This is a genomic window from Pseudomonadota bacterium, from assembly GCA_016195085.1.
Lineage (GTDB): Bacteria > Pseudomonadota > Alphaproteobacteria > SHVZ01 > SHVZ01 > JACQAG01.
Genome location: JACQAG010000083.1, coordinates 1 through 56,578 on the forward strand (window position 1 = coordinate 1; position 56,578 = coordinate 56,578).

Below are 56,578 nucleotides of genomic sequence, written 5' to 3' on the forward strand. Positions count from 1 at the left end.
CGGCGTGCACGAGGATGGTCTCGCCCGCCTTCACCCGATGAGTGCGTCGGATGAGATACTGCGCGGTCATGCCTTTCAGCATCATTGCGGCCGCCTGCTGGTCGGAGATGCCGGCGGGGATCTTCACCAGCCGGTCGGCGGCTACGATGTGGCGTTCGGCGTAGGCGCCCATCGCATAGGCGACGACCCGGTCGCCAATCTTGAGCTCCTTCACCTTCGGGCCGATCGCCTCGACGATTCCGGCCCCCTCCTGTCCAATCGCAGCCGGAAGCGGTAACGGATAGAGACCGGAGCGGTAATAAACGTCGATGAAGTTGAGGCCGACGGCGGTGTTTCGGACCAGCACCTGGCCAGGGCCGGACTCGCCGATCTCGATCTCCTCCCAGCGCATAACCCCGGGGCCGCCGGTCTCGTGGATGCGGATCGCATGGGTCTTCATGGCTACCTCGTGAGGTGGGACTTGAAGAGAAACTCGGTGCGGCATGGGCTTGAGTGGACACCTCTTCGAGCTAGCGTTCGTGCTGCTGGGCGTATCGGGACAAACATTAGACAGAAGATCCTGAGCATCGGCGTGGCTGACCTTGGGGCATTTGCCAGGCGACGAGCAACGGCGCAATAAGTCTGGCCGGTCGGGGAATCCGTCAGCATCATCAGTCGATCCGCTCCAGCTCTTTTTCGATCGGGCGCACGAAATTACCGCTCATCTGCGCCTGCCGCAGCTTGAGAACCGGTCGATCGGAGACCTGAGTGACCTGCGCCTCGAACTCCTGCTCGCGGATCTTAAGGCGCACGAGAAACGGCCCGCGCTGCTCGACCGCCCATTTGGCCTTGCTGGTCTGCGCAACCTTGCCTGCTTGGCAGCGCTCGATGGTGACGTCGTGATCGGCGAGAGCGAAGCGATAGCTTTCGCCATCGAGACAAGGCCCGGCTCCGGCAGCGGCTGTGCCCTTAGGCGCCCAGAGATGCTGGGTTCCGCCGGTCAGGGTCTGCTCGAGCTGCTTCGCCTTGTCGGCCTCCGCCGGCTGCGCCCAGGCCGGGCCCGCCAGGATGATGGCCACTCCCAGCAGGGCCGCGAGGCTGAGGCTCGATCGACACGCACGGCGCCTTGCTCGCCAATCCCGCATGGACGCACCTCGTTCCTGGATCGAAAGCATGACCGATGATCGTGCCGTCTTGAGATTCAAAGTGCAATGGCGAGGCTCGTTCCGACGATTCGGCCGGGTCTCGCGGACCCGGGCATCGGCTCCCGCGATTTGACAAGCTCGGCGCGTGCGGGGCAACCTTGAGGCCGCAAGGCCATAATCAAGCGGCGAACAAACATAGATCAAAGGATTCCAGGAGGCGCGACATCAAGGCCGTGCGATGCCACCCTCGGGTATCAACAGTGCAGGGGGCATCAGGAAGTCCGGCTTCACCGATAAGGAGGCTGTCATGGAGACCCGATCGAAGATGTCATGGTTGACGACTGGTTTTGCCACCTTCATTGCGGCCGTGGGATTGGTGTTTGCCTCGCTGCCGGCTGAAGCGCAGCAGCCCAGCATCATGTCAGAGATCGTCAAGCGCGGCGCGATCCGCATCGCCACGATCGCCGGCAATCCGCCCTATAGCGCGCTCGGCGCCAATGGCCAGCCGGAGGGTTACGACGTCGAAATTGGCAAGATGCTGGCCGCCAGCCTCAAGGTTAAACCGGAGTTCATCATCGTCGACGTTCCGGGCCGCATCGCGGCACTGCAGACTCGCCGCGCCGACGTCACCGTCGCCAATTTTACCAACACGGTCGAGCGTTCGACCACCATCGCCTTCACCAACCCCTATATGGTGGTCGGCAGCGTTTTCATGGTGCTCAAGGACTCGCCGATCCAGACCGTCGACCAGCTGAACGACCCAAAATACAAGGTTGCCTTCGCGCGCGGCGGCACCGCCGAGCAGATCTCCGCCGCTGCCACGCCGAATGCGTCCAAGCTGCGCTTCGATACGGTCGGTGACGCGTTCCTCGCCATGGGATCGAAGCAGGCGGACTCGCATCTGCAGGACAGCTTCCAGAACGTCGCCTATATGGAAAAAGAGCCCGGGAAGCACCGCACGCTGCCCGGTAATTTCTCCTATGAGGAGATCGCGATCGGCCTGCCCGCCGGCGATTTTGACTGGTGGCGGATCGTCGACACCTGGGTCAGGCAATTCAACGGCTCGGGCGAGAATAATCGGCTGTTCCGGCAGTTCTTCGGCTTCGATCTGCCGCCGTTCAAATAGCAGCGGCGTTCACCCGCGAGACGGCCGGGGCCTCCGATAGTCCTCGGCCGACGATGCTGGCCGGTGCCTCGCGATCGAAGGCACCGACGCTGGAGCGTTGCGGCTGAGAGGATTGGAAGCCGACGAGCATGTATCAATTCAGCCTCCGGGCAATCTCCACTTATTTCGAGCCTCTACCCTATGCCATCGCGATGACGCTGTGGCTCAGCCTGCAGACGATCGTGCTCAGTACCATCGTCGGCATCGTCGGCGCGCTCTGCCGGAGGAGCGACAGCCTGCTGCTGCGCTTCCTCGGCGGCGCCTATGTGGAGGTGCTGCGCAACATTCCGCTCCTGGTGGTGATCTATCTGGTGTTCTTCGGCCTGGCGCAGATCGGCATCCGGGTTGACAACTTCAACTCGGCTCTGATTGCACTCACGCTCAACGCCGGCGCCTATATGACCGAAATCTTCCGCGGCGGCCTGATCGCCATCCCGCGCGGCCAATATCTGGCGGCGCTGTCGCAGGGCATGACCAAGCTCCAACTCTATCGCTATGTGGTGCTGCCGCAGGTGGTGCGCGTCATCTACGCGCCGCTCGGAAATTTGTTCATCGGCATCATTATCGGCTCGTCGCTCTCGGCCGTTATCGGCGTCGAAGAGCTCGCCAACTGGATGTTCTACGTCGGCAACGAGTCGTTCCGCTACATGGAGTCGTTCCTGATCGCCGGGCTCGTCTATGTCGGCCTCGCCCAATCGGTCAATATCGGCCGCATCGTCACCGGCCGCGCCCTGATGCGCGCGCCAGGCGCGCGGTGAGCGGCCGCCCCGATGAACCCGCACGTCGCCCAATACTGGCTGGTGTTCCTCAAGGGCGCCGGCATCACCCTCTGGATCAGTTGGTTGGCGCTCATCTTGGGCGGGCTCATCGGCGCCGTCATCGGCCTCGCCCGCACCTCGCGCTGGCGCGTCCTGGAGGCGGCGGCGCTGGTCTATACCGAGGTGTTCCGCTCGATCCCGCCACTCATCCTGTTCTTCGGCTGCTTTTACGGCGTCTCCTACGCCATCAATCTCGATCTTTCGCCCTTCGGCGCGGCCACCATCGCCTTGACCGCGGTGGCCAGTGCCTTCATGTCGGAGGTGGTGCGGGCCGGGATCGAGAGCGTCGGGCGTGGCCAATGGGAGGCGGCACAATCCTCGGGCATGCGCTACTGGCAGATCCAGCGGTACGTGGTCTGGCCACAGGCGATCCGCGTGATGCTGCCGCCGTCGGTCGGCGTGTACATCTCGACCCTCAAGGATTCCTCGCTCGCCTCGGTCATCGGCTATCTCGAGCTCACCAAGTCCGGCATGCTCATTCGCGAGACGACCGGAGTCAGCTTCGATGTGTTCCTGATCGTGGCGACGCTGTATTTCGTCATCAACTACTCGATCTCCCTCGGCGGCGCGGCGCTGGAAAGGAGATTCTGGTTTGTCCATTGAAACCCGAGGAAAGCCGGGCGCGCCGGTTCTCAAGATCGAGGGACTGGTCAAGCGCTTCGGCCAGCGCACGATCATCGGCGGCGTCGACCTCGAGGTCGACGCCGGACAGGTCGTGGTGATCATAGGGCCCAGCGGCACCGGCAAGTCGACCTTGCTGCGCTGCGTAAACGGGCTCGAGGACATCCATGGCGGTACGATCCTGTTCGAGGGCGAGCCGGTGCGTGCCCGCTCTAAGGAGATCGTCAAGGTCCGCCGGCGGATCGGCATGATCTTCCAGAGCTTCAATCTCTATCCGCACCTGACCGCGCTCGAGAACGTGATGCTGGCGCCGGTGAAGGTGCTGGGCGAGAAGAAGGCGGAGGTGGAAGCGAGGGCGCGGGAGCTGTTTCGCAAGGTCCGGCTCGAGCACCGGGCGCTCGCCTACCCGGCGCAGCTGTCGGGCGGCGAGCAGCAACGGGTGGCGATCGCCCGGGCCTTGGCGATGAACCCGCATCTCCTCATGTTCGACGAGCCGACCTCGGCCTTGGACCCGGAGACCGTGGGTGACGTGCTCCTGGTCATGGAGGAGATCGCGCAGGAAGGCCGCACCATGCTGGTGGTGACCCATGAGATCGGCTTCGCCCGCCATGTGGGATCCCGCATGATTTTCATGGATGGCGGCAAGATCGTCGAGGACCGCACGCCCGGGGACATGCTGGCCACACCGCGGAACGAGCGCACCAAGCAATTCCTTGGCTCGATCCTGCATCAGTAGATGAGAACGTGCCAGACCTCCATGTAGCGTAGCGATTGTGTAGCACTCCCACTGACGTTAGCGCGCGGTCTCTGGGCTGGCGGGGTATGGCATCAGCCTGTAATTGCCGCGAGCCTCACAGAGGAACCCAAGTTCTATGCGCTGCCGCAGCCAAAGCTACCTGACTAACCCGGTGAGAGGCCGCCCATCACGATATACAAGGCTCCTGAGCAGGCGACCTGAGCCATTGCTCGATCCACTAGGACTGCTTCGGGTCAATCACGTCGATTCACCGACATCACGGATATGTCCGCCTGACTCCCAAAAGCGGACGAAAGAACACGCCGCCTTCGCTTCATCTTGATGCGTGTCGATCAGCCGAATAGTGTCCGCAACTGCGCCAGATTTCAAATTGAGACACGACCCAAGGAGCCCATGCTGAGCATGGGCGCGAGCGAACTCCAGACGAAAGGCCGCTCGGACTACGCCGCCTCCACCAGAACACCGTCCCTGAGCGCCACGATCCGGTCCAGCTTCCCCGCCAGCTCCAGATTGTGAGTGGCGATGAGGGCGGCCAAACCGGTCGCGCGCACGATCCGTCTCAGCTGCTCGAACACGTCGGCGGCGGTGCCGGGGTCGAGATTGCCGGTGGGCTCGTCGGCGAGCAAGAGCCGCGGCACATTGGCGACGGCGCGAACGATGGCGACCCGCTGCTGCTCGCCGCCGGAGAGCCGGGCCGGGCGATGGCTCGCCCGCTCGGAGAGCCCCACCATTGCTAGGAGCTGCTCCGCGCGCGCCTTTGCTTCGCTGCGACGGAGACCGGCGATGAGCTGCGGCATCATCACGTTCTCTAGCGCGGAGAATTCCGGCAGCAGGTGATGGAACTGGTAGACGAAGCCGATCGTCTCGCGCCGAAGCCGCGTGCGCTCGTCGTCGCCCATTGCCTGGGCCTCCTTGCCGGCGACGCGGATGCTGCCGGCATCGGGACGCTCCAGAAGCCCGGCGATATGAAGCAGGGTCGACTTGCCGGCACCGCTCGGGCCGACGAGGCCCACCATCTGGCCGGGACCCAGCGCCAGATCGATGCCGCGCAGCACCTCCAGCGCGCGCCCTCCTTGGCGAAAGCTCCTGGCGATCCCCGCCAGCACCAAGACCGGATCACTCATAGCGAAGCGCCTCGACCGGATCCATCCGGGCCGCGCGCCAGGAAGGATAGAGGGTCGCCAGAAAGGACAGAATTAGCCCCATCGCCACCACCTGGGAGACCTCGCTCCAATCGAGGATCGCCGGCAGATGCGACAGGTTGTAGATCACCGGCGAGAACAGCTCGGCACCGGTCAGGCCTTGCAGCAGCTGCCGGATGCTCTCGATGTTGCGCGCAAAGGCGATGCCGAGAAGGAGCCCGGCAAAGGTGCCGATGGTCCCGACCGCCGCACCGCTCATGATGAAGACCCTCTGCACGCTGCCGCTGGTCGCCCCCATGGTGCGAAGGATGGCAATGTCGTGGCCCTTGTCCTTCACCAGCATGATCATGCTGGAGATGATGTTGAAGGCGGCGACCAGGACGATGAGCGTCAAGATGAGGAACATGACGTTGCGCTGCACCTGGACGGCGTTGAAGAGACCGGAATACGCCTGCTGCCAATCGTAGAGCCGCTTGTCGCCGCCTGCCGCCGAGGCGAGCAGCGGTCGCATCGCCGGTACCAGATCGGCGTTCTCCAAGGTGACCTCGATCCCGGTCGCCGCGTCGGGCACGCGGAAGAAAATCTGTGCCGCACCGAGGGGCATGAATACGAAGATCGAGTCATACTCGTACATGCCGACGTCGAAGATGGCGGCAACCGTATAGGAGCGGGTCCTGGGCATGCTGCCGATCGCCGTCGTCTGAAACTGCGGCGACACCAGAGCGATCTCATCGCCGACGGCGACATGCAGCTTTTCTGCGAGCCGCGCTCCGATGCTGACGCCGTCCTCGTCCAGGCTCTCGAGCTTGCCCGAGCGAATGCTGGTGCCGAGGAAGTCGCTGCGCGCCAGATCCCCCACCCGCATGCCGCGCACGAGCGCGCCCGCGGCGATGCCGTTGGCCGTCGCCATCGCCTGGCCTTCGACCATGGGAATGGCGCGCACCACGCCCCTGAGCTCGCCGAGGCGCTTGGAGACCTGATCGAAGTCGCCAATGGGTGCCGCTGCGCCGTAGATCGTCACATGGCCGTTCAAGCCGAGGATCCGGCCGAGAAGCTCCTGGCGGAAGCCGTTCATGACGCTGGTGACGACGATCAAGGTCGCTACCCCCAAGGCGATGCCGAGCAGAGAGAACCCGGCGATGACCGAGATGAACCCCTCCTGGCGCCGCGCCCGGAGATAACGGAGCGCCAGCATCCGCTCGAAGGTGCCGAAGGCAGACATGGGAGCTCAGCGATCCTTCCTAGTACCGGATCGCATTGAAACGCGAGGCGTGCCGACACGCGTTTCAATGCGATCCGGTACTATTTCCATGTCGATCTGTACCGACTTTCTATGAAAGTCGGTACTAGGCCGGAATGCCGGCGCGCGTCGGACACGCTCACTCATAGCGCAGCGCCTCGATGGGATCGAGCCGGGCCGCGCGCCAGGAGGGATAGACGGTGGCGAGGAAGGAGAGCGCCAGGCCCATCGCCACCACGGAGGCGACCTCGCCCCAGTCGAGGATCGAAGGCAGGTGGGTCAGGAAATAGATCTCCCCCGACAACAGCTCGCCGCCGGCAAGGGCCTGCAGCAGATGACCGAGGCTCTCGATGTTGCGCGCAAAAGCGACGCCGATGAGGAATCCGGCGGTGGTGCCGATGACCCCGACCGAGGCACCGCTCATGAGGAAGACCCTGAGCACGGCACCGCTGGTCGCCCCCATGGTGCGGAGGATGGCGATGTCGTGGCCCTTGTCCTTCACCAGCATGATCATGCTGGAAACGATGTTGAAGGTGGCGACCAGGATGATGAGCGTCAGGATGAAAAACATCACGTCGCGCTCGATCTGGAGGGCATTGAAGCGGCTGGCATTGGTCTGCTGCCAGTCGGCAATGCGGCTGCCGGGCCCGGCGGCCGAGGCGATGAGCGGGCGAAGCCGGGAAACCAGATCGGGGTTCTCCAGCATGACCTCGATCGCGGTTGCGGCGCCGGCCAGGCGGAAGTAGCCCTGCGCCGCCTCCAGCGGCATGAAGATGGTGCCGGAATCGTACTCGTACATGCCGGCATAGAAGGTCGCGGCGACGGTGAAGCCCCGCGTCCGGGGCAGGCCGCTCGGCTGGCTTCCTTGGAATTGCGGCAACACCAGCGTCACCTTGTCGCCGAGGCCAAGCCTGAGCGACTGCGCGAGCCTGACGCCGATGGCGACCCCGTCGTCGCCCATGGACTCGAGCGCGCCGGCGCGGATGGCGATGCCCGAGAGGCTGCCGCGCGCCAAATCCTCCACCCGGATGCCGCGCACCCGGGCACCCGATGCGATGCCGTTGGCGGTCACCATCGCCTCCCCTTCGATGATGGGGGTGGCGCTCACCACGCCCTGGAGCCCGCGCAGGCGTTCGGCCACCTGGTCGAAGTCGGTGATCGGCCCGGCCGCCCCCGCGACGCTCACATGCCCGCTCAATCCCAGAATGCGGCCGAGCAGCTCTTGGCGAAAGCCGTTCATGACGCTCATGACGATGATCAAGGTCGCCACCCCCAAAGCGATGCCGATGAGCGAGAAGCCGGCGATGACCGAAATGAAGCCCTCCTGGCGACGGGCGCGGAGGTATCGGAACGCCAGCATCCGCTCGAAGGTGCCGAAGGCGGCCATGGCTAGGTATGGTCTCGACCGCTGACGAGGCCCCCACCCCAACCCTCCCCCACACTACGTGCGGGGGAGGGGGCAGGAAGCGCGGTCTGCGCTCCCTCCCCCGCCGAAGGTGGGGGAGGGTTGGGGTGGGGGCCCATCGCCGGCGCTTGCAAGTGACGCGCCCTAGCCCACCAGCCGGTTCAGCGCCGCGTCCGGGGATAGCTCGGTCTTGGCCCCGGTGCGGCGCTCCTTCAGCTCCACGGTGCCCGACGCCACACCCCGGGGGCCGACCAAGAGCTGCCACGGCAGGCCGATCAGATCGAGCTCGGCCAGCTTCGGGCCGGCCCGCTCGTCGCGGTCGTCGTAGAGCGCGCTCACTCCGGCCGCTTGCAGCTTCTCATAGAGATCGCTCGCAACACCGTCGACGGCGGCATCGCCGACCTTGAGATTGACCAGGCCCACCCGGAAGGGTGCCACCGCATCGGGCCAGATGATGCCGGCATCGTCATGGCTCGCCTCGACGATGGCACCCACCAGGCGCGACACGCCGATGCCGTAGGAGCCCATATGCACGGCCACGCTCTCGCCCTTGGGTCCGCTTACGCTGGCCCCGAGCGGCTCGGAGTATTTGGTGCCGAAATAGAAGATGTGGCCGACCTCGATGCCGCGCGCCTCGACGCGCTTGTCCGCCGGAATCGCCGCAAACGTCTTCTGATCGTGCTTCTCGTCGGTCGCGGCATAGAGGTTGGTCCAGCCATCGACGATCGGCTGCAAGTCGGAGCCATAGTCGATCGTCCGGCCGAGCACGTCGAACTCGACGAGGTCGCGGTGGCAATAGACCTGGCTCTCGCCGGTCTCCGCCAGGATGATGAACTCGTGGCTCATGTCGCCGCCGATCGGGCCGCTATCGGCCGCCATCGGAATGGCTTTGAGGCCCATGCGCTGGAAGGTCTTGAGATAGGCCACGAACATCTTGTTGTAGGAGCGCTTGGCGCCCTCGAAGTCGAGATCGAAGGAATAGGCATCCTTCATCAGGAACTCGCGGCCGCGCATCACGCCGAAGCGCGGCCTCACCTCGTCGCGGAACTTCCATTGAATGTGATAGAGGTTTCTCGGCAGGTCGCGATAGCTCTTGGCTGACGTCCGAAATATGTCGGTGATCAGCTCCTCGTTGGTGGGACCATAGAGCATGTCGCGGTCGTGACGATCGCGGATGCGCAGCATCTCCTTGCCGTAATCGTCATAGCGCCCGCTCTCCCGCCAGAGATCGGCCGACTGGATCGTCGGCATCAACAGCTCTTGGGCGCCCGCGGCGTCCTGCTCCTCGCGCACGATCTGCTCGATGCGCTTCAAGACCTTGAAGCCGAGGGGCAGCCAGGAATAGATGCCGGCGCTCGCCTGGCGGACCAAGCCGGCGCGCAGCATCAGGCGATGCGAGACGATCTGCGCCTCGGCCGGCGTTTCTTTGAGCGTGGGCAGGAAATAGGCCGATCGACGCATGGAATCCTCTGGACTTGGGGCGTGAGCGGCGCCGAGCGCCGGACTTTAGGTAATGCGCGGCCGGCTGTCCATCGAGGCCATGCCGCTCAGATCCAGCCCCGGCGGCGAAAGACCGTGAGCATGCCGATCGCGAGGCACAGCATGACCCCCAACACCGTGGGATAGCCATAGGGCGAGTCGAGCTCGGGCATGTTCCAGTGGCTCGCCTCGCGATTGAAGTTCATGCCGTAGAGCCCGGTGATGAAGGTGAGCGGGATGAACAACGTCGAAATGATCGTCAGCACCTTCATGGTCTCGTTCAGGCGAAACGATTGGCTGCTGAGATATATATCCAGCATGCTCGCCAGCATCTCCCGGTAGGTCTCCAAGAGATCGATGATCTGCACGGCGTGATCCTGACAATCCCTGAGGAAGGGCAGCGTCGAATCCTCGATGAGCGGCGTGTCCTCGCGCATGAGATGGCCGATCGCATCGCGTTCGGGCCAGAGCGCGCGCCGCAGCACCAGGAGGTCGCGCTTGGCCTTGTGCAGTTTGCGCATCGTCTTCGGCGTGGGCGTTTCGAGCATCTCCTGCTCCAGCGCCTGGATGCGAGCACCGAGCTGTTCCAGCATTGGAAACTTGTAGTCGATGAGCACGTCGATCAGCGCGTAGTAGAGATAATCGACGCCGCGCTGCCGGAGGCGCGCCGGCGTACGCAGCCGCCGCCGGATCGGCTCGAACAGCGCCTCGTCGCAAGGATCGAAGCTGACCACCGTGCGCTCGAGGAGAAAGAGGCTCGCTTGGCGCACCCGCACGCGGCCATCGTCGATGATCGGATGGGTGAACACGGCGAAGACCTGGTTGTCGTAGATGTCGACCTTCGGCCGCTGCGATTCGTTGAGCACGTCCTCGAGCGCCAGCGCATGCAGGCCGAGCGCATTGCCGATCTGGCGCACCGTCTCGGCATCCGGCGAGCCGGCGACGTGGATCCAGGTGTTGCGCGCGTCGTCGCGGGATTGCACGCAGGTCTCGATCGAGGTGGTGGTGAACTCCTCGACGCCGGCGGGCCCGTAGAGGGTCACCATGATTCGTGCGTTGCCCACGACCCCAGGCTCCGAGACGAGCGTGCCTGGAGCGCTGCCGGGCGGCGCATAGCGCGGCATGAATTCATCCATGAGGACACCTCCGGTAAGACGTAAGTCCGACCGGAGACTAACAGAGCCCCGATGACGCGGTTATGGCCGTGCGGCCAGGGCTAGGAGCCCGTCTATTTCTCAGACAGGCTCCTAGGCGGCGGTGACCCTGGGAGCGCGCGCGCCGTAGTCGAGCAGGCTCGACCAGAAACGCTCGAGCTCGCGGTAGTGCCCGCTCGAGCTCTTGAGCTGATCGGGCGTCAAGATGCCCTTGGCCAGGGTGGTCGCGTGCTGGTCGAACATGGTCGCGACCCGCTTGCACAGCTCCAACCCTTTGGTCGACAGCCGGATGCGGATGGAGCGGCGATCATGGGCAGAGCGTTCCTGCTCCAGATAGCCGTTTTCCACCATTTTGCGCACGTTGTAGGAGACGTTGGAGCCGAGGTAGTAGCCGCGATTGGTCAATTCGCCAACCGTCAGCTCATCCTCGCTGATGTTGAAAAGAATTAACGCCTGGACATTGTTGATGTCTTCAATGCCCAGCCGATCGAGCTCGGTCTTTACCACCTCCAGGAACTGTCGGTGGAGCCGTTCAATCAGTTTGATAGCTTCGAGATAGGCAATTCGCACGGCGACCTCGCAAGCAGCCAGGGCCTCTCAAGCCCCACTCCGTCTGCATGACAACTCCATAATAGTCAATGATTTCCGTCTTGACCATCCCGGTTCTTAGGCGCCGTCCAGCATGGTCATGATCGCTGAAAAATCGAGCGGGCCCTGGCCTCTGTTGCAAAAGAGCGTGTAGAGCTGGGCCGCTTCGGCGCCGAGCGGGGTCGCCGCCCCGGTCGCCTGGGCCGCTTCCTGGGCCAAGCGTAAATCCTTCAGCATCATCTGGGCGGCAAAGCCGGCCTTATAGGCGCGGTTGGCAGGGGATGCGGGCACCGGCCCCGGGACCGGGCAGTAGGTGGTCATCGACCAGCATTGGCCGGAGGATTTCGAGCTGATGTCGAAGAGCGTCTGGGCATCGAGGCCGAGCCGTTTGGCGAGCCCGAAGCCCTCCGCGACGGCAATCATCGATATCCCGAGAATCATGTTGTTACAGATCTTTGCCGCCTGTCCGTTGCCGGGGCCGCCGGCGTGGACGATGGTCTTGCCCATGGCCTCCAAGAGCGGTTTGGCGCGCGCAAAGGCCTCGGCCTCGCCACCCACCATGAAGGTAAGGGTGCCGGCCTCGGCACCGCCGACGCCGCCGGAAACCGGCGCATCCAGCATGGCGAGGCCCTTGGCCCGGGCCGCCGCCGCCACGCTGCGGGCGCTGTCGACATCGATGGTGGAAGAATCGATGAGAAGCGCGCCCGCACGGACCTTGGCAAGGATGCCGTCGGCGGCGCAGTAGACCTGCCTCACCTGAGGGCCCGCCGGCAGCATGGTTATGATGATCTCGGCCGATTCGGCGGCTGCGGCAATGCTGGCGGCGGGCTTGGCGCCGGCGGCGGCGAGCGCCTCCACCGTGGCCGTCTGCAGATCGAAGACGCTGAGCCGGTGGCCGGCCTTCAACAAATTGCGCGCCATCGGCGTGCCCATATTGCCGAGGCCGATGAAGCCGATCTCAGCCATGCGCTCCTCCCGTTCCTAGCCGAATTAGCCGCCTTGGCGTCCGTTTGCCTTGATCCACCGGCCGATGTCTTCGATGACCCGCTGCTCGATCCCGAGAAACCCGTGCCGGGAGAACGGCTCGCAGGGATCGCCGCGAGGCGGCGCTCCGCCCTCGAAGAGGAGCGTGTCCACCTTCGGCGCGTTGACGAGAGCCGCGGCAAGCTTGGGCACCATGCGGGCTGGCGTGGCGATGCACCCGTCCTCGCGGTGATGGACGATCAGCACCGGAAGGCGAATCGAGTCGAGGTCCTGCAGGAAGACATCGTCGCGGCCTCGGCCGGTATCGAGCATCGTCGAGGTGAGCACGATGCCGTCAGGCCCCCCCGTCTGCAACCGGGATGCGACATTGACGACGCTCAAGGTGCCGCGGCTGGTGCCGACGAGCCAGAGCGGCCGGTCGGTGCGGCCGCGAACGAGCCGAATCACCGCCGCGATATCGTTTGCATGAGCCGCCGCGAAGCGAAAGGCACCGAGCCCCTGCCAATTGTGCCAATCGGAGGGCGCGTCGACAACGGCGGTCAAGAATCCCTGCTCAAGCCACGATTGTCGCGTGCGGACGAGGAAGTTCCCCTGGCCCTGGCTGATTGTTCCCTCCTCGCCGATGGCGACGACGCCGCCGCCGCCGGAGAACAGGATGACCGCTCCGGCAGGCGTCTCCGGTGCATCGATAAGAACCCGGAGCGTGACCCCCGGGCGCGGCTCGAGGTCGACGATCGAGCGGCCGGCTTCGGCGATGGCCGGGTCCTGGGCGATGAGGAGGCCCAGCATTGCCGCAACGAGAACCCTAGCCATCAGCATCGAGCGCTCCCGCGTCAATCGAACCGTAGATCGGCTGCGCCGAGGGGCGCGAAATACGCCTCGATGTCGGCCGCCCGGACCTCCTCGAGGTGCTGCGGCCGCCACACCGGCTTTAGATCCTTGTCGACCAGCAAGGCGCGTATGCCCTCGAAGAAATCATGCCCCGCCATGCAGCGTTGGACCATGCGGAATTCCATGATGAGCGCCGCCTCGATCGACAGCGTCTTGCCGCGGCGGAGCTGCTCGAGGGTGAGCTTGAGGCTGGTCGGAGACTTGCCGGCGAGTGTCGCCAGCGTCGCATTCGCCCATTCCGTCTTGAGTCCGGCCAGCTCCGCGAGAATGGCCTCGACCGAGTCCCCGGCAAAGGCGCGGTCGATGGCGCTCTCGTGCTGGCGGAGGGCGGCCTCGCCGGGGCTGCCGGCGAAGCGCCGAACGGTGGTGCTGGCGGTCTCGCTTGGATCCCGGCTCCAATCGGCTTCCCCGAGCGCCCGCTTGAGCTCGGCCAAGCGCCCGCTTTCGACAAAGTCCGTGGCGATGCCCGCATAGAGCACATCGGCCCCCCGCAGCCTGGCACCGGTCAGCGCCAGATAGAGCCCGAGCCGACCCGGGCAGCGGTTGAGGAACCAGGTGGCACCGATATCGGGAAAGAGCCCGATTCCGGTCTCCGGCATCGCCGAGAGGGTGCGCTCGGTGGCGACGCGGATGCCGCCATGCACGGAGAGACCCATGCCGCCGCCCATGGTGATGCCGTCGATGAGCGCGATGTAGGGCTTCGGAAAGCGGTGGATGGCGCGGTTCAGCCGATACTCATCGACGAAAAAAGCGCGATGGAGGTCGCTCGGCGCCGCTTTGACCGAGTCATAGACGGCGCGCACATCGCCGCCGGCGCAGAATGCGCGCTCGCCCTCGCCCTGGATCACCACCGCGTGCACCGCCGGGTCGCTCGCCCATCGGGAGAGCCGCGAAGCAATGGCCTGGATCATCTCGAGCGTGAGCGCGTTCAGAGCCTTCGGCCGGTTGAGCGTGACGAAGGCAATGCCGCGCTCGACCTGGAAGCCGATGTCCGCGGTCTGGGGATGGGCCTCGTTCATAAGTCGAGCAGGCGGCGCGCAATGATGACGCGCATGATTTCGTTGGTTCCTTCCAGGATCTGGTGCACGCGCACGTCGCGCAGATAGCGCTCGATCGGATAATCCTTGATGTAGCCGTAGCCGCCATGCAGCTGGAGCGCAGCGTTGCACACCTCGAAGCCGGCGTCGGTCGCAAATCGCTTGGCCATGGCGCAATAGAGCGTGGCTTCGGGGTCGCCGGCATCGAGCCTGGAGGCGGCGCGATGCACCATGAGGCGGGCGGCTTCCAGCTCGGTTGCCATGTCGGCGAGCTTGAACTGGAGCGCCTGGAATTCCGCGAGCTTCCGGCCGAATTGGCGGCGCTGGCCGAGATGCTCGCGCGCGGCGGCAAGGCAGGCGCGCGCCCCGCCGATGGAACAGGCGGCGATGTTGAGGCGGCCGCCATCGAGCCCCATCATCGCGATCTTGAAGCCGTCGCCCTCCGCGCCCAGGCGGTTGGCGACCGGCACGCGGCAATCTTCGAAGATGACGGCGGCGGTCGGCTGGCTGTTCCAGCCGAGCTTCTTCTCCTTCTTGCCGAAGCTGAGGCCAGGCAAGCCGTTCTCGACGACGAGGCAGGAGATACCCTTCGGGCCCTCGCCCCCGGTCCGCACCATGGCGACGTACACATCCGAGCTGCCGCCGCCGGATATGAACGCCTTGGAGCCATTCAGCACATAGTGCTCGCCCTCGCGCCTGGCGGTGGTCTTGAGCGCGGCCGCATCCGAGCCGGCACCGGGCTCGGTCAAGCAGTAGCTGGCGAAGAGCTGCATGGACGCCAGGCCGGGCGACCAGCGCCGACGCTGCCCGTCGTCGCCGAACCGGTCGATCATCCAGCTTGCCATGTTGTGGATCGACAGATAGGCGGCCGTCGACACGCAGCCCGCCGCCAGCTCCTCGAAGATGAGTGCCGCATCGAGCCTGGACAGGGCCGAGCCGCCCACATCGTCTCTGACATAGATGGCGGCGAAGCCGAGGGACGCCGCCTGGCGGAGCGCTTCCACCGGGAATATCTCTTCTTCGTCCCACCGCTTGGCGTCGGGCGCGAAGCTCGCTGCGGCGAAGCTTCGCGCCGCATCCTGGAAGGCCAGCTGTTCGACGGTGAGCTCGAAATCCATGAACGCACTCTAGTGTCCCGCCCCTGAAATTCGTCAGCGAATTTCAGGGATAAGCGGGCCACTAATCAATTGAGTCTAGTGAGATTCAGATTCCGAAGTTCACGGACGAACTTCAGAATCATCACACTAGCGGCGGAAACCGCGAAATCATCCGGGAGGCTCAAGGGCGTGTCAACGCAAGGCCGCAGCCGCCGACACGCCGTTGTCTTCATTTGGCATGCTGCCTATGATCCCGGCCATGACTGCCATTCCCCGCCGGCCGGTCCAGCGCGTGGGCACCTCGCAGCCGCCTCCAGGCCAGGCGAGCGCCCCCTCCTATCCGACCACACGGCTCCGCCGCCCGCGCATGGCGGAGTGGTCGCGCCGCCTGGTGGCCGAGCATCGCCTTGCGGTCGAGGACCTGATCTGGCCGGTCTTCGTCGAGGAAGGGGTCGGGCGCGAGACCGAAGTCGCCTCGATGCCCGGGGTCAGGCGCTATGCGATCGATCGCCTGGTGCAAGCCGTCGGCCGCGCGGCCGGGCTCGGCGTGCCGGCTATCGCCCTCTTCCCGCATACGGAATCCGCCCTCAAGGATCCCGACGGCAGCTACGCCACCCGGCCCGACAATCTCATGTGCCGGGCGGTGGCCGCGGTCAAGAAGGCACATCCCGAGATCGGCGTCATCTGCGACGTGGCGCTGGATCCCTATACCACCCACGGCCATGACGGGCTGCTGCGCGACGGCAAGATCGTCAACGACCCGACGGTCGAGGTCTTGTGCCGGCAGGCCTTGGTGCTGGCGGAGGCGGGATGCGACGTGATCGCGCCGTCGGACATGATGGATGGCAGGGTCGGCGCCATCCGCCGGGCCCTGGACGGCGCCAATTTCGGCGATGTGATGATCCTCGCTTACGCTGCCAAATACGCCTCGGGCTTCTACGGGCCGTTCCGCGAGGCGGTGGGCTCCTTCGGCAATCTCGGCGGCGCCAGCAAATCGACCTACCAGATGGATCCCGCCAATTCCGAGGAGGCGCTCCGCGAAGTGGCATTCGATCTGGCCGAGGGTGCGGATATGGTCATGGTCAAGCCCGGCATGCCGTATCTCGACATCGTGCGCCGGGTGAAGGACGCCTTCGGCGTGCCGACCTTCGCCTACCAGGTCTCCGGCGAGTACGCGATGATCAAGGCGGCGGCGGGCAATGGCTGGCTCGACGGCGACCGGGTGATGCTGGAGGCCCTCATCGGCTTCAAGCGCGCCGGGGCGGATGGCGTCTTGACCTATGCCGCGGTCGAAATCGCCGAGCGTCTGCGGAAGGGTTAGGCCTTAGGCGGCGTTGGGCGCGTTCGCGGCGATGCCGCGCGCCTCCTGCTCCTCGAAAAACCGGACGACGCAGCGGTCGTGCCAGGATGCCTCATCGCCGACCCCGTGAAAGCCCACATGGCCGCCGCCGGCGCTAAGCAGCGGCGTCAGCCTCGGATTGGCGCTCCAATCGACGCGGGCATAGGCATCGCCTGGAATCCAAGGATCGTTCCCAGCGTGAATGATCAAGGTCGGGACCGTGATCTGGGCGAGGTACGATTGCGCCGAGGAGCGCGCGTAATAGTCCTCGGCATCGCGAAAGCCGTTGCGCGGGGCAACCACCAAGTTGTCGAACTCGTAGAGCGTGCGCGCGCTCGCGATGGTGCGCCGCTCCGCCTCCGTCGGCTCCGCCGCCGGCGCCAGGCTCTCCTCCTTCATCGCGGTCAAGAGCCAGCGCTGATAGACCCGATTGCGCGGACGCCGCAGCTCCACCGAGCAGGCCTGGAGATCGATGGGTGCTGAGACCGAAGCCGCGGCGCGGATGGGAAAGGCCTTGCCGGCCTCGGCCAAGAATTTGAGCAGCATGTTGCCGCCCAAGGAATAGCCGACCAGCACGACGCCGTTGCGGCAGAGCTCCGCCTCGATCTGGCTCAACACCATGAAGAGATCTTCCGAACGGCCCGCATGGTAGTGCCAGCGGCAGAGCGGCCGGCTCGGTCCGGCACCCCTGAGATTGAGTCTCAGCACCGGAAAGCCGTGCTCGAGAAGATGCCCGGCCGAGCGCCTGATGTAGACGCTGTCCTCCCAGCCGGTGAGCCCATGCACCAGCACCGCCAGCGGGCGGCTCGTCTTCTCCAGCGGCCGGTTCAGCATCGCCGCCAGACGATCGCCGGTGCCGTCGGCCAGGTCGACCACCAGGCGCCGGCCGGGATAGCGGCCGACATCGGGCGCCCGGCGCGTCATCCAATTATGCAATGTCTGGAGATCGCCGCCGAACCACGGGAAGCGTTCGCGGAATTGGGGAAAGGCCGTGCTCATGACTCCGGTTTCTGCTCCCGATCCTCCTCGGGTACGAGCCAATCGCGGATGAGGGCGATCTGGTCGGCGCTCATCAGCGCCGGCGCATGGCCGACGCCCGGAATCTCCACGACCGTGGCCCTGGGCCCGCGCCGGGCCATGTCACGGGCGGTCTCGGGCAACAACACGCGACTCCGCTCCCCCCGCAGCACCAGGACGGGACAGGCGATCTCATCCCAGACCGTCCAGAGGTCGATGTCCTTGATCGGCGATTGTCGGAGCTGGTTGCGGATCTCCGGGTCATAGTGCAAGGCGTAGCCGCCCCCCGGCAGGCGCAGCACGCTATGCGTCGTCATTTCGCTCCATAGCGCATCGCTGAGATCGCCGAACTCCGCATGCACCCGCTTCAGATACTCCATGACCTCGGTCAGGGTGCGGAAGTGCGGATCCTCGCCGACATGCTCGGCGATCTCCTGAGAGACGGCTTTCGGCAGAAACGGTCCGATGTCGTTGAGGACCAGCCGGCGGATCATCTCCGGCCGCTCGGCGGCGATCCGCATGCCGATGAGTCCGCCCATCGAGGTGCCGACCCAATCGACCTGCTCCTTGCCCAGATGCTCGATGAGCTCGATCATGTGGGCGATGTAGGTCTCGAGGTTGTAGCCGGATTTGTCGTTGAGCCAGCCGGAGCGGCCACGCCCGACGACATCGGGGCAGATGATGCGGTAGTCGCGCGCGAGCCCCTTGGCGAGCGCGTCGAAGTCCCGCCCCTGCCGGGTCAACCCGTGGACGCAGAACAGCATCGTCGGGTGGAAGCGGGGCCCCCAGTCGAAATAATTGAGCCGCACCGTCTCGCCGGGACCGTGTGTGGCATGGCCACCGTCGCGCATGGTGCCAAGGCTAGTGGCGTCCCGCCGGGCACACAAGCATCTGAACGGGCCGGGAGGGGGCGAAATGCCCGGTTTTCGCCCCATTGCGCTCCACCCGCCTCTCGGGATAGGTAGCCCCCATCCAATTCGCCCAAGACGACGGGAGTCGCCATGCGCCCGACGACCCTCGAGGGTCCGCTCACCGGCATCACGGTCGTGGATCTCTCGCGCATTCTCGCCGGACCCTATTGCACGCTGATGCTGGCCGAGATGGGAGCCCGCGTGATCAAGATCGAGCCGCCCGATCGCGGCGACGACGCGCGGCACTACGGCCCGTTCGTCAACGGCGTCTCCACGTATTTCGCCAGCGTCAACCGCGGCAAGGAGTCGATCGCCCTCGACCTCAAGCAAAAGGCCGACCGCAAGATCCTCGAGGCGCTCTTGGCCACGGCCGACGTGGTGGTGGAGAATTTCCGGCCCGGCACCATGGAAAAGCTGGGCTACGGCTGGGATGAGCTGCACCGGCGCCATCCCAAGCTCATCTATGCGGCAGCCTCCGGTTTCGGCCACACCGGCCCGGAATCGACACGGCCGGCCTATGACATGGTGGTGCAGGGCATGGGCGGCATCATGAGCGTGACCGGCCATCCCGGCGGGCCGCCGACCCGCATCGGCATGTCGATCGGCGATATCGGCGCCGGCCTCTACACCACCATCGGCGTCACTTCCGCGCTCTATCAGCGTAGCCGCACCGGTCAGGGCATCAAGATCGACGTCAGCATGTTCGATTGCCAATTGGCGCTCCTCGAGAATGCGATCATGCGCTACTTCGTCACCGGCAAGCCGCCGGGCCCCTTGGGCGCCCGCCATCCGACGATCACGCCCTTCGAAGTGTTCAAGACCGCCGATGAGCCGATCATCATCGCCGCCGGCAACGACGCGCTCTTCGTCAAGCTCGCCGTCGCCATCGGCCGGCCCGAGCTCGCCCAGGACAAGCGCTACCTCACCAACGACGATCGCAACCGGAACGTGGATGTGCTGCAGGCGGAGCTGGAAGCGGTGCTCACGACCGAGCCCCGGCAGCATTGGACCCAAGCCTTCGATGCCGCGGGCGTGCCTGCCGGGCCCATCAACAACGTCGCCGAAGCGATCGAGCACCCCCAGGCCAAGGCCCGCAACATGCTGGTCGAGGTCGACGACCCGAAGGCCGGACGCATCCGCCTCGTCGGCTTTCCGATCAAGTTCTCCGGCGTCAGCGACCGGCCGGAGCGCGAGCCGGCGCCCGAGCTCGATGGATCGCGCCAAGCGATCCTGGCTGAGCTCGGCGTGCCCGCCAACGACTGAACGAGGACGATCCCATGACCAACCAGCTCTCGCAGAACCTCGATCCGCGCAAGCTCGCGGGCGAGCTGTCCGCCAAGCTCATGATCGATGGCGCGATGGTGCCGGCGATCTCGGGCAAGACCTTCGATGTGATCGACCCCGCCACCAGGACGACGATCGGCAAGGCGGCACTCGGCGAGAAGGCCGACGTCGATGCCGCGGTGGCCTCGGCCAGGAAGGCGCAGCGGGAGTGGTCCAAGCGCGCGGCGCGCGAGCGCGGCAAGCTGGTGGCGGAGTGCGGCCGGGTGCTGTCCTCCCACGTCGAGGAGCTGGGTCGCCTGGTGGCGCTCGAGACCGGCAAGGCGCTCCGCACCGAGAGCCGCGTCGAGGCCTCGGTGCTGGCCGACGTGTTCGTGTTCTTCGGCGGTCTCGGCTCCGAGCTCAAGGGCGAGACCGTTCCGTTCAATCCGAACATGCTGACCATGACCATGCGCGAGCCCATCGGCGTCGTCGGCGCCATCATCCCCTGGAACGTGCCGCTCTTGTTGATGGCGCTCAAGATCGCCCCGGCCTTGGTCGCTGGCAACGCCGTGGTGGTGAAGTCCGCCGAGGAGGCGCCGCTGGCGGCGCTGCGCGTCGCCCAGATCATGAACCAGGTGCTGCCGCCGGGCGCCTTCAACCTCATCTCGGGCTTCGGCCCGGAATGCGGCGCGCCGCTCGTCGCCCATCCCCATATCGGCAAGGTCACCTTCACCGGTTCGGTCGAGACCGGCAAGATCGTCTACAAGACCGCGGCAGATAAGCTGATCCCGGTCACCTTGGAGCTGGGCGGCAAGAGCCCGATGATCGTCATGGGCGACGCCGACATCGACCGCGCGGTGGATGGTGCGGTCATCGGCATGCGCTTCACCCGCCAGGGCCAGAGCTGCACCGCGGCCTCGCGCATCTTCGTGCATGAGAGCGTGCACGATGCCTTCGTCGCCAAGCTGCAAGCCAAGGTCGACGCCATGAAGATGGGCGATCCCCTGGACGAGTCGACGGACATCGGCGCGATCATCTCCCCGCAGCAATACGAGAAGGTGAAGAACTACGTGGCCGTCGGCGAGAAGACACAAGGCGCCAAGGCGACGCGCTGCTCGGCGATGCCGAAGGACGAGAAGCTCAAGGACGGACTGTTCGTGCAGCCCGTGCTCTTCACCGGCATCACCAACGACAGCAAGCTCGCGCGCGAGGAGATCTTCGGGCCCGTCACCTGCATCATACGCTTCAAGAGCTACGAGGAAGCGATCCAGGCCGCCAACGACACCGACTATGGTCTCGCGGCGACGATCTGGACCAAGGATTTGAAGACCGCGCTCGATGCCACGCGCCGGCTCGAGGCCGGCCTGGTTCAGGTCAACCAGAACCTGGTGGTGCAGCCGGGCATGAGCTATGGCGGCACCAAGCAGTCGGGCCTCGGCAAGGAAGCCTCGCTCGAATCCATGCTGGAGCACTTCACCCAGAAAAAGACCGTGATGGTGAATCTGGGGTGAATATTTCCGCCTTTTGATCCCCTCCTCAGCCGAAGGCGGGGGTGGGTTAGGATGGGGGCATGCGGCGCCTTTTGAAATTTGCGGCCGTCGGCTTAGGTGCCGTCCTCGGATTGGCCGTCGTCGTCCTCGCCGGCGCCTTCCTCTATCTGCGCTCCTCCCTGCCCGAGAGCGAAGGCGAAATGCGGATGGCGGGCCCGGCGGCGCAGATCACGCTTGCCCGCGACGTCGACGGCATCCCCTATATCACCGCCGAGAGCGAGCGCGACGCCGCCTTCGCTCTCGGCTTCGCCCATGCCGGCGATCGGCTGTTTCAGATGGAGCTGACCCGCCGCCTCGGCGCCGGCCGCCTGGCCGAAATCGTCGGCCAGCGCGGGCTCGTCTCCGACCGCTTCATGCGCACTCTCGGCCTCTATGCATTGGCAGAAGGGAACTACCAGCGCCTGCCGCCGCCGCTCCGCGCCGTGTTCGATGCCTATGCCGAGGGGGTCAACGCCTATGTCGCCCATCATTCCGGCGCGCTGGCGCCGGAGCTGGCGGTCATGGGCCTGATCGGCGTCCGCTTCGAGCCCTGGCGCCCCGCCGACTCGTTGGTCTGGGGCCGGCTCATGGGCATGAGCTTGACCCATGGTTGGCGCGACCAGCTCCTGCATGCAAGGTTGCTGCAGCGCCTGCCGGCCGAGCAAATCCGGCTCCTCCTCGACCATCAGCCCGACGGGCCCGAGGTGCCGCTCGCCGAGATTGCCGATCCGGCCCTCCTGGAGCGGCTGCTGGCCGCGATCCCGGAGGCGGCAAGGCCGCGGCTCGCCTCCAACATCTGGATCCTCGCCGGGACGCGAACGGCCACCGGCAAGCCGCTCTTGGCCAACGATCCGCATCTCGGCTTCCAATTGCCGAACCTCTGGTATCTCGCCCGCATCGCCACACCGGAGACCACGCTCGTCGGCTCGACCGTGCCCGGTGTGCCGCTGATGGTTCTGGGACACAACGGCCGCATCGCCTGGGGCATGACGACGACCAGCGGCGACACATCGGACGTCTTCGCCGAAGAGACCCTGCCCGATGATGCCAACGCCTACCGCACGCCCGACGGCACCAAGCGGTTCTCGGTCCGCGAGGAAGTGATCCACGTGCGCGGCGGCGGCGAGGAGCATCTGCGCGTGCGCGTGAGCCGCCACGGACCGATCATCTCCGATCTGGCGGCACGTGCCGGCGAACCGAGGGGAGCCGCGATCGCGCTCGCCCATCCGGTGCTGGCCGAAGACGACCACAGCGTCGAGGCGATCTACCGCTTGAACCACGCAGGCACCTGGGAGGAGTTCCGCGCCTCGATGGCGCTCTTCGATGCGCCCGAGCAGAATGTCGGCTACGCCGGGCCCGACGGCATTGGCCTCATCGTCGCGGGCCGCGTTCCGGTGCGTCGCGACGTCCGGCCTTGGCAGGCGGCCGACGGCGCCGGCCCCGGCGGCGATTGGATCGGCTGGCTTGCCTTCGACGAGCTGCCGATGGCGCAAAACCCATCGAGTGGACGTATCGTCAACGCCAACAACGCCGTCGTCGATGCCTCATATCCACACTATCTCGGTCGCGATTTCGATGCGCCCTATCGCGCCCGGCGCATCGCGGCCATGCTCGAAAAATCCGAGCGCGTCAGCACCGCCGACATGGCACGGTTGCAAATGGACGCGACCTCGACGATGGCGCTCGACGTGCTCCCGCTCATGCTGAGCGTGGTCGAGCGCACGCCTGCCACCGCCGGCATCCTGGATCGGCTCGCCCGGTGGGACGGCGGCCTCGCCCGCGATCGTTCGGAGCCGCTCATCTTCACCGCCTGGTGGCGCCGGCTCCTGCGCCGGCTCTACGCCGAGGCGCTCGGCGAGTTCGCCGACGAGGTGACGCCCCTGCCCGCGGTGGTGAAGCGAACGCTGGCCGGGACGACGCCGTGGTGCGGCGGCCAGGCTCCGCCCGAACGCGCCTCTTGCGGCAGGCTCGCTGCCCAGGCGCTCGCCGAGGCGATCGCCGAGCTCGGCACCGCTCATGGCGAGGATCAAGAGGACTGGCATTGGGGCGATGCCCACGCAGCGCGCTTCGTCCATCCGATCCTGGGCCGTCTGCCGGTGATCGGCGGCTTCTTCCGTTTCCACATCGCGACATCCGGCGACAATTGGACGGTCAACCGGGGCACGACGCGCCTCAACGACCCGAACGATCCCTATGGGCATGTCCACGGCGCCGGCGTGCGTGCGGTCTACGACCTCGCCGACCTCGATCGCTCGCTGTTCAGCATGGCGCTCGGCGAGTCCGGCAACCCGTTCTCCCCGCATTTCGCCGATATGCTGACCCGCTGGCGCAACGGCGTCCCTGTCACCATCGGCCGCGGGCCGCGCCAACCCGCCGCGGTGCTTCGCCTCATTCCGAGCAGCCAGTAGCGCCGGCGCCGGTCCTCGTCCATCATGGTGACCGGACCCCGCCGATGACCCTCTCCCTGGCCGATGTCAGCGCCGCCGAAGCTCTGCTCCGAGGACAGGTGGTGCGTACGCCCACGGTGTTCGCGAGCGCCTTGTCGGCCGAGCTCGGCATCGAGCTCTGGCTCAAGCTGGAGACCCTCCAGCATGCCGGCTCCTTCAAGTGCCGCGGCGCCTACGTCAAGCTGAAGAGCCTGGCCGCCGCCGAAGCCCGGGCTGGCGTGATTGCCATGTCCGCCGGCAACCATGCCCAGGGCGTGGCCTTCTTCGCCGGCAAGCTCGGCATTCCAGCCACGATTGTCATGCCGCTTGCCACACCCTTCTCCAAGATCGAGCGCACCCGTGCCTTCGGGGCGCGGGTGGAGTTGGTCGGCGACAGCCTCAGCGAAGCGCAGAGCCATGCCGAGCGCCTGGCGGCGGCGCATGGGCTCACCTTCGTTCATCCCTATGACGATCCCAAGGTCATGGCCGGCCAAGGCACGATCGCGATCGAGATGCTGGCCGACATGCCGGGTCTGGACGCGCTCCTCGTGCCGATCGGCGGCGGCGGCCTCATCTCCGGCATCGCCGTTGCCGCCAAGGCCCTCAAGCCGGAGATCGAGGTCGTCGGCGTGCAGTCGGAGCTCTATCCGAGCATGCGCCAGGCGCTCGCCGGAGAGGCGATACGCTGCGGCGGCGACACCATCGCCGAGGGCATCGCCGTCAAGCTACCGGGCAAGCTCACTTGCGAGATCGTCCGCCGGCTCGTCAGCGACATCCTGCTCGTGGACGAGCAGGCGCTCGAGCATGCGGTGCAAATGCTGGCCGAGCGGCAAAAGCTGGTCGTCGAGGGCGCGGGTGCCGCCGGCATCGCCGCGCTCGCCCTGCATGGCGCCCGCTTCCGGGGCCGCCGCGTGGGCGTCGTCCTCTGCGGCGGCAACGTCGATGCAAGGCTGCTCGCCTCGGTCCTGATGCGCGGCCTCGTCGCCGATGGCCGGCTGGCGAGGCTCAGGGTGGAGATCTCCGATGCGCCGGGTCGGCTGGCCGCGGTCGCCTTGCTCATCGCCGAGGCCGGCGGCAACATCGTCGAGATCTACCACCAGCGCCTGTTCCAGGACGTGCCGGTCAAGCTGGCGGAGCTCGACGTGGTGGTCGAGACCCGCAATGCCGAGCATGTACGGGACATCGCGGCCCGCCTGGCGGCGGCCGGGCACACGCCCCGGCTCCTGGGCACGACCAAGGGTGCCGGCGAAGTGCTGTAGCCGGTCAGTCCTGATGCGGGCCGACCTTGCAATAATCGCCGCGGTAGAAGAGCAGAGGCCGCCCCGAACCGGCATAGCCCAGGCGCAGGACCTCGGCGACCAGGATGACGTGGTCGCCGCCCTCATGCACCGCCTCGACCCGGCAATCGAGGATGGCGAGGCATCCGACGATGATCGGCGCCCCGGTCACCCACCGCTCGAGCGTAAGCCCCGGCCAGGGATCGACGAGGGAGGTTGCGAATCGCTCCGACAATTCCTGCTGGCCTTCGCCGAGCACATTGATCGCGCAGGCTTGCGCCTGGGCGAAGCTTGGATAAGCGCGCGCGCTGCGATCGACGCAGAACAGAATCAGCGGCGGATCGAGCGAGACGGAGGTGAAGGAATTGACCGTGAGGCCAACCGGGCGACCGCCCGAGTCGCGCGTCGTGGCCACCGTGACGCCGGTCGCGAAGCATCCCAACGTGTTGCGAAAGCTAACGGCATCAAGAGGTTGAGCGACGCTCACGGGCTCGGTCATGGATGCTTCTCTGGGCGCGGATAGGGCGGTGCGGTCCAATTTCTCCCTGCCATAGAGGGGTCCCGGCCCGTCGATCGTCAAGCGCTTGCCGATCGCCACCCGCCGCCGATTGGCGGGTGCCGCAAGCGGCATCGATCACGGTCGGTTCCGGCTTCGGCTGGTTTGACGAGCGCACATTCAGAAAAATTGCTAATATTGTGGTTAGGCTGCCGAATCCTAGGAGTCGAGGTGCGGCACGCTGACCATGCCAGCGATCATTCGAGGCTGCGACATGCCGAACCGGGGGTTCGGCCAGGCGTGCCCCGGCCGACCCTCTCCGGGCGGTTGCGGCCATTAGAGGTGAGGGCGGGTTGACCCGGGGCCATGGATAACCAGCCGATCATCATCAAGCGCATCAAGAAGGGCGGCCATGGCGGCCACCATGGTGGCGCCTGGAAGGTCGCCTACGCCGATTTCGTGACCGCGATGATGGCCTTCTTTCTGCTCCTGTGGCTGCTCAACGCCACCACCGAGGAGCAGAAGATGGGCATCTCCAACTATTTCGACCCGACGGCGATCTCGCGCTCGGCCCGCTCCGGCTCCGGCGGCGTTCTCGGCGGCACCACCATCACCACCCCCGGCGCCTTGCGCAATTCCACCTCCCCGCCGGCGATCTCGACGCCGCTGGTCGCCCGCCCGGCCAATGATCCAAGCGACATGAAGGACCCGGAGGGCTCCGACCCCACCCGCGGCACCGGCAACGCCAAGGCCGGCGAGCGCGGCGCCGACACCAAGCAGTCCCCCGAGCAGGGCCGACCGAACCTGCCCGGCGGCCCGGGCCTCGCCGCCCAGCAGGCAGCGCAGGGCGTGCAGCAGGGCGCCCAGGCGCAAATGTCGAAAGAGGAGATGGACAAAATGCTGGCCCAGCGCGAGGAGCAGCGCTTGGAGCAGGCGATGAAGGAGGTGCGCCAGGCGATCCAGGCGAAGATCGACCTCAAGGAAGTCGCCGAGAACGTCCGGCTCGAGATCACGCCCGAGGGTTTGCGCATCCAGCTCATCGACCAGGACAAGGAGACCATGTTCCCGCTCGGCAGCTCGCAGCTCCTTGACCACACCAAGAAGCTCCTGGATCAAGTCGCCGGCATCGTCGGCACGCTGCCCAACAAGATCACCATCACCGGGCACACCGACTCGACGCCGTTCAGGAATCCGACCTCCGGCTACGGCAATTGGGAGCTGTCGACCGACCGGGCCAATGCCAGCCGCCGTCAGCTCGTGGCTTCCGGCATACGCGAGGACCGCGTCGCCTTGGTGGTCGGCAAAGCCGATCGCGAGCCGCTCTTCGCCGACAACCCCGCGGCCCCGCAGAACCGCCGGATCAGCATCGTGGTGCTGCGCGAGACGCCCCAGGCTCCGGTCGGGCGCAGCGCCCAAGCAGGACCGAACCCCGGCCAAAAACAGTAGGCGTCAGGGAGGCAGCCGACCGGCTGCGACAGCGACGGATCGGTGCCAACGCCAATGCTGCGGTCAGGCTCGAATTGCATTAGCGTTGCCATGGCCGCGCGGGCGGAGGCCGGGAAGGCTGCTCCGGCGGCGGCTGCCATTAACTTCTCATCGTTCCAATCGATCGCCCAATGACCATCGAGGCAAAGCCCATCGTCGCCCCCGGGACGCAAACTCTGCCGAGGCAAGACCCTCTCGGCGAGCCCGGTCGCGCCTTGGACCTGATCGTGCTGCACGGAACCATGACCGCTCCGTGTCCCTATCTCTCCGACCGGCTGGAACGCCGCGTCGTCATCGATCTCGCCCGCGCCGGCGCCGCCGGCGGCTATGATGCCTTGGCCCGCGCCGGCTTTCGCCGCAGCCACGCGCTCGCCTATCGTCCGGCCTGCCCCAGCTGCTCGGCCTGCGTGCCGATCCGCGTGCCGGTCGGGCGGTTTCGCGCGAACCGCTCCCAGAGCCGCGTCGCCCGCCGCAACCGCGATCTAGCCGGGACCTGGTGCGAGGCGATCGCCACCAAAGACCAATACCGGCTGTTTCGCCGCTATGTGGAGGCGCGTCACGGCGACGGCGAAATGGTGCATATGCGCCTCGGCGACTATCGCAGCATGGTCGAGGACACGCCGGTCAGAACCGGCCTCATCGAGCACCGGCTCGCGGACGGCACGCTGGCCGCGGTGATGCTGGTCGACCGGTTGTCTGACGGACTCTCGGCGGTCTACAGCTATTTCGACCCCGATCTCGGCGAGCGCAGCCTCGGGACCTACATGGTTCTCGACCTGATCCAGCGCACTGGGAGCCTCGGGCTCGACCATGCCTATCTCGGCTATTGGATCAGCGAGAGCCAGAAGATGGCCTACAAAGCGCGGTTCAGGCCCTTCGAGGTGCTGCGTGGCGAGGGCTGGCAGCCGGCGGAACCCGCGTCCGCATGAGGCGCCTCCCCTCATGAAAAGCCCGCCCCCATGAAAAGAAGAGCGTTCATTTCCCGTGCGGGACTGACGATCGCCGGCGCCGCCTTGGCAACGCCGGCCTTGGCGCAGGGCAAAGTGGAATGGCGGATGGCGACCGCCTGGCCGCGCGCCGCCGCCGACCTCATGGGCGGTGCCGAGCGCATGGCGCAGCGCGTCGGCCAAATGTCGGACGGCCGGCTCTCGGTCAAGGTGCTGGCCGCGGGCGAGCTGGTCCCGGAAGGGCAAATCTTCGATGCCGTCTCCCAGGGCATGGCCGAGCTCGGCCATGACATTGCCCACGACCATCTGACGAAGACGGTTGGCTGCGCCTTCTTCGCCTCGGTTCCCTTCGGTCTGACGGCCGAGGAGACCAGCGCCTGGATCGTCCATGGCGACGGTCAGGTGCTTTGGGATGAGCTTTATGCCGCCTTCAATCTGAAGCCGTTTATCGCCGGCAACCTCGGTCCGCGCCCGTTCGGGTGGTTTCGCCGCGAGATCAAGTCTTCAGCCGAGCTGAAGGGGCTCAAGATCCGCATGCCGGGCTGGGGTGGGCGCATGCTGGCCGGGCTCGGCGCCAACCCAGTCAACACGCCCATGGCGGAGATCGTCGGCGCCTTGAAGTCGGGCGCCATCGACGCCGCCAGCTGGTCGGGGCTCAATGGCGATCTGGCGCTCGGCCTCGCCGAGGCGACCAGGATCTGCTACCTGCCGGGCGTGCAGGCGCCCGGCACCGCGCTCGAGCTCGTTGCCAACAAGCAGAAATGGGATTCTCTCGCCGCCGACCTCAAGGCCATCCTGCGCGCCGCCGCCCAAGCCGGCCATGACGACATCCAGGCCGAGCAGACCATGCTCTCCAGCAACGCCTTGCAGCTCTTGAAGGCCGGGCAGCGGGTGCGCTTTCTGCGGCTGTCGAACGAGTTCCTGGCCGGCCTCGGCGAAGCGGCGAACGCGCTCCTCGTGCAAGAGCGCGACAAGGCGGATCCGACGACGAAGCGCATCTTCGCCTCCTACCTCAAGGCGCGCGGCCGATTGGCTCCATACGAGCGGGCGCTGGCCGAGGCCTATTCCGCCGCTCGCGCCGCGAACGCCAAATATCCGGCTTGACGTCGGCAGCGGCTATAAAATGCGCAGCGTCGCGCGGGCGGCTTCCATGCCTAAACGACTGTTGCCGTTCGGCCATCGGCGCGACGGGATGCTTCCCAATTTTTCCCGTAACGGTTAAGACACCCGCAAAGGCCGCCCAAGCGCGGTCGTGGGGCCGGACGCCAATCCGACTTGCCGAGGGGGAGGCCGCATCTTGACGTTTCTTTTACGCGTGAGCCGTCTCATCGACGGCCTCAATGAGCGCGTGGGCCATAGCGTCTACTGGCTCATCCTGGTGGCGGTGCTGGTGAGCTCCGGCAACGCCATGGTCCGCTACACCCTGGATCGGAGCTCGAACGGCTGGCTCGAGATCCAGTGGTACCTGTTTTCCGCGGTGTTCCTGCTGGGGGCCGGCTACACGCTGCTCCGCAACGAGCATGTGCGCATCGACGTCGTCGCCAGCCGCCTCACCGAGCGCGGCCAGGCATGGCTGGACATCTTTGGCGGACTGTTCTTCCTCCTGCCGATGGCGATTATCATCGGCTGGCTGGCCTGGCCGGTCTTCATCGAATCCGTGGTGAGGAACGAGCAGTCGAGCGATGCCGGCGGGCTCATCCGCTGGCCGGTCAAGCTGCTCATTCCGGCCGGATTTCTGCTGCTCGCCCTGCAGGGCGTCTCGGAAATCATCAAGCGGATCGCCTTCCTGAAAGGCCTCATCCCGAACCCCGGCCGCAGGCACCAGCATGCCGATGTGGCGCCGGCGGCAGGAGAAGCCGGATGACCCAGCTTCTCATCGACAATATGGGCCCGCTCATGTTCGCGGCGCTCGTGGTCTTCCTGCTGCTGGGCTACCCCGTCGCCTTCTCGCTGGCCGCCAACGGCCTCCTCTTCGGCCTCATCGCCATCGAGCTTGGCGTGCTCAATACCGAATTGCTGCAGGCCTTGCCCCAGCGCGTCTTCGGCATCATGCGCAACGACACGCTGCTGGCGATTCCGTTCTTCACCTTCATGGGCCTGATCCTCGAGCGCAGCGGCATGGCCGAGGATCTGCTCGACACCATCGGCCAATTGTTCGGAACGCTCCGGGGCGGGCTTGCCTATGCGGTGATCTTCGTCGGCGCGTTGCTGGCGGCGACCACCGGCGTCGTCGCCGCCTCGGTCATCTCCATGGGATTGATCTCGCTGCCGATCATGCTGCGCTATGGCTATGACCGGCGGGTGGCGGCCGGCGTCATCGCCGCGTCGGGCACGCTGGCGCAAATCATTCCGCCGAGCCTGGTCTTGATCGTCATGGCCGACCAGCTCGGCCGGTCCGTGGGCGACATGTACCAGGGCGCCTTTGCGCCTGGCATCCTGTTGGCGGTGCTCTACGCGGGCTTCATCTTCATCGTGACGATGGTGCGGCCGACCTATGTGCCGGCCTTGCCGCCCGAGGCGCGCAGCCTCAGGGGCATGAAGCTTCTCGCCCGCGTGGTGTTCTCCTTGATGCCGCCGCTCATCCTGATCTTCCTGGTGCTGGGCACGATCTTCCTCGGCGTGGCGACGCCGACCGAAGGCGGCGCCATGGGTGCGACCGGCGCGCTCATCCTCGCGCTGATCAACCGCCGCTTGGATTGGCCGCTGCTCCACCAAGCGATGGACACCACCGCGAAGCTGTCCTCCTTCGTCATCTTCATCCTCATCGGCTCGACCGTGTTCAGCCTGGTGTTCCGCGGCGTCAACGGCGATCTCTGGGTCGAATCGCTGCTCTTGGGCCTGCCCGGCGGCCAGGTCGGCTTCCTCATCGTCGTCAACATCATGGTGTTCGTGCTCGCCTTCTTCCTCGATTTCTTCGAGCTGTCCTTCATCGTCGTGCCGCTCCTCGGCCCGGTCGCGGAGAAGCTCGGCATCGACCTCATCTGGTTCGGCGTTCTGCTCGGCGTCAACATGCAGACCTCATTCATGCATCCGCCCTTCGGCTTCGCCTTGTTCTATCTGCGCAGCGTGGCGCCGGCTTCGAACTTCCTCGACCGCGTCACCGGCAAGCTCACCCAACCCGTCACCACCGGCCAGATCTATTGGGGCTCGGTGCCGTTCGTGGGGATCCAGCTCATCATGGTGACGATGGTGATCGCATTCCCGGGGCTGGTGCTGAGCGCGCTCGACCGCACCGTCAACGATCCGAGCAAGATCGAGATCATCCTGCCGCCCTCGGAGGACTCCGACGCACCGGTCGAGTTCAAATAGGTGGCACGCACCGTTTGGGCGCGGCGGAGATTTGGGCGGACAGGCGGCTAGGGTCGAACTATGATGACGCATGACCGGCGAAACGGAAAATATTGTCCTCGAGCACCTGCGCCACATCCGCAGCACTGTCGACCGGCTGGCGGATGATATGCGGGAAGTCAAGGAGCGGCTCGGAATTCTGGAGCATCAATACGCCAGCATCTCCACGCGGCTCGACCGGATGGACGAGCGCGTTACCCGCATCGAGAGCCGTCTAGGATTGGTCAGCGCAATCTAGCGACCTTCTCTTAGGCTGCGATCGCCTCCCCCTCCGCTCCTCCGTCGAGGAGAGAGTGGGGTGCTGAACGGTGACCACGAGACGCAAAGGCCCCGCCTTCACGGCGGGGCCTCGCATTTGCGAGCCTTAGACCGCGGCTCAGGACTTCCTCTGCGCCGCCTTGGTGTACATGAAGTTGTCGAAGGTCTGCTCGGCGACGCGGAACCACAGATGCTCCTCGTCGCGGAACGGACGCCAGGAGTCGAACACCTTCTTGAACTTCGGGTTCTTCTTAATTTCCTCGTCGTAGAGCTCGTAAGCCGCCTTATAGGAGGCCTCCATGATCTCGCGCGGGAACGGTCTGACCTGCACGCCGTTGGCGACCAGCCGGCGCAGCGCCGCCGGATTCTGCGTGTCGTATTTCGCGACCGTCCAGTTATAGGCCTCGGCGCAAGCCGCCGTCAGGATCGCCTGGTAGGTCTTCGGCAGCGACTCCCAGGCGGCGATGTTGATGTAGGCGCTGAGCTGGGCGTTACCCTCCCACCAGCCGGGGTAATAGTAGTTCTTGGCGACCTTGTAGAAACCGAGCTTCTCGTCGTCATAGGGGCCGACCCACTCGGCGGCATCGATGGTGCCCTTCTCCAGGGCGGGATAGATGTCGCCGCCGCCGATCACCTGCGGCACCATACCGAGCTTGGCGATGACGCTGCCGGCCCAGCCGCCCATGCGCATCTTGAGCCCCTTTAGGTCCTCGACCGTCTTCAGCTCCTTGCGGAACCAGCCGCCCATCTGCGCGCCGGTCTGCCCGGCGGGAATGTTGTAGATGTTGTAGTCCTTGTAGAACTCGCGCAAGAGCTCGGTGCCGCCGCCATGCCGCATCCAGGCATTCTGCTGACGAGCGTTGAGCCCGAAGGGGACCGTGCAGTCGAAGACGAAGGTCGGGTCCTTGCCGACGTAGTAGTAGGAGGCGGTGTGGCCCATCTCCACCGTGGCGTTCTGCACCGCATCCAGCACCTGGAGGGCCGGCACGATCTCGCCTCCGGCGAAGACGCGGATCTGGAACTTGTTGTCGGTCGCTTCGGCGACGATCTTCGCCAGGTACTCCGCACCGCCAAAGATCGTGTCGAGGCTCTTCGGCCAGCTCGCGGCCATGCGCCATTTGATCTCGGGCTGGGTCTGCGCAATCGCCGGCGCCGCCAGCGTGCCGGCGGCGGCGACCCCGAGGCCGGCCGTGGTCAAGAACTTACGTCGCTCCATGGATGAATCCTCCGAGAGTTGTGGCTTCCTTAATTGGTCCGGTCCGCCCGGCCGTGGGTCGACTCTGAGCCCAGGCAGGCGATAATACACGACCCGGATTGCCTGTGTAGCCGGTGCGAAACGGCGCGCAGTCGAACTCCACGATGGCTGCATGCCCCCACCCCGACCCTCCCCCAGCAAGCTGGAGGAGGGAGATACGATCGGCCTTTCTTCCCTCCCCCGCGGATGGCGGGGGAGGGCCAGGGTGGGGGCATGCGGCGTTGATTAGCTGAAGCGGTTGTTGCGCGGGAATCCGTTGGGCGGCATTCGACCCGACTGGCCGCGACGCCCGAGCCAGGAGGCGAGATCGGTCTCGGTGCGAACCCGTCCGCCGGCGAGCCGCCAGGTGAGGCCGTCCGTCAATTTGAAGACGGTGGCATCGCTGAGGCCGCCATCCTTATAGCGCTGGAGGGTGATGCCGCGGCCCCGCGCCATGACCGGCAATTCCGCCAATGGAATGACCAGGAGCTTGCGGTTCTCGCCGACCAGCGCGGCATGATCGCCCGCGACCCGCGCGATGGCCGCGAGCTTGGTCCCCTCGGCCAACGTCATCACCTGCTTGCCGGCGCGCGTCGAGGCCACCACATCGGCTTCCGCCACCACGAATCCGCGCCCGTCGCCGGAAGCGACCAAGAGCTGCCCATCGGGGCGATGCACCAGGAGGCGGATGATCTCCTGGTCGTTGGGCAGGTCGATCATCAAGCGCAGGGGTTCGCCATGGCCGCGCCCCCGCGACAGCTTGTCGACCCCGATCGTATAGAAGCGGCCATTGCTCGCGGCCACCAGGAGCTTGTCAGTGGTCTCCGCGTGCAAGAAGAACCGGCTCTCATCGCCTTCCTTGAACTTGATCTCGGAGTCGTCGGCGAGGTGGCCCTTGACCGCCCGGATCCAGCCCTTGGCCGAGCACAGCACGGTTACGTCCTCGCGCTCGACCATGGCGTCCAGGGGAATGTCGACCGCGACCGGCGCATCGGCGATGAGGGTGCGGCGCCGTCCCAAAGGCGACTTCTCGGAGAACTTCTTTTTGACCTCGGCGATCTCCTCGGCCAATCGCAGCCAGCGCTGCTTCTCGTCCTTGAGCAGGCCGGCCAGATCCTTGCGCTCGGCGGCGAGCTGGCTGTGCTCTTTCTTGATCTCGATCTCCTCCAGGCGCCTGAGGGAGCGCAGGCGCATGTTGAGGATGGATTCGGCCTGCAAATCGCTGAGCTCGAAGCGGCGCATCAGGATCGGCTTCGGCTCGTCCTCCTCGCGGATGATCTTGATCACCTTGTCGATGTTGAGATAGGCGACGAGATAGCCCTTCAGGATCTCCAGCCGCCGGTCGATCGCATCGACGCGGTGCTTGGTGCGGCGCACCAGCACCACATGCCGGTGATCGAGAAACGCCTGCAGCGCTTCCCTGAGGTTCATCACCCTGGGCACGCCGTCGCCATCGAGCACGTTGAGATTGAGGGGTATGCGCCCTTCGAGATCCGTCTGCCGGAACAGGGACTCCATCAGATGGTCGGGATCGACGGTGCGGCTCTTCGGCTCCAGGACCAGGCGCACCTCGTCGGTCGACTCGTCGCGGACATCGGCGAGCAAGGCCAGCTTCTTCGCCGCCAAGAGCTCGGCGATCTTCTCGATCAGCCGCGACTTCGCCACCTGATAGGGAATCTCGGTGACGACGACCTGGTATTGCCCGAAGGCAAGCTTCTCCACGCTCCAGCGCGCGCGCAGGCGGAAGCTGCCGCGCCCGGTCTTGTAGGCCTCCAGGATCGAGCTTGCCGGCTCCACGAGCACGCCGCCGGTCGGGAAGTCCGGCCCCGGCACCTTGCCGAGCAAGGTCTCGAAGGAGGCGTTCGGGTGCTTGATCAAATGCAGGAGCGCATCGCAGAGCTCGGCGGCGTTGTGCGGGGGGATCGAGGTCGCCATGCCGACGGCGATGCCCTGGGCGCCGTTGGCGAGCAGATTGGGAAATGCCGCCGGCAGGACCACCGGCTCCTCGTTCTCGCCGTCATAGGTCTGCCGGAAATCGACGGCATTCTCTTCGATGCCGGCGAGCAGCATCTCGGCGACCTGGGTCAGCCGCGACTCGGTGTAGCGCATGGCCGCGGCGTTATCGCCGTCGATGTTGCCGAAATTGCCCTGGCCGTCGACGAGCGGGTAGCGCTGGGCGAAATCCTGGGCGAGGCGAACCAGGGCCTCGTAGACGGCGACGTCCCCATGGGGATGAAACTTGCCGATGACGTCGCCCACCACGCGGGCGGATTTCTTGGCGCTGGTGGTGGGCCCGAGGCCAAGCTGGCGCATGGCATAGAGTAGGCGCCGGTGTACCGGCTTCAGGCCGTCGCGCACATCGGGAAGCGAGCGGGCCATGATGGTGGAGAGGGCATAGGAGAGGTAACGCTCGCTCAGAGCCTCGGCGAGCGGAGTCGCGCGGACCTCTCCGGCGGGGAGTGCGGCGGACATGGGCTATTCCTTACGGGTCGCTAGATATAGTAGAGGTGCTCTGAAATCGGTCAACAAATCGTGTGCGCGCGGCCGGAAGCGGGCGGTGATGCGGGGCGAGCACGTGCCGCTCGAGGAAATAGCCGGTGAGCGCCAAGCCTTGCGCCACCTCCTCCTTCCCGCCGCCGCCGAGACCGACGAGAAATCCCGGCAGCGTCAAGAGGCGGTCGCGGAAGGGCTCTCCGGCCAGGAGCGAAACCGCCCGGCCGGTTCTGGGCGAGACGAAGGCGAGCCCCTCTTCCGCGCCGCTCGCCGCGCACCGGCTGAGATCGAGACCGAAGCCGAGCTCGGACAAGAGCCCCAGCTCCCAGCGCACATAAGCCGCATCCCACACCGGCCCCTCGAAGGCCTCGATCAGCGCCAGCATGCCGTCGAAGGCCCCGGCATGGGGCTCGCGCTCCGGCAATGCCGTCTCGGCAACCGCGCAGGCGGAGGCGAGGCAAGCAAGCCGCAACGGATCGTCAATGAGGCGTGCCGCGGTCCAGGCGACCGGCTCGCAGCTCCAGGAGCCGAGATGCTCGGACAAGCGCCCCCGCCAGATCGCGGCCACCACATTGCCCGGCTCGTAGAGCGCCCGCGCCTTGCCGGCCCCACCCCTGACCAGACCGGCATGGCGGCCATGCTCGCGGGTCAACAGCGAGACGATGAGGCCGCTCTCGCCATGAGGGCGCGCCGCCAGCACGATGCCGCGATCGTTCCAGTCCATGTCCAATTCACCCCACGCGGGCGACCGGCCGGCGGTTGGGTTAAGCCCGCTTAGCCTTGCGGGGCTTCACCGGCTCCGACTGTGCGGGGTGTTTCGCCTCGCTCTTGCTGCGGCGAGGGCTCTTCCTAACCCCTGGTACCTTGCTCAGAGGAATGAACAACTCCGCGTCTTCCCAATCCTTCACCGTGGTTGGCGGCATCGCGTCGGCAAAGGCCTCCTTCGGGAGTGCGCGGATGGCATCGATCAGGGCCTTACCCTTGGGCATTGCGGATCGCGGCATAGTAGGTGATGGCTTCTTCATCTGTGGCTAGGCGAAGGCTAATGATACGACATTGGTTGTTGCGCGGGGTGAAAACAATGGCGAGAACCTGGCCGTTGCACTCACCGAGAGCCTGATATCGGGGCTCTCCATAGTCCTTGCGCGCGTCACGTCGCCGCAGCATCGGGCCGCGGAACGCAATCGTGGCTGCATGGAAGGTGAGCCCTCGATCGTCGAAGGTACTCTGCGATTTAGGTGGGTCCCACACAAACTGGTCGTCACCATAGGCCGCGTAATAGACCATGAAGGGCGGGCGGCGAGGCATCGGGGTTCGCTTATACCTTCGACGGCGCCGGAAGAAGTAAACCACATACCGTCGCGAAGCTTACTGACTTCAGCACAACCGCCGGCCGCCCCGCGCCTCAGCGAATGCTGAAGGCCAAGCCCGGCTCCGGCACGCGGGGAAATACCGCGGCGCCGTTCAAATAGTCGAAGCGCAGCCGCTTTGCCAGGGTCGCCACCTCGAGCGAGCGGGCGCCGAGGAACCAGGTGCGATAGCCATGCTTGCGAGCCCCTTCGACGAGCGCATGAAGCGCCTCGGCTTCGGGCTTGGAGAGATGCTCCCAATGGCTGCCGTCGACGGCGAAGCCGCGCAGTCGCAAGCCGGTGAGCAGGTCGGAGGGGCGAAAGCTCGGCTGCACGCGAAAGACGAATCCGGCAAAGAACGGACCGACTACGCTCAGGAGCTGGTGCAATCGTCCCTGGGGCGTGCCCTCGGGCAGATCGACGATCTGCATCAAGAGCCGGCGCGAAGAGCCCTTGGGCAGCACCTTGCACGCCTCGACATAGCGCTGGCGGTGGTTGCGCGCGGCCAGGGTGTCGTAATGGATCGGCGCCATCAGCACCGCCTTGTGCCTGGGTTGATCGCCGCGCGCCAGAACCTCGGCCGCCTTGGCGAGCGCGTAGCAATCGAGCTCGCAGAAAAACGCCCCGGTGCCGCCCGGCGATTCCGCCGCCGCACCATCGGCGAGCTCGGGCAGGGCCGCGTCATACATCGAGATCAGCCGCTTCTTCAGGTTGGCGACCGGCCAATAGGCGATCTTGAGCTTGGGCATGATCTCGACAAAGGCCGCGCGCTCGCGCTTCTCGCTGTCGCGCTCGGCCTGGCTCACCGTGCCGGCGAGCGCCTGGGGCGAGGCCAGCGCCTCGGCGGAGGTCTTGGGATCGAGCTCGACGGCGACGGCGCGGACCTGGATGAGATGGCTTTCCTGGCCCGCGGCGCCGAGGCGCTGGTCCAGCACGCTGGCGATCGCCCGCGCCTTCGCCTCGCCTTGCGCGCGCGAAGCGCGGTCGAACAGCACGATGAAGCGCTCATCGCTCGCCTTCAGAAAGAGGTCGCCGGGTCCGAGATGCTTGCGGATGACCTCCTCGGCGAGCCCGTGCACGCGCTCGCGCACCTCGTGCCACACCGGACCCAGGCGCTCGCGAACCCGCGCGAATCCCAGCATTTGCACGTTGCCGGCGATCAGCGCCTGGGCGAGAGCCTTGTGCTGGCGGCTGAGCTCGAGCACCCGGGAGCGAAACACCGCCTCGTCCGCCCCATCCAGACTCTGCGCCGAGGCGGCCTTCGCATCGCCGCCGGCACGCCCGCCGTGGTAACCGGGAACCGACGGGCCGGTGGCCGCACCCTTGGGGCCACCCGGCCGCTGTTCGCTCATCGCTGCATGTCCCGACTCCGCCGCCGAATTTCTCGCATTTTATTTCAAATTGTTCTGAACGTCTCCGGCGTCGGCTCCCCTCGACCCCGGAGGCTTTGCCCGCCTGCGTGATACATGTTTATTTATAGTGTTTATCGGTCAATTGTGCGTAATTCCCCTGCCGCGTCTCCACGATTCCAACCAGACCGACAAGCTTCATGGCCAAGACCCAGACCTTCGACGTGCATGTCTGCCGCCAGGCGCGCTGGACCATCGATGCCAGCTGCGACAGCCAGCGCGAGGCCGAAGAGCTGGCGCGCAAGCTGTTTGCGAAGATGGATGTCGAAGGCGTGCGTGTGATCGTGGATACCGCCACCAGCGGCGGGCTGACCAAGGAAGCCCCGCCGGTCCTGGAGCAGATCAAGAGCGCCGCGAAGAACGACAAGCTGTTCATCGCCGATGTCGAGGCGGTCCCGGCGTGCCAGGCGATGGCCGAGCTTTACGAGGCTCCCAGCCGGATGGTCATCGGCCGGATGTTCCGCGCCTATCTCGACAAGGTGAACCTGCTGCCGATCGAGATCATGCACGTCTATCGCGAGATGAAGCGCGTGATGGACCAGGACACGATGGTGCCGAGCGCGGTCGCGAAGGCGGCCGCGCTGCAGTCGAAGGGCGGTGCGGCCGCGGAGAGCGTGGCCCGGCGCAACGAGCTGTTCAAGTGGGTGGATTTGGTCCTGGTGCGCGCCCGCGACGCGGAAAGCCGCAAGCTGCCGAGCGTGAAGGAGCACGGACTCGAGAGCGCGGTCGACATGATGAAGAAGGAGATCGCCCAGCCCGAGCTCGACTTCCATGTCCGCGTCATGCTCGCCCGCGAGCTGTCGAACATCCGCAACCTCTTCGGCAAGCTCGAGCAGGCGCTGACCTGGCTCGGGGCCTGCAAGAGCGAGTATTGCTACGCCAGGCTCGACGACTTCCTCGCCGACGTGCTCGGCAACGCCACCATCATTCAGGATCTCCTGGGCCAGCAGCCGAGCCTGGCCCAGGCGCTCGTTCGCCTGGCCGATCTCGGCCACGGGCATTGGGAGGCGGGCGAATCGAAGGCCCAGGGCGCGATGGCGGAGCAGGAGGCGATCACCAAGAAGCTGGCCGAAGCGATCGCTACCGGGCGGCTGCCGAACAGCCAATTGGCCTTGATGGAGCGGGTGCGCCAGCAGCTCCTGGGCGGAGCGACCTTGATCCGCGGCGGACCGGAGGCGGAGCAGACCGCCTTCAATCAGCTCCTCGCCAAGCTCGTGCCCGAGGACGGCCCGATCATCGGCGGCGGCCCGATGGCCGAGGCGCTGACCGGGCGCCAGGCACGGCTCATGAACAAGGGCGGCCTCCAGGGCCAGAAGGACGCGCTCACCATGATGGCGGCGCGCCTCGGCAGCGCCATTCGCCGTACCCGCTATTTGCTTACGCTGTTGACGACACCCTTCGGCCGCGAGACCCAGGACGAGCTGGTGGCGCAGATCACCGGCATGCTGATCCGGCCGAAGACCGTGCACGACCTCATCCGCCAGGAATGTCCGCCCAACGAGAAAATGAAGCGGATCACCAAGATCCACGCCGAGATCCAGCGCTCGGCCTTGAACGAGGAGAAGAAGGCGGAGCTGCTCGGCAAATTGGATGAGCTGCTCGTGCTCTACCTGCGCAACGACAAGATCCTGGAGCGCATCGACAGTCCGGAGCGGCCGCTCCGGCTCAGAGCGTTCATGCTGATGCAGCTCTGCACCCCGGCGCTCCTGCCCAAGGGCAATGCGCTCAACCTCGCCCGCGGTCTCGTCGTCGAGCATTTGAAGCGGCCGAATTTCGAGGGTCAGATCGTCGCCGATATCGCCGATCCGCAGGAGAAGGAGCGGACGCTGAGGCAGTTCCACGGCCTCATGCGCGAGGCCGGCCTGATGGGCGGCTGAGGCCGCGAGTTCGGCACGGGTTGCTAAAGACCCTCACTCCGCCCCTCTCCCGCATCGCGGGAGAGGGTGCCGAGCGTAAGCGAGGCGGGTGAGGGTCTGCGGGCGATCGGCAAGCCGTGTCCCGGCCTTAAGGCGCCCAGTCGAGGCCCATCATGCGGTAGCGCTCGGGGTCCTCGGGCCAATTCTCCCTGACCTTGACGAACAGGAAGAGATGCACGCGGCGCTCGAACAGCGTCTCCAGCTCGGTGCGGGCGGCCTCGCCCACGCTGCGGATGCGGGCCCCGCCCTTGCCGAGCACGATCGCCTTCTGCCCATCGCGCTGCACGAACACCACCTGCTTGATGCGCACCGAGCCGTTGCGAAATTCTTCCCAGACCTCGGTTTCGACCGCGAGCTGGTGCGGCACCTCGTCATGCAGCTGCCGAAATAGCTGTTCGCGGGTGATCTCGGCGGCCAGGAGCCGCATCGGCAAATCGGTCAGCTCGTCTTCAGGATAGAGCCAAGGCCCCGCGGGCATTGAGCCCGCCAGGTGGGATTTGAGATCCTCGACGCCGTCGCCGGTCTCGGCCGAGACCATGAAGGTCTCTTTGAACCGGAATGCCTGATTGAGCCTGGCCGCCATGGGCAAGAGGCTTTCGCGGCGCACCAGGTCGATCTTGTTCAAGACCAGGACCGCCTTGCGGCCGGCCTCTTTGAGGCCGTCGAGGATGCGGTTGTCATCGACGGCATGGCCTCGGTTGGCGGCATCGACGACGACCACGATCTCATCCGCATCGGCCGCACCCTGCCAGGCGGCCGCGACCATCGCCCGCTCCAAGCGCCGTTTCGGCTCGAAGATCCCGGGGGTGTCGACGAAGACCAGCTGGCTCGCCCCGGCGATGGTGATGCCGGTCACCCGCGCCCGCGTCGTCTGCACCTTGGGCGAGACGATCGAGACCTTGGCTCCGACGAGCTGATTGAGCAGCGTCGATTTGCCGGCATTGGGCGCACCGACGATGGCGACGAACCCGGCGCTGGTCTTCGCCGCCTCAGCCACCGGCGATTCCGAGCCGTGCCAGCAGCCCCTGAGCAGCGCTCTGCTCGGCCTCGCGCTTCGAGCGTCCGCTCGCCTCGAACGGCTCGATCCCCTCGAGCCGCGCTTCGACGGTGAAGACGGGTGCATGCGCCGGGCCGCTGCAGGCGAGCTCGGTGTAGATCGGCCGCGGCATGCCGCGGCCCTGCGCCCATTCCTGCAAGGTGGTCTTCGGATCGCTGGGCGGCTCGGCGGCGCTGGCGATCCAGCCCTGCCAATGGCGGAGCACGAAGGCGCGCGCCGCCTCGAGCCCGCCATCGAGATAGAGGGCCGCGATCACCGCCTCCAAGGCATCGGCGAGCACCCCCGGATTGTCGCGGGCACCGGCATCGTTCTCGCCGCGTGACAGGAAGAGGTGGCCGCCGAGGCCGATCGAGCGCGCCACCTCGGCCAATGTCTCGCGACGCACCAGCTGAGCATAGCGCTTGGCGATGTCGCCTTCGCGCTCGGCCGGAAACCGATCGAGCAAAGCGTCGGCGACGATCAATCCGAGCACGCGGTCGCCGAGGAATTCCAGGCGCTCATAGCCGGCGCGCCCGCGTCCCACGGCGCTCCCATGGGTGAGCGCCTCCTGGATCAATCGCGGCCGGCGGAAGTTGTGGCCGACGACCGCCTCGATCGGGGCTAGTCGATCCCGTGGAACATCCGGCTGAACCGGGTGGCCAGCGGCCATTTCCAGATCTCCCAGAAGCGCGCTTCGCCCGAGGTCGAATAGAAGAGAAACTCGGCGCGTCCGACGAGGTTGACCGCGGGCACGTAACCAACGCCGTTGAGCACACGGGAATCGAGCGAGTTGTCGCGGTTGTCGCCCATGGCGAAATAATGTCCGGCCGGGACGACATAGACTTGCGTGTTGTCGAGCGGCGCATCATCGGAGAGCTCGATGATGCGGTGGCGCCGGCCGTTGGGCAGGGTTTCGATGTATTGCGTGTAGCGGATTGCCGCGCGCCCGTCGCCCTCGACGAAATCCTCGATGCGCTCGCGCTTCACCGGCTCGCCGTTGATGTTGAGCACACCCTTGATCATCTGGATGCGGTCGCCCGGCAGCCCGATGATGCGCTTGATGTAGTCGGTGGAGTTGTCGCGGGGCAGCTTGAACACCGCCACGTCGCCGCGCTGCGGCTCATGGAAGAGGATCCGCCCGGGGACGAGCGGCAGGCCGAACGGCAACGAATAGCGCGAATAGCCGTAGGAGAACTTCGAGACGAACAGATAGTCGCCGATGAGCAAGGTCGGGATCATCGATCCCGAGGGGATGTTGAAGGGCTCGTAGGCGGAGGTCCGAATGCCAAGGGCGATCAGCAGCGCATAGAGGACCGTTCGGATCGTGTCCCAGAGGCCGGCGGACTTCTTGGCGGTGGACAAGGTCTTCATCGCTGCTTTCGAGCCCAAAGCGAGGCCATTCGGGGGTTGAACGAGGCGAGGTATGCCAGAGCCGGCCAGGGGTGGCAAGCCGGGAGCTTAGCTCGAGGCCGGCACGGCCGAGATCACTACGATCGCCTGTGCGATCGGATGATCGTCGGTGATGCTGAGATCGATACGCGGCGCCATTCCAGGGGGCGTCAGCTCCTTGAGGCGGAGTGCGGCCCCCCCGGTGAGCGCCATGGTCGGCCGGCCGCTGGGGAGATTGACGACGCCGAGATCGCGCCAGAACACGCCCTTGCGAAAGCCGGTGCCGAGCGCCTTCGAGCAGGCCTCCTTGGCCGCGAAGCGCCTGGCATAGCTGGCCGCAGGGTTGGCGCGGCGCTCCGAGCGCCGGCGCTCGGTCGAGGTAAAGACGCGCTGCAGGAACCGATCGCCGAAGCGCTCCAGCGTGCGCTCGATCCGGCGAATGTCGACGAGGTCGCTGCCGAGGCCGAGGATCATCTACGAACGCTAAGGTACGGGGCAAACAGCAAGACCCTCACCCTCCCGCGCAGACGCGGGCCCCTCCCTCTCCCGCATTGCGGGAGAGGGTGCCGAGCGCCAGCGAGGCGGGTGAGGGTCAACGTTCAATGATCTCTGTTGAGACGATTGCGTCAAGCTCCGCTCGCCCCCGTGGCCTGGGCGCGGGCTTGGTCCATGAGCGCGCGCATGCGCCTAATCGCGCTGTCGAGCCCGGAGAAGATCGCCTCGCCGACGAGGAAATGGCCGATATTGAGCTCGACGATGGTGGCGATCGCGGCCACTGGGCCCACGGTCTCGTAGCTGAGGCCATGGCCGGCATGGCATTCGAGCCCGAGGCGGTCGGCGATGGCGGCGGCCTGGGTCAGCCGCGCCAGCTGGCGCTGGCACTCCGCCCCCTCGGCATGGCAGTAGGCTCCGGTGTGGAGCTCGACCACCGGTGCCCCCAGCCATTTCGCCGTCTCCAGCGCCTTGGGATCGGGTTCGATAAAGAGCGAAACGCGGATCCCGGCGGCGCTGAGCTGGCTCACATAGGGTTTCAGGTGGTTGCCGAGGCGCACCACGTCGAGGCCGCCTTCGGTCGTGACCTCGGTGCGCTTCTCCGGGACCAGGCAAGCCGCGTGCGGACGGTGGCGCAAGGCGATCGCCAGCATTTCTTCCGTCGCCGCCATCTCCAGATTGAGCGGCCGGTCGATCTCTCGCGCCAGGCGCGCGATGTCGTCGTCGGAGATATGGCGCCGATCCTCGCGCAGATGCGCGGTGATGCCGTCGGCGCCGGCCTTGGCGGCGAGCCTTGCGGCACGAACCGGGTCGGGGTGCTTGCCGCCGCGCGCATTGCGGATGGTCGCCACGTGGTCGATGTTGACGCCCAGGCGAAGGGTCCGAGTCTGATTCATGGTGCCAGGCAGCTCCTGCTGAACAGTTGCGTCTCTATGGGCCGATGCAAACGGCGATCATCACCCGCGCGCGCGCTCGACCGAGTTGATCACCGGATTGGCGCGAAGCGCCGCGATGATGTTGGTCAGGTGCTTGACGTTGCTGACCTCGACGTCGATCAGCATGTCGAAGAAGTCGAGCGAGCGGTTGGTGATCTTGAGGTTGGTGATGTTGCCTTGGTTCTTGCCGATGACCGTGGTGAGCGCGCCCAGGCTGCCGGGCTCGTTGGCGATGGTCACGGTCAAGCGGCCGACATGCTTGTCCGGATCCTCGCCCGCGGTATCCCAGGCGACGTCGATCCAGCGCTCGGGCGTTTCGGCAAAGCTCTCCAGGCTCTCGCAGTCGATCGTGTGGATGGTGACGCCCTTGCCGGTGGTGACGATGCCGACGATGCGGTCGCCGGGGAGCGGATGGCAGCAGCGCGCGAAATGCAGCGCCATGCCCGGGATCAGCCCGCGGATCGGCAGCGCATCCGACTTGCCCTTGTTGGCGCGTCCGCGCGCCCGGGCAAGCGGCACCACCTTCGCCTCCGGGCGCGCCTGCTTCAGTCCCGGGAAGACCGCGTGCAGCACCTCGCGGTCGCTCTTGAAGCCTTCGCCGACCTGGGCGTAGAGGTCCTCGACCTCCTCGGCCTCGAAGATCTTGAGCACGCCGTCGAGCGCCTTCTCGGAGAAGGGATAGCCTTCCTGGCGGAACGCCTTCTGCAGGATCGCCTTGCCGAGATCGACGAATTCCGCCCGCTTCTGGGTGCGCACGAAGCGGCGGATGCGCGCCTTGGCCTTGCCGGTGACGACGAACTGCTCCCAGGTCGGCGACGGGGTCTGGGTCTTCGAGAGGATGATCTCGACCTGGTCGCCGTTGTGGAGCTCGGTGCGCAAGGGCGCGATGCGGCCGTTGATCTTGGCCCCGACGCAGGTATCGCCCACCTGGCTATGGACGGCATAGGCGAAGTCGACCGGAGTGGCACCCCGCGGCAGCGCGATCAGATCGCCCTTGGGCGTGAAGCAGAACACCTGATCCCTGAACATCTCGAGCTTGGTGTGCTCGAGGAACTCCTCGGGTCCGGAGGCATGCTCCAGGATGTCGAGGAGCTCGCGCAGCCAGCGATACTGCTTGCCGTCCTTGGTGGCGTTGCCCTGCTTGTAGATCCAGTGCGCCGCCACGCCGAGCTCGGCCACGTCGTGCATCTCGCGGGTGCGGATCTGCACCTCGATGCGCTGGCGCTCGGGCCCGATCACGCTGGTATGGAGCGAGCGGTAGTCGTTGGGCTTCGGGGTCGAGATGTAGTCCTTGAACCGTCCCGGCACGACCGGGTATTCGGCATGGATGATGCCGAGCCCCTGGTAGCTTTGCTCGATGCGGTCGACCACCACGCGGAACGCCATGATGTCCGACAGCTGCTCGAAGCTGACGTTCTTGCGCTGCATCTTCACCCAGATCGAATAGGGCGTCTTCTCGCGGCCCGAGACCCAGGCGTCGAGCCCGCCCTTGGCCAAGGTCTGGCCCAGCGCCTCGATGACCCGCGGCACCAGATTGCCGCCCCGCTCCTTGAGGAACGCCAGGCGGGCGATGATGCTGTCGCGCGCATCCTTGTTGAGCTCGCCGAAAGCCAGGTCTTCCAGCTCGTCGCGCATCGCCTGGATGCCGATGCGCTCGGCGAGCGGCGCGTAGATCTCCATGGTCTCCATCGCGATCCGGCGACGCTTCAACGGATCATCGATGTGGTGGAGGGTCCGCATGTTGTGCAGCCGGTCGGCCAGCTTCACCAGGAGGACGCGGATGTCCTCCGACATCGCCAGCACCAGCTTGCGGAAATTCTCCGCCTGCTTGGCATGGTCGGACTGCAGCTCGAGGCGATTGAGCTTGGTGACGCCGTCGACCAGCCGGCCGATCTCCTTGCCGAAGAGACCCTCGATCCCTTCCAAGGTCGCGTCCGTGTCCTCGATGGTGTCGTGCAGGAGGGCGGTGATGATGGAGGCGCTGTCGAGCTTCATGCCGGTCAGGATGCCGGCCACTTCCAAGGGATGGGCGAAATACGGGTCGCCGGAGGCGCGGGTCTGGGAGCCGTGCGCCTTCATGGCGAACACATAGGCTCGGTTGAGCGCCTCTTCCTCGGCGTTCGGATCATACGCCTTGACGCGCTCGACCAGCTCGTATTGGCGGATCATCGCATGCGGCCCCGACACGGCACCCGCGGCGCGGGCCGAGGTGCCCGACCGCAAGGCGATTGGGACGAGGCGGGCCCTCTACTCTGCGAGAGGGGGCTCGGCCTCGTCTTCGATGTTCGGCTCGGCGGCCTCCTCGGCCACCTCGTCATCGTCCTCGCCCAAGGCCTCCGCGGCATCGGCACGCACGATGTCGGCCGTCAGCGCCGCCTCGCCCTCGATGAAGTCGGCGACCTCTTCCTCCGGCTCGTCGATCTCGACGTGCTTTTGCAGGCCCTTGACCAGCGCGTTGCGGAGCAGGTCGAGCTCGACCGTCTGGTCGGCGATCTCACGCAGCGCCACCACGGGGTTCTTGTCGTTGTCGCGTTCCAAGGACAAGCTGGCGCCGGCGCTGATGTCGCGCGCGCGTTGGGCGGCGATCATGACCAGCTCGAACCTGTTGGGTACTTGCAGGACGCAGTCTTCAACCGTTACGCGCGCCATCGGGCGATTCTCCAAAGTGAGCCATTGAGAATAAGCTTATTACAATAGGGATCGTGCCTACGCTATGCAATGCAGAAGGCAAATCGTCGCAGACTCCGCGGGTTTTTCGCCTCACCCACGTTTGATGACGGGCTTACTTGACACTTCCGCGACATGATGTTGTCTTCGCGAAGCGAGGATTGCGGTGATTTGTCATGCTTTGTTGAATTGGTCATTTTCTTCCAAGCGTTAGTCCACACGCAAAAGGATAATTACCAATGATTTTCTATCCCCAGGAACGAATTGCCATGTTCATCGACGGCGCCAACCTCTATGCCGCCGCCCGAGCCCTTGGCTTCGACATCGACTATCGCAAGCTCTTGGATCTGTTCGCGAGCAAGGGCCGGCTCATCCGCGCCTTCTATTACACGGCCCTCATGGAAGATCAGGACTATTCCCCGATCCGCCCGCTGGTCGATTGGCTCGATTACAACGGCTACACCATGGTGACGAAGCCGATGAAGGAATTCACCGACGCCTCCGGCCGGCCCAAGCGCAAGGGCAACATGGATATTGAGCTCGCCATCGACGTCTTGGAGATGGCGCCCCATCTCGACCATATCGTGCTGTTTTCCGGCGATGGGGACTTTCGCCGCCTGGTGGAAGCCACCCAACGCAAGGGCGTGCGCGTGAGCGTGGTGTCAACCCTGCGCTCGCAGCCGCCGATGGTGGCCGACGAGCTCCGGCGCCAGGCCGACAGCTTCGTCGAGCTGGCCGATCTCGCCCCGCACATCTCCCGCGTCCATCAGGGCCCGCGCGAGCCGATGCCAGTCCGCGAGGAGCCCGGGCGCCCGGCGGCGGCGCAGTAGGAGATCGCGCGGCTGGTTTCCGGTCTGGCGCCGTGTGCCCCCACCCCAACCCTCCCCCACGCTCACGCGTGAGGGAGGGGGCCGAACAGCGCAGTTTCGTGCCCCCTCCCTCGCCGCCAGGCGGGGGAGGGTTGGGGTGGGGGCTCGCCGCGAGCTGAGCGCTCCATGGACGCCGAGGCGCCCGCCCGCGACTGCCCGCTCTGTCCGCGCCTCGCGGAGTTCCGCCAAACGCAGCGTCAGCACCACCCCGACTGGCACAATGCGCCGGTCGCGTCCTTCGGAGCCGGGACGGCGCGGCTCTTGATCGTCGGGCTCGCCCCGGGCTTGAAGGGCGCCAACCGCACCGGCCGGCCGTTCACCGGCGACTATGCGGGCGAGCTGCTCTATCCCATGCTGATCCGCCACGGCTTTGCCCGCGGCGACTACGCTGCCAGGCCCGATGACGGACTCGAGCTCGTCGACTGCCGGATCACCAATGCGGTCCGCTGCGTGCCGCCGGCGAACAAGCCGACCCCGGCGGAAGCCACAATCTGCCGCCGGTTCCTCATCGCCGAGATGGCGGCGATGCCGCGGCTGGAAGCAGTGCTGGCCTTGGGTGCCATCGCCCATGGCGCGGTGCTGAAGGCCTCGGGCGAGCGGCTGGCCGCGCATCCCTTCCGCCACGGTGCGCTCTATCGCCTGAAGCGGCCGCACTGGCTCGCCGACAGCTATCATTGCTCGCGCTACAACACCAACACCGGGCGGCTGACCGAGGCGATGTTCGCCGAGGTGCTGGCGCAGTTAAAGGCCACGCTTGACCGAGCACCGGGGCGCCCGGAGCAATCTGCCATCGAGTAGATGGTGGATCGGCGCGCACGAGGAGGGCGGACCGCTCTAGCGATTTCGGTTCAAAGCGGCAACGCGGTCGACCAGAGTCGCCAGCGCAGTAATGATCTCAAGCGCGATGCCTTGCGGTGCACCCTTGATGTTGTGCCGCACCATCGCCCGCAATGCGTCGATCTGCACGTTGAGAATTCTGAGCTGTCGTCCTGTTCGCTCGCTCGGGCGCTCGATCAGACGGCAAATCAACTCTGCCACATTGGAGATGGCCGGGTATCCGAAGCTGGCGCCTTCGCCGCGCAAGTTATGGGCGACTTCATAGATCTTCTTGGCAATGTCGGCGCTATCAGGGTGATCCGTCAGCTGGGGCAGCAGCACGCGCAACCGGTCAAGCGACTCCTTGGCGATGGTCCGATAGTTGACGCGCTGCAGGTGTCGCTTGGTCGCGCCTTCGGCCTTGGCAATGATGGCACGACCGCCCAACGGGACGCCTGGCCCGGTCTTGTCGCCCAGCTCGCGCGGCGGCTTGAGAAAGTCGGCCATCCAATCAGCCCACCAGATCGAGACCTTGTCAGCTCGAATGCCTAAGTCTTCCCCGTTGATCGTACGGAGCGGCGGAGGCAAAGAATCCCAAGTCTATAGGATTCATTCAACCGGGATTGAGGCAAGTGCTGCGCCCTCCGGGCAGCGGATCTCTACGTATTGCCGGAACACCAATACCGGGCGGCTGACCGAGGCGATGTTCGCGGAGGTGCTGGAGCGGCTACGAAGTACGCTAGGCTCGGAACCCAGGCGCCGTGGATAGCCCGAGAGCTTCGCGGCGCCTCGAATTAGGCCGGCCTTAAGACGTCGGCAGGGCCGTGCCGATCACGGCCCTGCCGATCCGTCTCAGAAGCGCGGCAGCTCCTTGTTGACGGTCTTCATCCACTTCTGCTGGAGCGCTTGGATCTCCTTGTTGGCCCACAGGAGATAGATCTCGGTGTTGAGCCAGCGCAAGAGGTCCGCATCGCCGCGACGCAGGCCAATGCCCATCGCCGCCTCGGCGACGACGAATTTGATTTCCAGCTTCGGGTCGCGGCCGATGATGGCGGCGGCGGTCGCGGCACTCGTCACCATGCCGTCGATCTGGCCGGCGAGCATCGCCTGGTTGGTCGAAGCGTCGTCGTCATAGCGCTGGATGTTGGTGCCTTCGACGGCCTTTTTGGTAGCGACGATGTCGTTGGTGGTCGACCGGGTGACGCCCAGGCGCTTGCCCTTGAAGTCATCCAGACTGGCGAGCGACAAGGCCTTGGGCGCCAGCGCCACCTGCTGATCGACATAGATCGCGTTCGAGTAGTTGATCGCCTTCGCCCGTTCGGCGGTGATCGAGAACGACGAGACCACGATGTCGACCTTGTTGGTGGTGAGGCTCGGGATGCGGGCGGCGGCGACGATGTCGACGAACTGCGCCTTCACGCCGAGATCGCGGGCGATGAGCTTGCCCATGTCCACATCGAAGCCGTCGGGCTCCATGGTGGCATTGGTGATGCCGAAGGGTGGGGTGCCGAGCGAGACGCCGATGACCAGCGTGCCCCTCTTGATGACCTCATCCAGCGTGCTCTGGGCGTAGGCGGATGCCGAGGCGAATCCGACGAAGGCGAGCGCGGCGACGGCAGCAATCAATCTTTTCACGAGTTCCTCCCTAATCGATGAGTGGTACCGGACGACGACCGAGGAGCCGCGCCTCGAGGGCACGGCTCGCAAGAGACAGCGGAAAGCAGAGCGAGAAGTAGAAGACGGCGACCGTCATGAACACCGGCAGCGGCTGGAACGTAGCGTTGCTGACGATCTGACCGGCGCGGGTCAGCTCCGTGTAGCCGATGATCGAGGCGAGTGCCGTGTTCTTGACCAGCTGGACCAGGAACCCGACCGTCGGCGGCACGGCCGAGCGCACTGCCTGCGGGACGATGATCAGCAGCATGGTCTTCGGCCAGTCGAGGCCGAGCGCGTAGGCGCATTCCCATTGCCCTTTCGCGATCGACTGCAGCGCCCCCCGCCAGATCTCGCCGAGGAAGGCGCTGGCATAGAGCGTGAAGGCGATCGCCGCCGCCATCAGCGGCGGCACCTGCAGCCCGAGTGCCGCGGCGCCGAAATAGGCGAGGAAGAGCTGAACCAGAAGCGGAGTCCCCTGGATCGCCGTGATGTAACCGCGTGCAAGCAAATTGAGGGGGACGCTCGGCGCCGTCCGCAGCAAGGTAAGCAGCAGGCCCCCGACGGTGCCGCCGAGGAAGGCGAGCGAGGACAGCATCAACGTCCAGAGCGCCGCCTGGCCGAGGAAGAAGACGTGATTGGCCGAGAAGGTCTGGAACATCGTCCGGCCCTCAGCCCCCGGCGTGACGGAAACGGAAGATCACGCGGTCGAGGCGGGCGAAGGCGGTGCGGAACATCAACGTGAAGGCGAGATAGACCGCGGCGACGACGATGAAGGCTTCGAAGGCGCGGAAGGTCAGGCCTTGGATATCGGCGGCCGCACCGGCAAGCTCGGGCGTCGAGATTGTCGAGCAGACCGATGAGGCCAGCATCAAGAGGATGAATTGGCTGGTGAGTGCCGGATAGACCGCGGCCAGCGCCGGCGTCAGGATGACGTGGCGGAAGATCAGGAGCCGCGAAAGGCCGAGCGCGCGGGCCGCCTCCACCTGGCCTCGTTCCACCGTCTCGATGCCGGCGCGCAGGATCTCCGTTACATAGGCGCCGGCATAGATGGTGAGCGCCAGGATCGAGGCGGCGACCGACGTCAGCCGGATGCCGAGCGCCGGCAGGCCGAAATAGACGATGTAGATCTGCACCAGGAACGGCGTATTGCGGATCGCCTCCACGTAGACAATGACCGCGCCGCGCAGAATCGGATTGCGGCTCCGTTGCGCCAGCGCGCCGAGAAGGCCCACGGTCATGCCGAGGATCATGGCGGCGGCGGAGAGTGCCAGGGTCAGTGCCGCACCCTTCGCCAGGAGATCGCCGCGAGCGAAGGTGCCCGAGAAGTCGAAGTAGAACATTTTCCGCCTGGTCTGTTTCGTCTGGGCGGTGTGTCCCGCCTTCGCCTGCATGGATGCGCCAACGCCCCTGGGGTCGGCTCAGCTCCGTCGTCGCTTCGAGGATGTGGGGCCGGACGCCGACGCCGTCTTCACAGCGGACCGAGAGATCATCTCCCGCACGATCGCGTCGCGGGCCTGGGCGAGGTGCCGGCGCAAGGCACGCTCCGCCTCGTCCTGGTTGCCGGCGGCAAGTGCCACCAGAATCGACTGATGCTCGTCCATCGTCCCTTGGGCCCGGTCAAGGCGCATGGAGAAGCGGCGGACCAGATGCGACTGGTCGATCAGCGCGGCATGGATGGCGGCAAGCCGACGATTCCCGGTCGCCGACACGATGAGCACGTGGAACCGGTTATCGGCGGCCAGCGCCGCATCGGCGCGGACGATGCGCCCGCGCTCGCAGGCGGAGGTGAAGTCGGCAATGCTCCGGGTGAGGTCGCCGAGGAGGGGACGCTCAGCGCCCGCACCGATCAGCATGCGGACGGCGGCAGCCTCGACGATCTCGCGCGCCTCGTAGAGGTCGGCGACGTCGGCGGCATCGAATTCGCGGATGACGGTGCCGCGCCGCGGCAGCACCTCGACCAGCCCCTCGCTCTCCAGTTGCTTCAGCGCCTCCTTGATCGGCGAGACGCTCACCGTCAGCTCCTCGGCGAGACGGTCGACGTCGAGGCGATGACCGGGCTCGAACTCGAGCGCCAGAATGCGGCGTCTCAGCTCGGTGTAGCTCTGAACGGCAAGGGTTTCCCGGATGATCGCCAAGGTAGGCCAGTCTGAAATTTAAAATTTCAGTTGGAGGATGAAGGGCGGTTCGGATCCTGTCAATGACCGGCCCCGGGCATCATCATTGCTCCGCTTCGCCCTGTGCGGATCTGCCGTCTGGGACCACGAGGCGCGGATCATTGGCCTCGCCTCCGGCCTCAGGAGCGCGGGCTATGGCTCGCCGACGGCGATCCCTACGCGCGCCGCTTGACCGAAACGATGGTCGCCGATGTGCTGGAGCAGCTCACGGGGACGCTGGGCGCGCACCTACGGCACGCCTGAGCAAACAGAGAGCTGCCGGTCTCGCCCGTTGAAGGCTCTTGAGGAATCCCCCTTGGCCTTTCGGCCAAGGGGTAATCCTTCGAGTGGATAAACCACCTTACCGTGGTTTCCCAACCGACTCCCGACGCAGAGATTGCAACCCCTCCTATGCAATGTCAATAATCGCTGACTTGTGGATAACTCGGCGAATCCGATGGCAACAGCCGCAAACCTTCGAAAAGGCCTGATCTTAGGCCTCGATCTTGGAATCGGCTCGTGCGGATGGGCCGTCATCGACGAGACGAAGCCTGCGGGCCGCATCATCGACATGGGCGTGCGGACCTTCGATGTGCCCGAAACCGATAAAGAGCGAACACCGACCAATCAGCTTCGCCGCGAACATCGAGGGCTTAGGAGAGTCATCGGACGCCGACGCCAACGCATGAACGGGCTGCGGCAACTTTTCCAAGACGCGGGATTGATTGCCGACGACCGCAAGGGCGCGCTCAAGATTCGGGGCCTCGATCCTTGGGCATTGAGAGCGGATGGGCTGGAGCGGAAGCTGACCGGACCGGAATTGGCCGTGGCGCTCGGCCACATTGCGAAGCATCGCGGTTTCAAGTCAAACAGCAAGCGCGATCGCGGCGCGAACGCGCCCAAGGATTCCTCGAAGATGCTGGGCGCGATTGACGCTACGCGCGAGCGTATGAAGACCTACCGCACGGTTGGCGAGATGTTTGCCAAGGACCCAGCGTACATCGCCCGCAAACACAATCGAGATGGCGACTTCACCCGATCGATTCTCCGCGGCGATCAAGAGCAGGAGGTACGCATCCTGTTCGAACGCCAGCGTGCCGCCGGCAATGTCATGGCGACCGCAGAGCTGGAGGCAAGGTTCACCGACGCGGCTTTCTATCAGCGACCCTTGGCCGACAGCGAGGACAAGGTCGGCGAATGCCCGTTCGAGCCAGGCGAAAAACGGGCGGCGAAGCGATGCTATTCATTTGAGCTATTTCGCTTGCTCTCGCGGCTCGCGGCGGTGCGCATTCAATCGTTCTCGGAAGAGCGGGCGTTGACGCCAGAAGAAATCGACGCCGCAAGCAAGGATTTCGGCGCGTTCCGAGGAATGACCTTCAAGCGAATGCGCAAGCGTATAGAACTACACGAAGAACAGCGCTTTGCCGGTGTCCCGCTCGACGACGAGGGACGACGCGACGTCGTCGCAAGGACCGGCGACATGGCTTCCGGCACCTATGCGCTCCGGAAGATCCTGGGCAGCGCCTGGAGAACGTTGCTGGCTGCCCCCGGCACGCTCGACCGGATCGCTTTCGTACTCTCCTTTCGCGAAGACCCGAAGTCGATCCGCGCCGGTCTCGATGAGATCGGTCTCGATCAAGTCATCGTCGACGCCGTGATGAAGGGCGTGGAGGACGGGGACTTCGGCCAGTTCAGCGGAGCGGGCCATATCTCCGCCAAAGCGTGCCGGAAGCTGATTCCCCATCTCAAGCACGGTCTTGTCTATTCGCGAGCGTGCGAAGAAGTGCCTGGTTACAATCACGCTGCGCCGCCCGAGGCCGATCCAAGCAAGATTGGCAGTCCCGTTGCCCGCAAGGCGCTGACGGAGGCAATCAAGCAAGTGCGTGCCGTCATACGCGAGCACGGCTTGCCGGAGCACGTTCACATCGAGCTCGCACGCGACGTCGGGAAGAGCAAGGAAGAGCGCGACGAGATAAGGATCGGCATCGACAGGCGCAATAGGGAAAAGGACCGCCTCCGCGAGCATTTCCTGGAAACGGTCGGGAGCGAAGCAACGAGCGGCGAAGACCTCCTCCGCTTCGAGCTCTGGCGCGAGCAGAACGGCCGTTGCCTCTACACAGACCGGGTAATCCATCCGAACGCCATCGTCGCGTCAGACAACTCGGTGCAGATCGATCACATTCTGCCGTGGAGCCGCGCTGGCGACGATTCGTTCGTCAACAAAACGCTGTGCCTTGCGAGCGCCAATCAGCAAAAGAAGGGCCGCACACCTTGGGAATGGTTCAAGGCCGAGCGGACCGATGCCGAGTGGGCGGCCTTCGCCGAGGGCATCGAAACCAACAAAAGCATGAAGGGCCGCAAGAAGCGCAACTACCTTCTCAAGGATTCGTCGATTCTCGAGGAGAAGTTCCGTCCGCGAAACCTCAACGACACGCGCTACGCTTGCCGTCTCTTGGCCGATGTGGTGGCGCGGATGTACCCAGACGATGGGCGGCGTCATGTTCTCGCCCGGCCCGGCCGCTTGACGAGCCTGTTGCGCAGGGGATGGGGCGTCCAAGACTTGAAGAAGGACGCGGATGGCAAACGCGTCGATGACGACCGCCACCACGCGCTCGACGCGCTCGTCGTCGCAGCGACGACGGAGGGCGAACTGCAAGAGCTGACTCGCGCGTTTCAGGAAGCGGAAAAGCTCGGCGCGCATCGCGACTTCAAAAGGCTTGATCCGCCATGGCTCGGTTTTGCAGCGGAGGCAAGAGCGAAGCTCGACGCCGTCTTCGTCTCGCGGGCCGAGCGACGGCGCGCACGCGGAGAAGCGCATGGCGCAACCATCCGTCAGATCGTCGAGACCGATGGAAAGCATATCGTCTATGAGCGCAAAAGCGTCGACGCGGTGACGGAAAGCGATCTGGCGCGAATCAAGGATGCCGAGAGAAACGCCAAGCTGGTCGGAGCGCTCCGGGAATGGATCGCGGCCGGCAAGCCGAAAGACCGGCGCCCGCTGTCTCCAAAGGGAGATCCCATCGCGAAGGTTCGACTGCGGACCAACAAGAAGGCTGACGTCCTCATACGCAGTGGCGTTGCCGATCGGGGGGAAATGGTGCGCGTCGATGTCTTCCGAAAGAAGAACCGGAGGAATTTGTGGGAGTATTTTTTTGTTCCGGTCTACCCGCATCAGGTGGCCAACGCAATGGATTGGCCGACGCCGCCAAACAAGGCCGTGCAGGGTAACACGCCGGAAGAGCTGTGGCCCGACGTGGACGAGACCTACGAGTTTCGCTGGAGCCTCTATCCGCTGAGCTTCGTTGAGCTGATAAAGTCCGACGGCGAAGTGATCGAGGGTTACCTGCGAGGTGTCAACCGCAACACGGGAGCATTGGCGGTCTCTCCCCATCACACCAAACAGGAGGTTCGAGACGGTATTGGCGGTAGGACGCTCAAGGATTTACGCAAGTTCACCGTTGATCGCCTCGGTCGCCGCTTCGAGATTGCGCGGGAGATCCGCACATGGCATGGCGCGGCCTGCACGTAACGAAGCCGTCGCGGCTGGCTTTGGCCGACGGACAAGTGACGATCGCCCAAGACGATGGGGACGTGCGCGTCCCGCTCGAAGATCTTGCCTGGATCGTCCTCGATACGCCGCAATCTACTTTGACCGGAAGCTTGCTTTCCGCGTGCATGTCGGCGGGCATTGCATTGATCGCGACCGACGAGACTCACACGCCGTCCGGCGTCCTGCTACCCTTTCACCGGCATTTCCGTCAGGGTGAGATCGCGCATCGGCAGGCGGCTATAGGCGCGCCCCTGAAGAAGCGGCTCTGGCGAAGGATCGTGCGCGCCAAAATCGAAAATCAGGCGGAAGCGCTCCACGTCGCCCACCGCGGCGGCGCGCGCACGCTTCGGGAAATGGCGCATCTCGTCGGGTCCGGCGACCCGCGCAACGTCGAGGCAAGGGCAGCCAGGTATTATTGGACGCAGCTATGGCCCGAGTTCCGCCGCGAGGATGGCGGGGATAAGCGGAACAAGCTGCTGAATTACGGCTACGCCGTTGTTCGGGCCGGCGTTGCTCGCTCGCTCGTGGCTGCGGGCCTGCTTCCGGCCTTCGGCCTCAACCATGCGAGCGTCACGAACGCCTTCAATCTCGCAGACGACATCGTCGAGCCGTTTCGGCCCTTCGTCGACTCCCTGGCGTGGAAGACGGCGGATGCGGGCCGGCCGTCGCGTGACGACCTCACAATCGACGACCGGCGCGCCATGGCGGGCGTTCTTCTCGCCGAAGCCAAGATGTCGGACGAAACCGTGACGTTGCTCGTGGCCGCCGAGAGGACGGCGGAATCGCTGGTGCGTGCGATGGAGGGCTCGACGGCTG

General features: G+C 65.7%; 51 protein-coding genes and 1 pseudogene (1 of these 52 cut by a window edge). 20 read left to right on the forward strand and 32 right to left on the reverse strand.

The window, feature by feature from the left end; all coding sequences use genetic code 11:
- Positions 1–439 (reverse strand): alcohol dehydrogenase catalytic domain-containing protein (locus HY058_21395; protein MBI3499862.1); only part of this gene is annotated, 439 nt, incomplete at its 3' end.
- Between the two features lie 211 nt (positions 440–650).
- Entirely contained in the window at positions 651–1,124 is a 474-nt protein-coding gene (locus HY058_21400) for a hypothetical protein (GenBank protein ID MBI3499863.1), read from the reverse strand.
- Between the two features lie 334 nt (positions 1,125–1,458).
- Here HY058_21400 and HY058_21405 point away from each other — a divergent pair, with 334 nt between their 5' ends.
- The 4 genes from HY058_21405 (at position 1,459) to HY058_21420 (ending at position 4,464) form a co-directional block, all read left to right on the forward strand.
- The gene (locus tag HY058_21405; GenBank protein ID MBI3499864.1) at positions 1,459–2,250 is read left to right on the forward strand and encodes a transporter substrate-binding domain-containing protein; all 792 of its coding nucleotides are present in this window, start codon (positions 1,459–1,461) and stop codon (positions 2,248–2,250) included.
- Positions 2,251–2,378: 128 nt separating this feature from the next.
- A complete protein-coding gene (locus HY058_21410; GenBank protein MBI3499865.1) occupies positions 2,379–3,047 on the forward strand; it encodes an amino acid ABC transporter permease in 669 nt (222 codons plus the stop codon).
- Between the two features lie 12 nt (positions 3,048–3,059).
- On the forward strand, positions 3,060–3,710 hold the full coding sequence (locus tag HY058_21415) for an amino acid ABC transporter permease (protein MBI3499866.1): 651 nt from the start codon (positions 3,060–3,062) through the stop codon (positions 3,708–3,710).
- A complete protein-coding gene (locus HY058_21420) occupies positions 3,706–4,464 on the forward strand; it encodes an amino acid ABC transporter ATP-binding protein (GenBank protein MBI3499867.1) in 759 nt (252 codons plus the stop codon). Before HY058_21415 ends, HY058_21420 begins: the two co-directional genes overlap by 5 nt.
- A 461-nt stretch (positions 4,465–4,925) precedes the next feature.
- Here HY058_21420 and HY058_21425 read toward each other — a convergent pair whose 3' ends face one another.
- The 10 genes from HY058_21425 to HY058_21470 form a co-directional block, all read right to left on the reverse strand.
- Complete coding sequence (locus HY058_21425; GenBank protein ID MBI3499868.1) at positions 4,926–5,609, reverse strand: ABC transporter ATP-binding protein; 684 nt, start codon at positions 5,607–5,609, stop codon at positions 4,926–4,928.
- A complete protein-coding gene (locus tag HY058_21430) occupies positions 5,602–6,849 on the reverse strand; it encodes a lipoprotein-releasing ABC transporter permease subunit (protein ID MBI3499869.1) in 1,248 nt (415 codons plus the stop codon). Before HY058_21430 ends, HY058_21425 begins: the two co-directional genes overlap by 8 nt.
- Positions 6,850–7,006: 157 nt before the next feature.
- Positions 7,007–8,254 (reverse strand): lipoprotein-releasing ABC transporter permease subunit, encoded by a 1,248-nt coding sequence (locus tag HY058_21435; protein MBI3499870.1) that lies wholly within the window; start codon positions 8,252–8,254, stop codon positions 7,007–7,009.
- Between the two features lie 162 nt (positions 8,255–8,416).
- Complete coding sequence (locus HY058_21440) at positions 8,417–9,733, reverse strand: proline--tRNA ligase (protein ID MBI3499871.1); 1,317 nt, start codon at positions 9,731–9,733, stop codon at positions 8,417–8,419.
- Positions 9,734–9,819: 86 nt separating this feature from the next.
- Complete coding sequence (corA, locus tag HY058_21445) at positions 9,820–10,887, reverse strand: magnesium/cobalt transporter CorA (protein MBI3499872.1); 1,068 nt, start codon at positions 10,885–10,887, stop codon at positions 9,820–9,822.
- Positions 10,888–10,998: 111 nt separating this feature from the next.
- Complete coding sequence (locus HY058_21450; GenBank protein ID MBI3499873.1) at positions 10,999–11,475, reverse strand: winged helix DNA-binding protein; 477 nt, start codon at positions 11,473–11,475, stop codon at positions 10,999–11,001.
- A 96-nt stretch (positions 11,476–11,571) separates the two neighbouring features.
- The gene (gene mmsB / locus HY058_21455; protein ID MBI3499874.1) at positions 11,572–12,459 is read right to left on the reverse strand and encodes a 3-hydroxyisobutyrate dehydrogenase; all 888 of its coding nucleotides are present in this window, start codon (positions 12,457–12,459) and stop codon (positions 11,572–11,574) included.
- Between the two features lie 24 nt (positions 12,460–12,483).
- Positions 12,484–13,290, reverse strand: a complete 807-nt coding sequence (locus HY058_21460) for an alpha/beta hydrolase (protein MBI3499875.1) — start codon at positions 13,288–13,290, stop codon at positions 12,484–12,486.
- A 20-nt stretch (positions 13,291–13,310) separates the two neighbouring features.
- Positions 13,311–14,387: an enoyl-CoA hydratase/isomerase family protein gene (locus HY058_21465; protein ID MBI3499876.1), complete on the reverse strand. Its 1,077-nt coding sequence runs from the start codon at positions 14,385–14,387 to the stop codon at positions 13,311–13,313.
- A complete protein-coding gene (locus HY058_21470; protein ID MBI3499877.1) occupies positions 14,384–15,523 on the reverse strand; it encodes an acyl-CoA dehydrogenase family protein in 1,140 nt (379 codons plus the stop codon). Before HY058_21470 ends, HY058_21465 begins: the two co-directional genes overlap by 4 nt.
- A gap of 238 nt (positions 15,524–15,761) precedes the next feature.
- On the opposite strand from HY058_21470, the gene hemB reads away from it, so the two are divergent.
- The gene (gene hemB / locus HY058_21475; GenBank protein ID MBI3499878.1) at positions 15,762–16,823 is read left to right on the forward strand and encodes a porphobilinogen synthase; all 1,062 of its coding nucleotides are present in this window, start codon (positions 15,762–15,764) and stop codon (positions 16,821–16,823) included.
- A gap of 3 nt (positions 16,824–16,826) precedes the next feature.
- On the opposite strand, the gene HY058_21480 is transcribed toward hemB, so the two are convergent.
- Together HY058_21480 and HY058_21485 are read right to left on the reverse strand one after the other, a co-directional pair.
- Positions 16,827–17,840, reverse strand: coding sequence for an alpha/beta fold hydrolase (locus tag HY058_21480; GenBank protein MBI3499879.1), 1,014 nt, complete (start codon positions 17,838–17,840; stop codon positions 16,827–16,829).
- Positions 17,837–18,709, reverse strand: coding sequence for an alpha/beta hydrolase (locus HY058_21485; GenBank protein ID MBI3499880.1), 873 nt, complete (start codon positions 18,707–18,709; stop codon positions 17,837–17,839). Before HY058_21485 ends, HY058_21480 begins: the two co-directional genes overlap by 4 nt.
- Before the next feature lie 150 nt (positions 18,710–18,859).
- On the opposite strand from HY058_21485, the gene HY058_21490 reads away from it, so the two are divergent.
- The 4 genes from HY058_21490 to HY058_21505 are packed head-to-tail and all read left to right on the forward strand — an operon-like array spanning position 18,860 to position 25,246.
- The gene (locus HY058_21490) at positions 18,860–20,032 is read left to right on the forward strand and encodes a CoA transferase (protein ID MBI3499881.1); all 1,173 of its coding nucleotides are present in this window, start codon (positions 18,860–18,862) and stop codon (positions 20,030–20,032) included.
- A 14-nt stretch (positions 20,033–20,046) separates the two neighbouring features.
- Positions 20,047–21,543, forward strand: coding sequence for an aldehyde dehydrogenase family protein (locus HY058_21495; GenBank protein ID MBI3499882.1), 1,497 nt, complete (start codon positions 20,047–20,049; stop codon positions 21,541–21,543).
- Positions 21,544–21,602: 59 nt separating this feature from the next.
- Positions 21,603–23,969 carry a penicillin acylase family protein gene (locus HY058_21500; GenBank protein MBI3499883.1) on the forward strand — a complete coding sequence of 789 codons (2,367 nt, stop codon included), beginning with the start codon at positions 21,603–21,605 and terminating at the stop codon, positions 23,967–23,969.
- 44 nt (positions 23,970–24,013) lie between these two features.
- A complete protein-coding gene (locus HY058_21505) occupies positions 24,014–25,246 on the forward strand; it encodes a threonine ammonia-lyase (GenBank protein MBI3499884.1) in 1,233 nt (410 codons plus the stop codon).
- A gap of 4 nt (positions 25,247–25,250) precedes the next feature.
- On the opposite strand, the gene HY058_21510 is transcribed toward HY058_21505, so the two are convergent.
- A complete protein-coding gene (locus HY058_21510) occupies positions 25,251–25,763 on the reverse strand; it encodes a flavin reductase family protein (GenBank protein MBI3499885.1) in 513 nt (170 codons plus the stop codon).
- Positions 25,764–26,126: 363 nt separating this feature from the next.
- Between HY058_21510 and HY058_21515 the strand changes: the two genes are divergently transcribed.
- The 6 genes from HY058_21515 (at position 26,127) to HY058_21540 (ending at position 31,778) form a co-directional block, all read left to right on the forward strand.
- On the forward strand, positions 26,127–27,206 hold the full coding sequence (locus HY058_21515) for an OmpA family protein (protein MBI3499886.1): 1,080 nt from the start codon (positions 26,127–26,129) through the stop codon (positions 27,204–27,206).
- Between the two features lie 170 nt (positions 27,207–27,376).
- Positions 27,377–28,174, forward strand: a complete 798-nt coding sequence (locus tag HY058_21520) for an arginyltransferase (GenBank protein MBI3499887.1) — start codon at positions 27,377–27,379, stop codon at positions 28,172–28,174.
- A gap of 30 nt (positions 28,175–28,204) precedes the next feature.
- The gene (locus HY058_21525) at positions 28,205–29,296 is read left to right on the forward strand and encodes a TRAP transporter substrate-binding protein (protein ID MBI3499888.1); all 1,092 of its coding nucleotides are present in this window, start codon (positions 28,205–28,207) and stop codon (positions 29,294–29,296) included.
- Positions 29,297–29,489: 193 nt separating this feature from the next.
- Positions 29,490–30,056 carry a TRAP transporter small permease subunit gene (locus HY058_21530; protein MBI3499889.1) on the forward strand — a complete coding sequence of 189 codons (567 nt, stop codon included), beginning with the start codon at positions 29,490–29,492 and terminating at the stop codon, positions 30,054–30,056.
- The gene (locus tag HY058_21535; protein MBI3499890.1) at positions 30,053–31,501 is read left to right on the forward strand and encodes a TRAP transporter large permease subunit; all 1,449 of its coding nucleotides are present in this window, start codon (positions 30,053–30,055) and stop codon (positions 31,499–31,501) included. The genes HY058_21530 and HY058_21535 overlap by 4 nt, the downstream gene beginning before the upstream one ends.
- A 70-nt stretch (positions 31,502–31,571) precedes the next feature.
- The gene (locus HY058_21540; protein ID MBI3499891.1) at positions 31,572–31,778 is read left to right on the forward strand and encodes a hypothetical protein; all 207 of its coding nucleotides are present in this window, start codon (positions 31,572–31,574) and stop codon (positions 31,776–31,778) included.
- A gap of 138 nt (positions 31,779–31,916) precedes the next feature.
- Here HY058_21540 and HY058_21545 read toward each other — a convergent pair whose 3' ends face one another.
- From HY058_21545 to HY058_21565, 5 genes are all read right to left on the reverse strand, one after another.
- The gene (locus HY058_21545) at positions 31,917–33,014 is read right to left on the reverse strand and encodes a TRAP transporter substrate-binding protein (GenBank protein MBI3499892.1); all 1,098 of its coding nucleotides are present in this window, start codon (positions 33,012–33,014) and stop codon (positions 31,917–31,919) included.
- A gap of 264 nt (positions 33,015–33,278) precedes the next feature.
- A complete protein-coding gene (parC, locus tag HY058_21550; GenBank protein MBI3499893.1) occupies positions 33,279–35,504 on the reverse strand; it encodes a DNA topoisomerase IV subunit A in 2,226 nt (741 codons plus the stop codon).
- A gap of 10 nt (positions 35,505–35,514) precedes the next feature.
- Positions 35,515–36,249 (reverse strand): DNA repair protein RecO, encoded by a 735-nt coding sequence (gene recO / locus HY058_21555; protein ID MBI3499894.1) that lies wholly within the window; start codon positions 36,247–36,249, stop codon positions 35,515–35,517.
- 251 nt (positions 36,250–36,500) lie between these two features.
- The gene (locus HY058_21560; protein ID MBI3499895.1) at positions 36,501–36,833 is read right to left on the reverse strand and encodes a BrnT family toxin; all 333 of its coding nucleotides are present in this window, start codon (positions 36,831–36,833) and stop codon (positions 36,501–36,503) included.
- 97 nt (positions 36,834–36,930) lie between these two features.
- The gene (locus HY058_21565; GenBank protein MBI3499896.1) at positions 36,931–38,226 is read right to left on the reverse strand and encodes a hypothetical protein; all 1,296 of its coding nucleotides are present in this window, start codon (positions 38,224–38,226) and stop codon (positions 36,931–36,933) included.
- A gap of 197 nt (positions 38,227–38,423) precedes the next feature.
- Here HY058_21565 and HY058_21570 point away from each other — a divergent pair, with 197 nt between their 5' ends.
- Complete coding sequence (locus tag HY058_21570; GenBank protein MBI3499897.1) at positions 38,424–40,160, forward strand: hypothetical protein; 1,737 nt, start codon at positions 38,424–38,426, stop codon at positions 40,158–40,160.
- A 127-nt stretch (positions 40,161–40,287) separates the two neighbouring features.
- Here the strand turns inward: HY058_21570 and era are convergent, their stop codons facing one another.
- The 7 genes and pseudogenes from era to HY058_21605 all read right to left on the reverse strand — a co-directional run bounded on the left by era (position 40,288) and on the right by HY058_21605 (position 46,700).
- Entirely contained in the window at positions 40,288–41,322 is a 1,035-nt protein-coding gene (gene era / locus HY058_21575) for a GTPase Era (protein MBI3499898.1), read from the reverse strand.
- Positions 41,207–41,905, reverse strand: a pseudogene (gene rnc, locus HY058_21580) (ribonuclease III). Before rnc ends, era begins: the two are co-directional and overlap by 116 nt.
- The gene (gene lepB / locus HY058_21585) at positions 41,857–42,606 is read right to left on the reverse strand and encodes a signal peptidase I (GenBank protein ID MBI3499899.1); all 750 of its coding nucleotides are present in this window, start codon (positions 42,604–42,606) and stop codon (positions 41,857–41,859) included. Before lepB ends, rnc begins: the two are co-directional and overlap by 49 nt.
- An 87-nt stretch (positions 42,607–42,693) precedes the next feature.
- A complete protein-coding gene (locus HY058_21590; GenBank protein MBI3499900.1) occupies positions 42,694–43,098 on the reverse strand; it encodes a holo-ACP synthase in 405 nt (134 codons plus the stop codon).
- A 152-nt stretch (positions 43,099–43,250) separates the two neighbouring features.
- Positions 43,251–44,012, reverse strand: a complete 762-nt coding sequence (locus HY058_21595) for a pyridoxine 5'-phosphate synthase (GenBank protein ID MBI3499901.1) — start codon at positions 44,010–44,012, stop codon at positions 43,251–43,253.
- 60 nt (positions 44,013–44,072) lie between these two features.
- Positions 44,073–46,220 carry a bifunctional (p)ppGpp synthetase/guanosine-3',5'-bis(diphosphate) 3'-pyrophosphohydrolase gene (locus HY058_21600; GenBank protein ID MBI3499902.1) on the reverse strand — a complete coding sequence of 716 codons (2,148 nt, stop codon included), beginning with the start codon at positions 46,218–46,220 and terminating at the stop codon, positions 44,073–44,075.
- Positions 46,221–46,298: 78 nt separating this feature from the next.
- On the reverse strand, positions 46,299–46,700 hold the full coding sequence (locus HY058_21605; GenBank protein MBI3499903.1) for a DNA-directed RNA polymerase subunit omega: 402 nt from the start codon (positions 46,698–46,700) through the stop codon (positions 46,299–46,301).
- A gap of 257 nt (positions 46,701–46,957) precedes the next feature.
- Between HY058_21605 and HY058_21610 the strand changes: the two genes are divergently transcribed.
- Positions 46,958–47,548 carry an NYN domain-containing protein gene (locus HY058_21610; protein ID MBI3499904.1) on the forward strand — a complete coding sequence of 197 codons (591 nt, stop codon included), beginning with the start codon at positions 46,958–46,960 and terminating at the stop codon, positions 47,546–47,548.
- Between the two features lie 165 nt (positions 47,549–47,713).
- Complete coding sequence (locus HY058_21615; protein MBI3499905.1) at positions 47,714–48,385, forward strand: uracil-DNA glycosylase; 672 nt, start codon at positions 47,714–47,716, stop codon at positions 48,383–48,385.
- Positions 48,386–48,421: 36 nt separating this feature from the next.
- On the opposite strand, the gene HY058_21620 is transcribed toward HY058_21615, so the two are convergent.
- From HY058_21620 to HY058_21640, 5 genes are all read right to left on the reverse strand, one after another.
- Positions 48,422–48,910: an Hpt domain-containing protein gene (locus HY058_21620; protein ID MBI3499906.1), complete on the reverse strand. Its 489-nt coding sequence runs from the start codon at positions 48,908–48,910 to the stop codon at positions 48,422–48,424.
- A gap of 345 nt (positions 48,911–49,255) precedes the next feature.
- Positions 49,256–50,038, reverse strand: coding sequence for a transporter substrate-binding domain-containing protein (locus tag HY058_21625; GenBank protein ID MBI3499907.1), 783 nt, complete (start codon positions 50,036–50,038; stop codon positions 49,256–49,258).
- A gap of 10 nt (positions 50,039–50,048) precedes the next feature.
- Positions 50,049–50,717 (reverse strand): amino acid ABC transporter permease, encoded by a 669-nt coding sequence (locus HY058_21630; GenBank protein MBI3499908.1) that lies wholly within the window; start codon positions 50,715–50,717, stop codon positions 50,049–50,051.
- A 10-nt stretch (positions 50,718–50,727) separates the two neighbouring features.
- Positions 50,728–51,399, reverse strand: coding sequence for an amino acid ABC transporter permease (locus tag HY058_21635; GenBank protein ID MBI3499909.1), 672 nt, complete (start codon positions 51,397–51,399; stop codon positions 50,728–50,730).
- 78 nt (positions 51,400–51,477) lie between these two features.
- Positions 51,478–52,194 carry a GntR family transcriptional regulator gene (locus HY058_21640; protein MBI3499910.1) on the reverse strand — a complete coding sequence of 239 codons (717 nt, stop codon included), beginning with the start codon at positions 52,192–52,194 and terminating at the stop codon, positions 51,478–51,480.
- 475 nt (positions 52,195–52,669) lie between these two features.
- On the opposite strand from HY058_21640, the gene cas9 reads away from it, so the two are divergent.
- Together cas9 and cas1 are read left to right on the forward strand one after the other, a co-directional pair.
- The gene (gene cas9 / locus HY058_21645) at positions 52,670–55,741 is read left to right on the forward strand and encodes a type II CRISPR RNA-guided endonuclease Cas9 (protein ID MBI3499911.1); all 3,072 of its coding nucleotides are present in this window, start codon (positions 52,670–52,672) and stop codon (positions 55,739–55,741) included.
- Positions 55,717–56,578 carry the 5' portion of a type II CRISPR-associated endonuclease Cas1 gene (cas1, locus tag HY058_21650; GenBank protein ID MBI3499912.1) on the forward strand. 38 nt of this gene lie beyond the right edge of the window, so 862 of the gene's 900 nt are visible here — the first part of the coding sequence; its start codon is at positions 55,717–55,719; the stop codon falls past the right edge of the window. The genes cas9 and cas1 overlap by 25 nt, the downstream gene beginning before the upstream one ends.

Bases quoted from the DNA above. Each gene is read 5' to 3' on its own strand.
- HY058_21400 (MBI3499863.1), bottom strand. From the start codon at position 1,124: ATGCGGGATTGGCGAGCAAGGCGCCGTGCGTGTCGATCGAGCCTCAGC.
- HY058_21410 (MBI3499865.1), top strand. From the start codon at position 2,379: ATGTATCAATTCAGCCTCCGGGCAATCTCCACTTATTTCGAGCCTCTA.
- HY058_21415 (MBI3499866.1), top strand. From the start codon at position 3,060: ATGAACCCGCACGTCGCCCAATACTGGCTGGTGTTCCTCAAGGGCGCC.
- HY058_21425 (MBI3499868.1), bottom strand. From the start codon at position 5,609: ATGAGTGATCCGGTCTTGGTGCTGGCGGGGATCGCCAGGAGCTTTCGC.
- HY058_21430 (MBI3499869.1), bottom strand. From the start codon at position 6,849: ATGTCTGCCTTCGGCACCTTCGAGCGGATGCTGGCGCTCCGTTATCTC.
- HY058_21435 (MBI3499870.1), bottom strand. From the start codon at position 8,254: ATGGCCGCCTTCGGCACCTTCGAGCGGATGCTGGCGTTCCGATACCTC.
- HY058_21440 (MBI3499871.1), bottom strand. From the start codon at position 9,733: ATGCGTCGATCGGCCTATTTCCTGCCCACGCTCAAAGAAACGCCGGCC.
- corA (MBI3499872.1), bottom strand. From the start codon at position 10,887: ATGGATGAATTCATGCCGCGCTATGCGCCGCCCGGCAGCGCTCCAGGC.
- mmsB (MBI3499874.1), bottom strand. From the start codon at position 12,459: ATGGCTGAGATCGGCTTCATCGGCCTCGGCAATATGGGCACGCCGATG.
- HY058_21460 (MBI3499875.1), bottom strand. From the start codon at position 13,290: ATGGCTAGGGTTCTCGTTGCGGCAATGCTGGGCCTCCTCATCGCCCAG.
- HY058_21465 (MBI3499876.1), bottom strand. From the start codon at position 14,387: ATGAACGAGGCCCATCCCCAGACCGCGGACATCGGCTTCCAGGTCGAG.
- HY058_21470 (MBI3499877.1), bottom strand. From the start codon at position 15,523: ATGGATTTCGAGCTCACCGTCGAACAGCTGGCCTTCCAGGATGCGGCG.
- hemB (MBI3499878.1), top strand. From the start codon at position 15,762: ATGACTGCCATTCCCCGCCGGCCGGTCCAGCGCGTGGGCACCTCGCAG.
- HY058_21480 (MBI3499879.1), bottom strand. From the start codon at position 17,840: ATGAGCACGGCCTTTCCCCAATTCCGCGAACGCTTCCCGTGGTTCGGC.
- HY058_21485 (MBI3499880.1), bottom strand. From the start codon at position 18,709: ATGCGCGACGGTGGCCATGCCACACACGGTCCCGGCGAGACGGTGCGG.
- HY058_21490 (MBI3499881.1), top strand. From the start codon at position 18,860: ATGCGCCCGACGACCCTCGAGGGTCCGCTCACCGGCATCACGGTCGTG.
- HY058_21495 (MBI3499882.1), top strand. From the start codon at position 20,047: ATGACCAACCAGCTCTCGCAGAACCTCGATCCGCGCAAGCTCGCGGGC.
- HY058_21500 (MBI3499883.1), top strand. From the start codon at position 21,603: ATGCGGCGCCTTTTGAAATTTGCGGCCGTCGGCTTAGGTGCCGTCCTC.
- HY058_21505 (MBI3499884.1), top strand. From the start codon at position 24,014: ATGACCCTCTCCCTGGCCGATGTCAGCGCCGCCGAAGCTCTGCTCCGA.
- HY058_21510 (MBI3499885.1), bottom strand. From the start codon at position 25,763: ATGACCGAGCCCGTGAGCGTCGCTCAACCTCTTGATGCCGTTAGCTTT.
- HY058_21515 (MBI3499886.1), top strand. From the start codon at position 26,127: ATGGATAACCAGCCGATCATCATCAAGCGCATCAAGAAGGGCGGCCAT.
- HY058_21520 (MBI3499887.1), top strand. From the start codon at position 27,377: ATGACCATCGAGGCAAAGCCCATCGTCGCCCCCGGGACGCAAACTCTG.
- HY058_21525 (MBI3499888.1), top strand. From the start codon at position 28,205: ATGAAAAGAAGAGCGTTCATTTCCCGTGCGGGACTGACGATCGCCGGC.
- HY058_21535 (MBI3499890.1), top strand. From the start codon at position 30,053: ATGACCCAGCTTCTCATCGACAATATGGGCCCGCTCATGTTCGCGGCG.
- HY058_21540 (MBI3499891.1), top strand. From the start codon at position 31,572: ATGACCGGCGAAACGGAAAATATTGTCCTCGAGCACCTGCGCCACATC.
- HY058_21545 (MBI3499892.1), bottom strand. From the start codon at position 33,014: ATGGAGCGACGTAAGTTCTTGACCACGGCCGGCCTCGGGGTCGCCGCC.
- parC (MBI3499893.1), bottom strand. From the start codon at position 35,504: ATGTCCGCCGCACTCCCCGCCGGAGAGGTCCGCGCGACTCCGCTCGCC.
- recO (MBI3499894.1), bottom strand. From the start codon at position 36,249: ATGGACTGGAACGATCGCGGCATCGTGCTGGCGGCGCGCCCTCATGGC.
- HY058_21560 (MBI3499895.1), bottom strand. From the start codon at position 36,833: ATGCCTCGCCGCCCGCCCTTCATGGTCTATTACGCGGCCTATGGTGAC.
- HY058_21565 (MBI3499896.1), bottom strand. From the start codon at position 38,226: ATGAGCGAACAGCGGCCGGGTGGCCCCAAGGGTGCGGCCACCGGCCCG.
- HY058_21570 (MBI3499897.1), top strand. From the start codon at position 38,424: ATGGCCAAGACCCAGACCTTCGACGTGCATGTCTGCCGCCAGGCGCGC.
- era (MBI3499898.1), bottom strand. From the start codon at position 41,322: ATGCACCCGTCTTCACCGTCGAAGCGCGGCTCGAGGGGATCGAGCCGT.
- lepB (MBI3499899.1), bottom strand. From the start codon at position 42,606: ATGAAGACCTTGTCCACCGCCAAGAAGTCCGCCGGCCTCTGGGACACG.
- HY058_21590 (MBI3499900.1), bottom strand. From the start codon at position 43,098: ATGATCCTCGGCCTCGGCAGCGACCTCGTCGACATTCGCCGGATCGAG.
- HY058_21595 (MBI3499901.1), bottom strand. From the start codon at position 44,012: ATGAATCAGACTCGGACCCTTCGCCTGGGCGTCAACATCGACCACGTG.
- HY058_21600 (MBI3499902.1), bottom strand. From the start codon at position 46,220: ATGATCCGCCAATACGAGCTGGTCGAGCGCGTCAAGGCGTATGATCCG.
- HY058_21605 (MBI3499903.1), bottom strand. From the start codon at position 46,700: ATGGCGCGCGTAACGGTTGAAGACTGCGTCCTGCAAGTACCCAACAGG.
- HY058_21610 (MBI3499904.1), top strand. From the start codon at position 46,958: ATGATTTTCTATCCCCAGGAACGAATTGCCATGTTCATCGACGGCGCC.
- HY058_21615 (MBI3499905.1), top strand. From the start codon at position 47,714: ATGGACGCCGAGGCGCCCGCCCGCGACTGCCCGCTCTGTCCGCGCCTC.
- HY058_21620 (MBI3499906.1), bottom strand. From the start codon at position 48,910: ATGGCCGACTTTCTCAAGCCGCCGCGCGAGCTGGGCGACAAGACCGGG.
- HY058_21630 (MBI3499908.1), bottom strand. From the start codon at position 50,717: ATGTTCCAGACCTTCTCGGCCAATCACGTCTTCTTCCTCGGCCAGGCG.
- HY058_21635 (MBI3499909.1), bottom strand. From the start codon at position 51,399: ATGTTCTACTTCGACTTCTCGGGCACCTTCGCTCGCGGCGATCTCCTG.
- cas9 (MBI3499911.1), top strand. From the start codon at position 52,670: ATGGCAACAGCCGCAAACCTTCGAAAAGGCCTGATCTTAGGCCTCGAT.